This is a genomic window from Methanobrevibacter cuticularis, assembly GCF_001639285.1.
In the GTDB taxonomy this organism is placed as follows: Archaea; Methanobacteriota; Methanobacteria; order Methanobacteriales; family Methanobacteriaceae; genus Methanobaculum; species Methanobaculum cuticulare.
Genome location: NZ_LWMW01000075.1, coordinates 1 through 55,091, shown reverse-complemented (window position 1 = coordinate 55,091; position 55,091 = coordinate 1). Strand labels below are relative to the sequence as shown.

At 26.4% G+C, this 55,091-nt stretch carries 38 protein-coding genes, 3 tRNA genes and 1 CRISPR repeat array; of the genes, 23 read left to right on the top strand and 18 right to left on the bottom strand.

Going from position 1 to position 55,091, the window contains the following annotated elements:
• The 11 genes from MBCUT_RS02280 to MBCUT_RS02230 form a co-directional block, all read right to left on the bottom strand.
• Positions 1-1,297 (bottom strand): right-handed parallel beta-helix repeat-containing protein (locus MBCUT_RS02280; protein WP_342667566.1); only part of this gene is annotated, 1,297 nt, incomplete at its 3' end.
• 593 nt (positions 1,298-1,890) lie between these two features.
• Positions 1,891-2,853, bottom strand: coding sequence for a methenyltetrahydromethanopterin cyclohydrolase (gene mch / locus MBCUT_RS02275; protein ID WP_067258354.1), 963 nt, complete (start codon positions 2,851-2,853; stop codon positions 1,891-1,893).
• Positions 2,854-3,210: 357 nt separating this feature from the next.
• Complete coding sequence (locus MBCUT_RS02270) at positions 3,211-3,885, bottom strand: thymidylate synthase (protein ID WP_067258351.1); 675 nt, start codon at positions 3,883-3,885, stop codon at positions 3,211-3,213.
• 463 nt (positions 3,886-4,348) lie between these two features.
• Positions 4,349-5,311: a methionine synthase gene (locus MBCUT_RS02265; RefSeq protein ID WP_067258347.1), complete on the bottom strand. Its 963-nt coding sequence runs from the start codon at positions 5,309-5,311 to the stop codon at positions 4,349-4,351.
• The gene (locus MBCUT_RS02260) at positions 5,304-5,612 is read right to left on the bottom strand and encodes a DUF1894 domain-containing protein (RefSeq protein ID WP_067258345.1); all 309 of its coding nucleotides are present in this window, start codon (positions 5,610-5,612) and stop codon (positions 5,304-5,306) included. Before MBCUT_RS02260 ends, MBCUT_RS02265 begins: the two co-directional genes overlap by 8 nt.
• 173 nt (positions 5,613-5,785) lie before the next feature.
• Positions 5,786-6,244: a DUF1890 domain-containing protein gene (locus tag MBCUT_RS02255; RefSeq protein WP_067258340.1), complete on the bottom strand. Its 459-nt coding sequence runs from the start codon at positions 6,242-6,244 to the stop codon at positions 5,786-5,788.
• Positions 6,245-6,343: 99 nt separating this feature from the next.
• Positions 6,344-7,423: a hypothetical protein gene (locus MBCUT_RS02250; RefSeq protein WP_067258337.1), complete on the bottom strand. Its 1,080-nt coding sequence runs from the start codon at positions 7,421-7,423 to the stop codon at positions 6,344-6,346.
• A 362-nt stretch (positions 7,424-7,785) separates the two neighbouring features.
• Positions 7,786-7,858: transfer RNA gene (locus MBCUT_RS02245), tRNA-Ala, on the bottom strand.
• Between the two features lie 199 nt (positions 7,859-8,057).
• Entirely contained in the window at positions 8,058-9,677 is a 1,620-nt protein-coding gene (thsA, locus tag MBCUT_RS02240; RefSeq protein WP_067258334.1) for a thermosome subunit alpha, read from the bottom strand.
• Between the two features lie 513 nt (positions 9,678-10,190).
• Positions 10,191-11,609 carry an MATE family efflux transporter gene (locus tag MBCUT_RS02235; RefSeq protein WP_067258331.1) on the bottom strand — a complete coding sequence of 473 codons (1,419 nt, stop codon included), beginning with the start codon at positions 11,607-11,609 and terminating at the stop codon, positions 10,191-10,193.
• Between the two features lie 588 nt (positions 11,610-12,197).
• Complete coding sequence (locus MBCUT_RS02230; protein ID WP_067258327.1) at positions 12,198-13,571, bottom strand: DASS family sodium-coupled anion symporter; 1,374 nt, start codon at positions 13,569-13,571, stop codon at positions 12,198-12,200.
• 359 nt (positions 13,572-13,930) lie between these two features.
• Here MBCUT_RS02230 and MBCUT_RS02225 point away from each other — a divergent pair.
• The 5 genes from MBCUT_RS02225 to MBCUT_RS02205 all read left to right on the top strand — a co-directional run bounded on the left by MBCUT_RS02225 (position 13,931) and on the right by MBCUT_RS02205 (position 18,641).
• Positions 13,931-14,004: transfer RNA gene (locus MBCUT_RS02225), tRNA-Gly, on the top strand.
• Positions 14,005-14,006: 2 nt separating this feature from the next.
• Positions 14,007-14,080, top strand: a tRNA-Gly gene (locus MBCUT_RS02220).
• An 830-nt stretch (positions 14,081-14,910) separates the two neighbouring features.
• The gene (locus MBCUT_RS02215; RefSeq protein WP_067258324.1) at positions 14,911-15,957 is read left to right on the top strand and encodes a hydroxymethylglutaryl-CoA synthase; all 1,047 of its coding nucleotides are present in this window, start codon (positions 14,911-14,913) and stop codon (positions 15,955-15,957) included.
• A gap of 204 nt (positions 15,958-16,161) precedes the next feature.
• The gene (locus MBCUT_RS02210; RefSeq protein ID WP_067258320.1) at positions 16,162-17,313 is read left to right on the top strand and encodes a thiolase domain-containing protein; all 1,152 of its coding nucleotides are present in this window, start codon (positions 16,162-16,164) and stop codon (positions 17,311-17,313) included.
• A gap of 329 nt (positions 17,314-17,642) precedes the next feature.
• Positions 17,643-18,641, top strand: a complete 999-nt coding sequence (locus MBCUT_RS02205; protein ID WP_067258317.1) for a hypothetical protein — start codon at positions 17,643-17,645, stop codon at positions 18,639-18,641.
• A 91-nt stretch (positions 18,642-18,732) separates the two neighbouring features.
• Here the strand turns inward: MBCUT_RS02205 and MBCUT_RS02200 are convergent, their stop codons facing one another.
• Together MBCUT_RS02200 and MBCUT_RS02195 are read right to left on the bottom strand one after the other, a co-directional pair.
• Positions 18,733-20,277, bottom strand: a complete 1,545-nt coding sequence (locus tag MBCUT_RS02200; RefSeq protein ID WP_067258313.1) for a replication factor C large subunit — start codon at positions 20,275-20,277, stop codon at positions 18,733-18,735.
• Positions 20,278-20,324: 47 nt separating this feature from the next.
• On the bottom strand, positions 20,325-21,272 hold the full coding sequence (locus MBCUT_RS02195) for a replication factor C small subunit (protein ID WP_067258310.1): 948 nt from the start codon (positions 21,270-21,272) through the stop codon (positions 20,325-20,327).
• A gap of 663 nt (positions 21,273-21,935) precedes the next feature.
• Here MBCUT_RS02195 and MBCUT_RS10720 point away from each other — a divergent pair.
• Positions 21,936-22,118, top strand: a complete 183-nt coding sequence (locus MBCUT_RS10720; RefSeq protein ID WP_157082435.1) for a hypothetical protein — start codon at positions 21,936-21,938, stop codon at positions 22,116-22,118.
• A 121-nt stretch (positions 22,119-22,239) separates the two neighbouring features.
• Here the strand turns inward: MBCUT_RS10720 and MBCUT_RS10715 are convergent, their stop codons facing one another.
• From MBCUT_RS10715 to MBCUT_RS02185, 3 genes are all read right to left on the bottom strand, one after another.
• Positions 22,240-22,416, bottom strand: coding sequence for a hypothetical protein (locus MBCUT_RS10715; protein ID WP_157082434.1), 177 nt, complete (start codon positions 22,414-22,416; stop codon positions 22,240-22,242).
• Positions 22,417-22,660: 244 nt separating this feature from the next.
• Positions 22,661-22,969, bottom strand: coding sequence for a hypothetical protein (locus tag MBCUT_RS02190; protein WP_067258307.1), 309 nt, complete (start codon positions 22,967-22,969; stop codon positions 22,661-22,663).
• A gap of 137 nt (positions 22,970-23,106) precedes the next feature.
• Positions 23,107-23,352, bottom strand: coding sequence for a DUF357 domain-containing protein (locus MBCUT_RS02185; RefSeq protein WP_245634925.1), 246 nt, complete (start codon positions 23,350-23,352; stop codon positions 23,107-23,109).
• Between the two features lie 706 nt (positions 23,353-24,058).
• Here MBCUT_RS02185 and MBCUT_RS02180 point away from each other — a divergent pair.
• Entirely contained in the window at positions 24,059-24,364 is a 306-nt protein-coding gene (locus MBCUT_RS02180) for a nucleotidyltransferase domain-containing protein (RefSeq protein ID WP_067258305.1), read from the top strand.
• Positions 24,357-24,728: a HEPN domain-containing protein gene (locus MBCUT_RS02175; protein ID WP_067258302.1), complete on the top strand. Its 372-nt coding sequence runs from the start codon at positions 24,357-24,359 to the stop codon at positions 24,726-24,728. Before MBCUT_RS02180 ends, MBCUT_RS02175 begins: the two co-directional genes overlap by 8 nt.
• Here MBCUT_RS02175 and MBCUT_RS02170 read toward each other — a convergent pair.
• Positions 24,697-24,894 (bottom strand): hypothetical protein, encoded by a 198-nt coding sequence (locus MBCUT_RS02170; protein ID WP_067258299.1) that lies wholly within the window; start codon positions 24,892-24,894, stop codon positions 24,697-24,699. The genes MBCUT_RS02175 and MBCUT_RS02170 overlap by 32 nt on opposite strands.
• A gap of 401 nt (positions 24,895-25,295) precedes the next feature.
• Between MBCUT_RS02170 and MBCUT_RS02165 the strand changes: the two genes are divergently transcribed.
• From MBCUT_RS02165 to cas2, 15 genes are all read left to right on the top strand, one after another.
• Positions 25,296-28,868, top strand: a complete 3,573-nt coding sequence (locus tag MBCUT_RS02165; protein WP_067258295.1) for a beta strand repeat-containing protein — start codon at positions 25,296-25,298, stop codon at positions 28,866-28,868.
• 639 nt (positions 28,869-29,507) lie between these two features.
• Positions 29,508-30,464 (top strand): zinc metalloprotease HtpX, encoded by a 957-nt coding sequence (locus tag MBCUT_RS02160; RefSeq protein WP_067258293.1) that lies wholly within the window; start codon positions 29,508-29,510, stop codon positions 30,462-30,464.
• 396 nt (positions 30,465-30,860) lie between these two features.
• Positions 30,861-32,516 (top strand): asparagine synthase-related protein, encoded by a 1,656-nt coding sequence (locus MBCUT_RS02155; protein ID WP_067258290.1) that lies wholly within the window; start codon positions 30,861-30,863, stop codon positions 32,514-32,516.
• A gap of 1,295 nt (positions 32,517-33,811) precedes the next feature.
• Positions 33,812-34,027, top strand: coding sequence for an Asp-tRNA(Asn) amidotransferase subunit GatC (gene gatC, locus MBCUT_RS02150; protein ID WP_067258287.1), 216 nt, complete (start codon positions 33,812-33,814; stop codon positions 34,025-34,027).
• 413 nt (positions 34,028-34,440) lie between these two features.
• Positions 34,441-34,926, top strand: coding sequence for an amino acid-binding protein (locus MBCUT_RS02145; RefSeq protein WP_067258284.1), 486 nt, complete (start codon positions 34,441-34,443; stop codon positions 34,924-34,926).
• 81 nt (positions 34,927-35,007) lie between these two features.
• Complete coding sequence (locus MBCUT_RS02140) at positions 35,008-36,015, top strand: homoserine dehydrogenase (RefSeq protein WP_067258281.1); 1,008 nt, start codon at positions 35,008-35,010, stop codon at positions 36,013-36,015.
• A 595-nt stretch (positions 36,016-36,610) separates the two neighbouring features.
• Positions 36,611-37,333, top strand: a complete 723-nt coding sequence (gene cas6, locus MBCUT_RS02135) for a CRISPR-associated endoribonuclease Cas6 (protein ID WP_067258278.1) — start codon at positions 36,611-36,613, stop codon at positions 37,331-37,333.
• Between the two features lie 29 nt (positions 37,334-37,362).
• Positions 37,363-39,456 (top strand): hypothetical protein, encoded by a 2,094-nt coding sequence (locus MBCUT_RS02130; protein ID WP_067258275.1) that lies wholly within the window; start codon positions 37,363-37,365, stop codon positions 39,454-39,456.
• A gap of 5 nt (positions 39,457-39,461) precedes the next feature.
• The gene (locus MBCUT_RS02125) at positions 39,462-40,421 is read left to right on the top strand and encodes a type I CRISPR-associated protein Cas7 (RefSeq protein WP_067258271.1); all 960 of its coding nucleotides are present in this window, start codon (positions 39,462-39,464) and stop codon (positions 40,419-40,421) included.
• 1 nt (position 40,422) lies between these two features.
• Positions 40,423-41,262, top strand: a complete 840-nt coding sequence (cas5, locus tag MBCUT_RS02120; RefSeq protein WP_067258267.1) for a CRISPR-associated protein Cas5 — start codon at positions 40,423-40,425, stop codon at positions 41,260-41,262.
• Positions 41,244-44,060 carry a CRISPR-associated helicase/endonuclease Cas3 gene (locus MBCUT_RS02115; RefSeq protein WP_067258264.1) on the top strand — a complete coding sequence of 939 codons (2,817 nt, stop codon included), beginning with the start codon at positions 41,244-41,246 and terminating at the stop codon, positions 44,058-44,060. The genes cas5 and MBCUT_RS02115 overlap by 19 nt, the downstream gene beginning before the upstream one ends.
• Positions 44,041-44,565, top strand: coding sequence for a CRISPR-associated protein Cas4 (gene cas4, locus MBCUT_RS02110; RefSeq protein WP_067258261.1), 525 nt, complete (start codon positions 44,041-44,043; stop codon positions 44,563-44,565). Before MBCUT_RS02115 ends, cas4 begins: the two co-directional genes overlap by 20 nt.
• 77 nt (positions 44,566-44,642) lie before the next feature.
• Complete coding sequence (locus MBCUT_RS02105) at positions 44,643-46,241, top strand: ATP-binding protein (protein ID WP_067258258.1); 1,599 nt, start codon at positions 44,643-44,645, stop codon at positions 46,239-46,241.
• A 177-nt stretch (positions 46,242-46,418) separates the two neighbouring features.
• Entirely contained in the window at positions 46,419-47,387 is a 969-nt protein-coding gene (cas1b, locus tag MBCUT_RS02100) for a type I-B CRISPR-associated endonuclease Cas1b (protein WP_067258255.1), read from the top strand.
• Positions 47,388-47,406: 19 nt separating this feature from the next.
• Positions 47,407-47,670, top strand: a complete 264-nt coding sequence (gene cas2, locus MBCUT_RS02095; protein WP_067258253.1) for a CRISPR-associated endonuclease Cas2 — start codon at positions 47,407-47,409, stop codon at positions 47,668-47,670.
• Positions 47,671-48,021: 351 nt separating this feature from the next.
• Positions 48,022-52,845: a CRISPR direct-repeat array (repeat unit 32 nt; unit sequence ATAAAAATCAGACCATTTATTGGGATTGAAAT).
• 223 nt (positions 52,846-53,068) lie between these two features.
• Here the strand turns inward: cas2 and MBCUT_RS02090 are convergent.
• The gene (locus MBCUT_RS02090; protein WP_067258250.1) at positions 53,069-54,280 is read right to left on the bottom strand and encodes a cofactor-independent phosphoglycerate mutase; all 1,212 of its coding nucleotides are present in this window, start codon (positions 54,278-54,280) and stop codon (positions 53,069-53,071) included.
• Positions 54,281-55,091: the final 811 nt, after the last annotated feature.

Here is a 55,091-nt window from a genome sequence, read left to right as displayed (position 1 = left end):
CAATTGCAATAGAAACTTTAGCAATATTAGCTAATAAACCAACACTATTCAATCTTAAAACACCAGAATTGTAAATACCACTTCCATAAATAGCACTATTACCACTAATGATCCCACCAGTAACATTTAAAGAATTAATAGAATAGATAGCCCCACCATTAGCACTTGCTTTATTACTATCTAAATTACTTGAAGAAATAGATAAAAGAGAACTAGTATAAATTGCTCCACCATTTTTAGCAGAATTACTAGTAAATTTAGAACCACTGGCTATAATTGATCGAGAATTACCTGATAAAAATATTGCACCACCATTATTTTTTGCAGAATTTTTGTTAAAACTAGAGTTTGTAAGATTTAAAATGTTTGTTGAATATATACTTCCTCCATTATTAGTTGCATTATTTTCTTTAAAAAAACTACCAACTACACTTAAATTAGCTATTGAATATATTGCTCCTCCATTAGGAGCAAAATTTCTTGTAAAATTACTACCATCAATAGTTAATATATTAGTAGAATAGATCGCTCCTCCATTATTGGTTGCTTTATTATTGGTGAATGTTGATCTTGAAATCTTCAATGTTCCATTAGTTCCTGTATAAATTGCTCCTCCACTTGGAGCAGTATTATTTTGGAAGGTGCATCCAGTCACAGTATTATTAGAACCAAAAATAAAATATAATGCTCCTCCAATCTCAATAGCTGTATTATTAGTGAAAGTACAATTTATAATTTGCCCATTAGAAGAATGTGAATCTATGGCTCCACCTCCACCACCCCCACTTTCGTTAGAATATGCAGCCTGATTATTAACAAAAACACAATTCTGAATAACCGCATTAGTGGATTCATTACTTAAAATTATTGCTCCAACCATTGCTTTATTATTTACAAACTCACAATTAACAATAGTCAAATTAACACCATACGAAGCCAAAGCTCCACCAAAAGCATTCACATCAGCATTTTTAAAAACTAAATTCTCCAAATGAACATTATCCCCTGTAATACGCATTATCCTAGAACCACTACCTCGACCATCTAAAACAGCTTTAGAATTAGCAGAATACCCCTTAATAACAACACTGTCCTTATTAACAATAACAGTATTTACACTGCCCGGTATATAAGTTTCATTACCAAGATTAATCATATTTGTCCCTGAATCAACCTTATTTTGTATAAAATCAAAATCATCAACAGCAAAAACTGACGAACTACTCGAAAAAACAACAAAAACGAAAACTAAAACAGTCAAAAAACAACTTAACCTCTTTATCTTTATATTTTTCATAATACTCTCCCTTTTCTATTATATCCCATCTTTTTTTTTGAAAAGATTTTCATATTCAATATTCTTAAAAAATAAAGAGTTAATTCATATCTAATTGAGGAGAGTGAGCTAGAAAAACAAAAAAACTTTACAAATAATAAAACATTCTTTTGCTTTTTTATCAATAGAGGATATATAAACCCAAAAATAATATAACCCTTCATTAAAAAGAATTACAACTATTTACAGATTACTAATAACAAGGATACTGATATCCTACTAGTATATATTCACTATATTAGTATGTATCCACTATGTAGATAATCAGTATATAAAGATTATTATTTAATATTTGAAAAATCAAATAAACTATTCCATAAATACTATAACATTGTTCAAAATAATAGGAAAAAAAAAGGAAAATAAATAAAATAAAAGAAAATAAGTAAAAAAATAATTAGCTATTTAAAAAATAAGGAAAATAAGTAAAAAATAAAAAAATAATGAAATAATAAAAGAAGAAAAAAATTAATAAAAAACTAATAAAAGACTAATAAAAGATTAATAAAAAAATCAAAGAAATATTTATTAATAATTCCTGATTTAAAATTGATTTACAATCCAAATGATTTCTTTAAAAGATCAACATTTACATAACCTGCTTTAAATAGTTCACCAGTTCTTAAATCATTGATAACAACTTCAGCAGGTGCAAACATTCCTTTATCTATTTTATAGAAATCAAATTCAGCTTCTTTAAATACATCAAAGAAAGGTTTTCCATAACCATCAGCAGCTGATGAAGGTAATTTTTCAGCTAATCCTTTGATGTCATCTCCTTCTTCAGATTCAATGTAATAATAAGTTCTTCCTCCAAAGAGAACAGCATCATTAGTTTTACCCATAGCTTTTAAACCATCTGGATCAATAGGAGCTATTGGAGCTATTCCTGCAGCATATTTAACTTTAGTAACATCAAAATGAAGAGCTTCTAACATTTTATAAGTTCCATTTTCCACAACTCTTCCTGCAATTTGAATAGAACCAACAAGAGAAGAAGTAGGGGCTACGAGTAAGGTTACATCTTTAACATCTACACCACAATCTTTAGCTATTGCTTCTGCAACATCTTCACCAGGTAAGGTATCAGATTCAAGAGTAAGAATAGCTATATCAGCATCATCTTCATAACCTATTTCTTCATAAGTTTCAGCTGGTTTTTTAGCTAGTGCTCTTGCAGGTCCAGAACCTAATGCAAAGAAGTCTCCAACACTTACAGACCATCCAGCTTTCTGTGCACCAAGAGTTGAAATAGCTGGGAAATCAGTTTTAATTTTAACAGACGGAAGAGCGAATTTTTCAGATAAATCACCAGGAATAGAAATTCCAACTTCAGCTAATCCTCCAAGACAAACTTTTGTATAAAGTTCACCAGCTTTTAAACTTCCAGCTACATTCACACCACAATCAATGATAGTTGCACCATTATTTAATTTGGAAATAGCTATATTAAGCTCATCAGCTTTCTCAATCATTACATCTACAGTTTTTTTAGCTTCTAAATTAACACTAAGCATATTTTTTACCTCTAAAATTATAAAATTTATTTTAAGATTATGTTTATATTATCTTAATATTTTATGTAATATTAAAAAAATTTATTTTTTATATTAAAAAATTCATTTTCATATTCTATATAAATTAATATATTAAAGAAATTTGTTTTTTATATATTTAAAATTTTATTATTGATTTTATATTATAGATTAGAAATAAAAAATCTAAATTAAAAATAAAGTATATAAATCTAAATAGAAAATAAATAGAAACAGCCTATATGTGAAAAAGAAGATTAAAACTAAAAAAATGAAAAAATAGCCTCTTAATTTAATCAAACCCCATTAATTAACTTAAAAATAGCTATTGGTTTATTCTTATAGTAGCTGGTTTGCTTCATTGAAATTAACTTCATAAATGTGAGCACTTATGGATTGAATAGTGATTGATTCAATAGTTGTATTTGTGTTTTCAGCTACATACTGAGCTAGGTAAGTGAGACCTACTGCATTTGGGAACCAAGCTCCATAAATATCATGGCTTCGCCAAAGAGCTGTTGTATACAATTTATCATCCCTTATTTTAAAATCAACTAAAATCATGCAAGGAACTTCTTCACTTTTTGAATCAATAGTTTGATCCCATGTGATAGAAATAGCTCTTCTAGATTCCCTACATTCATTTAATCGTCTTATAGCCTCATCTATTTGGTCAACTTCATCGAAATGAGCCCTTAAACGGTTCCCATAGGTATAAATAAATCCTTGTTTATCTTTACTTATGAACTGCTCACTGTATGTTTTTAATTTATCTCCACTCCAAAAATAACCTTCTGGAACACGAATATCTAAGATATCTGAAACTTTAGATTGAATATTAAAAAAATCATTGGAAGATTTCCCTAATGGATTTCTAATGGAAACTAAAACATTTAAAACTTCCTTAGTCAATGACCCTCTCTCATCATTAACATCAGCTCCTTCTTTCATTATTTTCTTAACTAAAGTTTCCCAACCATCAGCTATTTCATCAACTTCTATTAATGCAGCCATTTAAACTCCTCATAATCATTAAATTAACAATCAAATGTAATAATTAAATCATGATATTTCATTTATAACCAAATCTGATAATTAAACCATAATATTTCATTTATAATTAACTTTTATTAACATTAAGACAATATAACTTTATTTTAATAAGTTTTAATAGATAATTTCATTTATAATTAATCAATAAGATATCAAAAAATCTGAATTAAATCTTCTTTAGTCAATTAATTCTATTAACATATAATTTATATAATGTTTTTGGTTTTTTAAAATAAAATATTGTAATAAATCTAAAATTGATATTTAATTAGAACAAAAATCTAAAATTAATATTTAATTAGAATAAAAATCTAAAATTAATATTTAATTAGAATAAAAATCTAAAATTGATATTTAATTAGAATAAAGAAGAATAAACAAAAGAAAATGAAAATTTGTAAATAATTATAAAAATAGAAAAATATTAGATTGAATTAATAGCTTTAACCATATTTTTAAGTTTAGAAAAAGCTATATCATCATCTAATAATTTCATACCACAATCAGGGTCGATATATAGGTTATTTTTACCAACAATAGCTATTCCCCTTTGGATGATTTTACTTATATCTTCAACAGAATCAATTGTAAGTTTTTTGGTGTCAATACAACCTAATCCTATTTTTTTATTTCCTAAGCTATTAGAATAGCTATCTAAAACATTTAGATTATTTGGGTGACCTGCAAATTCACAATCTATAATATCTACATCAAATTCAATGAGATTTCCAAAAATATTTTTAATATCACCACAGCAGTGAATAGCTACAGGAATTGATATTTCTTTGGATATAATATTTATAGCATCTTTAGCTACATTCATATCAAGTAGTCCTGTAGAGAGGAAAGGTTCATCAATTTGAATTAATTTAGCCCCTGCTTTCTCAAGATATAGACATTCTTCCTTTAAAGCCTTTGCCATGTCAATAATAGCTATATTTTTATCTTTATAAATAGGTCCAAGTTTGCAAGACTGAACCAATGTAGAAGGTCCTGTGATTATTCCTTTTACTCCTTTCTTAGACCTTTCAGAATCTGAAACATTCATTGAAGATAATGTTCTATTCATATATTTAATAGCTAACTTCAAATCATTAGCCCCTATCGATCCGAAAGGTTTAGCTATTCTAGAGGAGATATAAAAAGTATTACCCTTTATTTTAAAGCCAGGTATTTGTTTTACAAATATTTCGACCATATCACCCCTAACTTGACCATCTGATATGATATCAATACCTGCCTCCAATTGTGATTGAACGGCATGTTTAATAGCTAGTTTACACCCATTATTTTTCCCAAACAACTGAGCTATTTTAGCTATTTTATATTTGGCATTACTCTCTTTTTTTATATAAACCGGATAACTTCCAACAACACTACTAATCATCAATAGATACTTCCTTAATAGCCCCAATATCTTCTTCTTCAACAGGAATTTCAATAGCTGCTGTTCCATGGCATGGTTTTGTGTAAGAAATAATAACTGTTCCTTTTTTAGGATTTATTCCTACAGGAATCGGAGGAATTCCAATAATTCTCACACCTAAAATTTTCTCTCCAGCATTTATATAAACTATCTCTTCAGCTTTTTCTTTAATAATTTTAGCACAATCTTTAAAACCAGCTCTTGAAAGTAATATTTCATAATCATCAGATTGCTGGAGATAAGTATCTAAACAAAAAGACATTTTATTCACCTGTATTTCCCTATAGAATTTAAATAATAAATTCACTTCAACTCAGCTAATATTCCTACAAATTCAAATAAACAATTCACTTCAACTCAGCTAATATTCCTACAAATTCAAATAAACAATTCACTTCAACTCAGCTAATATTCCTACAAATTCAAATAAACAATTCATTTTAATTCAGCTAATATTTTATCAAATCGAACTTTAATTGGATTAGGATTATGAAATGCTTTTACTGAAACAATTTTCCCTTCTGTATTTTCTTCAACTGTCTTTGTGAGATCTTCTAAAACATCAGGATCTTTTTCAAAAATTAAAGCTATTGACTCTGTTTGCAATATATGATAGAAAGTAACAAAATAGGAAGCCGCTGCATCTTTAGATACAAATCCTAACAATAAATCATATTGTTTCTCTTCTAAAGTAGACAAACAGCTGTCAATATCTATTTTATCTTTTACATAATATCCATTAGGATCTGAAACTTCTAAAAGTTTGGAGGCTGCTGGAGTACTAGCTATTGTTATTTCATAATCTAATTGACTCAGTTTTGATGATGCATAAATCGCCATAGGAGTCTGAGATGGAGATTCTGGACATCCCAATAATAGTAATGCTTTTTTCATATATAGTTCCTTCTTTAATATTTTAGGATTAATTTAATATAAAATTAATATCCATTACATTAATCTACTATAATAATCTATTAGATATTATTTATCATGTCAATTACGTTTCAAAGATACAATATGTGCTATAACTAGGGCAGATAAAATTATAAATGTTAACAATGCAGTTCCATTAATAGAACGATTGAAAATAAACAAGCCTATTAAAGCTTGAGCCATAAAAGCTGTGAGTGAACCAATTAAAAGAACTTCTCGCCCTAAATAATTCTTATTATTTTTTTCTCGCTTGCTTCTGTAAACTCTAAGCATTTTAAGTCCTACCACAATCGTTATTAAAGATATGAGTACAAGACCTAATAGCCCTAAATAGCCAAAGTCAAATGCATAACCAAATATTCCTGGAAGCATATAATCTATCATATCCTTTTTAGTAACAAGTAATCCAAAAAACAATGGAAATGGTAATCCAAACATGATGATAAATCCCATTGGTAAGCTGATATATCCTGAAGCAAAGCCTGTATCTTGAGCTCCCCAAAATGCCGATCCTTGAACATGACCCACTAACTGAGTGTTTTTTAGCACCATCTTTAAACTAGGTAAAGAGTTTTCTTCAAGTCTACCTATTCTGAGTAATGGGCTGAATATATCCATATGTAATAGCTGTGAGAGCAATTCTAGTATAAAAAATCCTGCAGCACCTATTCCCAAAAACATTAGTATTCTTTTTATGGTTAAATATGATTTTTGTCTGAATGATTTAGAAATAAGGAAATATCCTATGAATAAACCAATTATCCATAATAACAAAAAGGACCTATGCATCAATCCTCCAAATACAGTGATTCCTAAAAGAAGAGCAAAAACTAACTTCTTTAAACCCACAACATTAACTCCCGAGTCTTCCATTACTTTCAAAGAAGCTAAAGCTGTAATAATAGCTAATAAAGCTATTGGACCAAAAGGATGAGTGAATTCATTCTGACCAAATGCTAAAAATAGCATTAAAAGATCAGCTCCAAATAAAAATGTAAACCCTACTGATAAGAAGAGAGATAAGAAGGTTACTACACTTAGAGAAATTGGAACCAAATTTATGGTAAATATGATTGTAGCAAATATTATTACTGCTATTTCTAAGATAAATTGAAAATGATTTTCAGCTATAAAAGGCATTTAAAACTCCTATATTACATAATTGATTAAATTGTTTGAATCCCAAGATTTTTAATAAATTAAAAGTATCTATTATTATATTGTTCATTATTATATTTATAAAATTATATTCATAAATTACAAATACAAAATTATATTCATAAATTACAAATACAAAATAATTGAATAAAAATTTTAGTATTATATAGTAATTAATATAAATATAATTAAATTAATATAATTTAGCTCTATCGATTATAAAAGTTTTTCTTAATAAATAAAAGTATTAAAAATTTTATTCAATATAAATTATAACACTGAATTAATTTAATATTATGCTAATATTTGATTTTTTAATTTTATAAGAATAAAAAGTATATAAATGGACTGACCGGGATTTGAACCCGGGGCCTCCGCCATGCCAAGGCGACGATCTACCATCTGAGCTACCAGCCCTTAATTATAAAATAATTGTTTTTTTAGTATTTAAATTTACCTAAATAATTTAAAAGAATATTATTCATTAAAATTTCTTAAAAACATAAATAACAATCATTTATGAATTTTTATAATAAATTAAAATAATTTAAAGAAAAAATTATCTAAAAAAAGTGCAAAATTTAAAAAAAAGATGAAAGGATTGAACCTTTCGAAATTACATCATTGGAGGCATACCGCCCATAGCTGCAGGATCCATTCCACCCATATCAGGTTGACCTGTGCTAGTAGATGCAATAACATCATCTATTCTTAAAAGCATTTCAGCTGCTTCAGAAGCAGATTGAATAGCTTGTTTTTTGACACGTTTTGGTTCAATTACTCCAGCTTCCTTCATGTCAGTGACACTTCCATTGAAAACATCAAGACCCATGTAAGGAGAAGTTTCATGTGAAGCTCTTAAATCTACTAAGGAATCAATACTATCAAGTCCTGCATTTTCAGCTAAAGTTTTAGGAACAACTTCTAAACTTTCTGCAAATGCAGTAACAGCTAATTGTTCTCTTCCACTTATAGATTCAGCATAATCTTTTAATCTTTTAGCCATTTCAATTTCAGGAGCTCCTCCACCAGCGACGACTTTACCATCTTCGATAGTAGCAGCTACAACACCAATAGCATCATCAATAGCTCTTTCGATTTCATCTACGACATGTTTTGTGCTTCCTCTGACGAGTAATGTAACAGCTTTAGCTTCTTTACATTTTTCTACAAAGATCATATCTTCTCCAGATATTTTCTTTTCAGTTACAATTCCTGCATCACCTAAATCATCTGCTGAAAGATCATCGATATTAGAAACAACACCAGCACCAGTAGCTTTAGCTAATTTTTCAATATCTGATTTTTTAACTCTTCTTACAGCCATTATTCCTTTTTTAGCTAAATAATGTTGAGCTAAATCATCAATACCTTTTTGAGCGAATAATACATCTGCACCAGAATCAGCTATTTTATTAACCATTCCTTTGACCATGTTTTCTTCTTGTTCAATGAAAGCTTGCATTTGAGCAGGGTCAGTTATGCTAATTTCTGCATCCATTTCAGTTTCTTTAACTTCAATTGGAGAGTTTAATAATGCTATTTTAGCATTTTCAATTTCTTTAGGCATACCTGGATGAACTCTTTCTTTGTCAATTATTACACCTTGAACAAGAGTAGAGTCTTCTACAACAGCACCATCTTTCTTTTCAATTTTAATGTGGTCAGAATCTACAACTCCATCTTCTTCAACTTGTTGAACTGCATCAACGACTAAGTTAGCTAAAGGTTCACGAGCTTTTTCAGTTCCTTTTCCAGTCATAGCAGTCATAGCTACTTTAACTAAAGTATCTTTTCCGATATCCTCAATACAGATATCTTCTAATATTTCTTGAGCCTTTTCAGCTGCTTGTCTGTAACCCATAGCTACAATGGTTGGATGAATATCCATATCTAATAAAGATTCAGATTTTTTGAGTAATTCTCCAGCTATAATAACTGCAGTTGTAGTTCCATCTCCAACTTCATCTTCTTGGGTTTTAGCTACTTCTACAAGCATTTTAGCTGCAGGATGTTCAATATCCATCTCTTTTAAGATAGTTACTCCATCGTTAGTTACAACAATGTCACCTAATCCATCAACTAACATTTTGTCCATACCTTTAGGACCTAAAGTTGTTCTTACTGTTTCAGCTAATACTTTACCTGCTAATATATTATTTCTTTGAGCATCTCTACCTAATATTCTGTTGGTACCTTCTGGTAAAACTAAAATTGGTTGTCCATTTTGTGCCATTAAAATCACCTCAGATTCTTTTATATAATATATTTTATATTTAATATAATTAATAATTAACTCGTTAAAAGACAATTTAAATTTATTTTATTAAAAATCTATATAACATAATAGAAATACAGATATCAAACTTTATTAAGGAAAAATAAAATAAATATCTTAAAAATAAGTCTATTAACTTAAAAATTTCATACAATATTAAATGGGTTAGAGGTTATATAAAAAGTTTTCGGAAATTTTATAAAAATATAACAATTAAAAATAATCAACTAATAGTTAAGAACAATTATCTAATTACCCAATAATAACCTAATCAACAATATCCAACATAATTAACAACAATTATCCAATAACCCTAATCAACAATATCCAACATAATTAACAACAATTATCTAATAACCCTAATCAACAATATCCAACATAATTAAGAATAATTAGCTAATTACTCAATAATAACCTAATATAAATCTAATTAAAAATATCAACTAATTTAAATAATTAACTAATCAGTTATTACATAAATTCATTTGACTCATTAACAATCACAGCTTTTTCCATCTCTCTAGTTTTTTCCATTTTTCTTATATAATATTTAGACCAGAAGTAAGCAAATGCACTTCCTAAAGCATTTCCAATAACAATTCCCCACCAAACACCATATTGTCCAAATCCTAAAACAACAGCTAATAAATAAGCAAACAAAACATCGAGAATTAAGTTACGAACAACAACTATAAGCAAAGAATCTAATCCTTTTCCAACTCCTTGGAAAATAGAAGTTGAAGATATTCCTATTGGTAAAAATAGATAGAATAAAGATGTTACTCTTAAGAAATCTGTTATAACATTTCTAAGTCCTTCTGATTCAGGAGAATAAGCAAATAAATAGCTAATATACGGAGCTAGGAGAAAAATAGCTATTGCTACGATTATGACAATTACCATTCCAATTTTAATTCCATAGCTATGGATGATATCAATGTTTTTAAACTTATTTGCACCAAAATTAGCCCCAGTTACAGCTACTATAGAAGCACCTATAGCTATTGGAGGTACCATAGCTATCATAACTACTCTCCATCCTGCAGTATAAACAGCTACAGCATCAACACCCCCAACCATTATTAAAATGAGATTTAAAGAGCCAGATAATGTAGCTATTATTAAAAATTCAGATCCTGCTGGTAAGCCAACATTTAAAATTTGTTTAGTGATTTCATTATCATAAATAAAATCTTTAAGAGAGAATTTGATGTAAGTATCAGTTTTAAACCAATATAAGAGTAAAAGTGAAACTAATGCCAATGAAATGACTGTAGCTATAGCTGCTCCTTGTACTCCCATATTCAAAGAATAAATGAAAATAGGATCTAAAATTATATTAAGAATAGCACCAAATAGCATAGCATAAGTAGTTTTTGCAACATTTCCTTCTGCCCGAAGTACTCCATAAGCTGTTGATGAAAAGACTATGAATATTGATCCTAAAAATAAGATGTTACCATAATCTAATCCAAGATTAATAGTTGATCCTGCTCCAAACATCAGAAGAATTGGTTTTAGAAACAATAATATAACAACAGTGAAAATAATGGTTAAAATAACTGTGAGTAACATTACATGAAGTGCAGCATTGTCAGCCTGTTTTTTATCCCTTGCACCAATATATCGAGAGATAACTGCCGTTGCACCAGCCCCAATACCACTAGGAAATCCCATCACAATTAAATAAATTGGATTTACAAATCCAATTGCTGCTAAAGCTGTATCTCCAAGACCAGCAACCCAAATTCCATCAATAAGAGCATATAATGAATTTATCATCATGGCTATAATCATAGGAATTGAAAGTTTTAAAACTGCTTTTTTTGGATCTCCAAGTAAAACAGATACTCCTTTCGTATCTTCTACCTTGCTTGTACTAGTACTCATTTTTTATCCCCTATTTTTAAAAAATATGATTTATATTAAATCATCAAATGATTATTTATATTAAAATTAAGCATTATTATACTTTAAATAGAAATCAATTAACAATTAATACACTGACACAATTAAAATCAATTATTCATACATTATAACCAAAATCAATTAACAATTAATACACTATCACAATTAAAATCAATTATTCATACATTATAACCAAAATCAATATTCATACACCATAATCAAAATCAATTAACAATTATTAAAAGTTCTTATTGAGAATAGTTATCTTACTAACAATTATTTTAATTTATTTATTTTTTTAATAAAATATACATAAAATAGACAATAATTAACTTAGCTATTAGTTATAACATTCTAATAATTATAATATTCTAATAATTATTAAAATTATAATTTATAAAGATTGTTAAATAATAAAAAATAGCTAATAAAAGAATAAAAAATAGCTAATAAAAGAGTTCTTAATAATTGATTTATCAATCTCTTATACTAGACATTCTTCTATTAGCATACCAAATGGCATACCAAATGGAAATATTAATTAAATTATTTAAATCTATCTAATTTGAATTAACCAGTGATAAAAGGGCGTCCTATTGTAAACACTACCACAATACTGACTATGGCTCCAACTACAATCAAGGGAGCTCCTGCTTTAAATATTTCTTTCATTTTGACAAACCCCGTTCCATAAGCCATAGCTACAGTTGGATCTGCCATTGGTAGCATAAAAGATAATGAACAAGCCATAGCTACTGGAACAGCATAAATACCAAGTGGTAAAGATTGTGATTGAGCTAAAGTTACAGATAATGGAACCAAAATAGCTGCTAACGCTACATTAGACATTACTTGAGTTATTATAATAGCTATTACCACTAAGACAATTACAATCAGAAGTGTAGACGGATCTGAACCAAAGAGAGCTAGAACATCCTTAATTAACCAACTAGCTGCACCTGTATTTAATAAAGCGGCTCCAAGAGATAATGCCCCTCCAAAGAACAATATTAATCCCCAATCTATATTTTTCTGTGCATCTTTCCAATCTAATATTCCAAATATAAAGAACATAGATGCACCAATTAAAGCTATTGAATAGCTATCAAGACCAGTTATTCCTGTTGTGATCCATAAAGTAATTGTAAATATCAGAATAGCTAATGCTATTTTTTCATTTCTTGTAGTTTTACCTAAAAAATCTAATTTTTTAGTAATTGTCTCTTTTCCACCACAAATCTCTTTAACTTCTGATGGAAATAGCCAACCTAAGTATTTCCATATTAATAATAACATTATAATTGCTATTGGAATTCCAAAAACCATCCAATTTGCAAAAGGAATATGAGTATAAGCTGCTGCCATTAAATTCGGAGCAGTTCCAATCTCAGTAGCTAAACCTCCTGCAAGTGAAGCAAAAGAAGCTCCTAAAACCATTGATTTTGCAAAATTACTTTTAGCTTCATTAATACCTTTACATTCCATTAAATCGATGATTTCTTTAATGATAGGTAAGACTAATGCAAAAGCCACTACATTTTCAATCCATGCCGAAAGAATTCCCGTTGAAAAAACACTTACAAAAAGACCTCTATTCGAGGTAGTTCCTACTTTATCAAGTAAAAAATAAGTTAAACGTCCAACTAATCCACTTTTTCTAATTCCTTCAGCAATTATGAACCCTCCTATCATCAAAAACAAAATAGGATTTGCAAATCCAATAACTGCATTTGAAAAGGATTCAACACCTAAAATCGGTTGAATAAAAAGAATAATTATAGATGTAACTGCTAGATGAACTGCTTCTGTTACCCACATTATAATAGCAAAAACTAAAAGTGCAATAGCCATGTGTCCAGAATAGCTAAGACCATCTAAAGGAATCAGCATTATGATGACAGATACAACTATCGCCAATGGTATTCCTAATCTTTTAAAATTCATATAAATTCCCCTTATATATTAATATTAACAAATTAAAATCTTAAAGTTTCATCATATCCTTAAATTACCTTAATTTTTATTAATCAATTTAAAAACAATGAAATATTTATTAACTAAAATAAAAACAATGCGATATAATTATAAATAAAATATCTAAAGTGAATATGAACTTCAAAGTATATAAACTTTCCAGATTCATAATTAAAATATTAATAATTATGAAGTTATTAATATCAGTGAATATTATATCAGTAAATATTAATATCAGTGAATATTTGAATTCATAAATACATTATAAAATTTAAATAAAGGAAAATTTTATATATGATAACAAATAATGTTAGAATGTATTTACATATGCGGTGTTAGTCCAGCCTGGTTAAGACTCTGGCCTGCCACGTCAGTGACCCGGGTTCAAATCCCGGACGCCGCATTGCGGCTGTAGTATAGTCTGGTTAGTACTTGGGCCTTCCAAGCCTACAGCCCGGGTTCAAATCCCGGCAGCCGCACTTACCAATAATAGATTTGTTTTATGAATTTTTACTTTTAATGACTGATTTTAATGAATTTAGCAAGACGAACCTATAAATAGTTGGATTTGTTTTATGAATTTTTACTTTTAATGACTGATTTTAATGAATTTACCAAGTTAAGATAGAAAAATATTAATTTTAAATACCATTTATGAAACATTAATATATCATAAAGTTAATATTTTTCTATATCAAAACAATATTCAATATTAATTTAAATTATATAAACTAATGAATCAATTTTTTAAAAATCAATATTAATTAGATTATTTAAATAGAATTGCACATTAGGATTATTATAAATTACTATAATTTATTAAAAAACCATGATAAAATTAAAAATCATGAAGTTATAATAATAAATAATGTCATTATATTTATTAAAATTAAATTTGAAATAATTAATAAAAAAATTTATGATTAATATAAAAATTAGTTATAAAAATAATATAAAATTAATTGTAAATTTATGAATAATAATTAATTGTGATTAATATTATAAATTTCTAAATAATAATTATAATTAATAAAATTGTGATTAATATTATAAATTTCTAAATAATAATAAGAATTAATTGTAATTACTAGTATAAATTTCTAAATAATAGTAAGAATTAATTGTAATTACTAGTATAAATTTCTAAATAATAAATAAAAATTATAATATTAAAATTATAATATTAAAATTAATTAAAAAGCTTATAAGAATATATGAAATTAATAAAATAATTTATTCTAAGCTTATAAAACTGTTTAAAATATATTATGAAAATATATAACGAACAAAACTTAATGGTTGTGATTATATGGCGGGAATCGTAGGATATGGAGTGTTTATACCGAGATATCGGATTAAGGTTGAAGAAATAGCTAAAGTTTGGGGAGATGATGCAGAAGCAACATCAAGAGGACTTGTTGTAAATGAAAAGTCTGTTCCTGGGGCTGATGAAGATACTGTTACAATTTCAGTTGAAGCTGCAAGAAATGCATTAGCTAGATCAAAAATTAATGCTGAAGAAATCGGTGCTGTTTATGTCGGATCTGAATCTCATCCCTATGCAGTTAAGCCATCAGCCACTATTGTAGCTGAAGCTATTCAAGCAACTCCTGTTATGACTGCAGCAGATTTAGAATTTGCATGTAAAGCAGGAACTGCAGGAATGCAGGCAGTTATGGGAATGGTTGATTCAAATATGATTGATTATGGATTAGCTATTGGAGCAGACACATCACAAGGAGCTCCAGGGGATGCATTAGAATATACTGCCTCAGCAGGTGGTGCAGCTTATATAATTGGTAAAAAAGGATCAATAGCTGATTTTGGAACTACTTATAGTTTCACAACAGACACTCCTGATTTTTACAGAAGAGAAGGTGAAGATTATCCAAGTCATGGTGGAAGGTTTACAGGAGAACCTGCATATTTCAAACATGTACAAGAAGCAGCTAAAGGAATATTTAAAAAGACTGGTACTGATGCATCTGATTATGATTATGCCGTATTTCACCAACCTAATGGGAAATTTTACTTAAGAGTTGGTAAAAAATTAGGTTTCAATAATGAACAGATAAAAGATGGACTTTTAACACCATTCATTGGAAATACCTACTCTGGAGCCACACCTATAGGACTTGCTGCAGTATTAGACAAAGCTCAAGCTGGAGATAAAATATTAGCTATTTCATATGGTTCAGGGTCTGGAAGTGATGCATTTACTATCACTGTAACCGATGAAATTGAAAAGAAAAGAGAGTTAGCTCCAAAAGTACAAGACATGATTAAAGATAAAACTTATGTTGATTATGCAATTTATGCTAAATACAAAGGCAAGTTGAAAATGCAAGTAAAATAAAACTTATTTAAATAATATAAAACTTAATTTTAAGTAATTATCTATTACTATTCATAAATATTATCAATTTATACTAATTATCAAAAGAAAATAACTAATTATATAATAGTATAAATCATTAAAAATTACTAAAATATTACTAAAAAAAATTTATTAACAATTATCAAAAAAGTATTGAGGAAAAATTACAAAAAGGTTGAAAATATGAGAGATGTTGCAATTATAGGAGCTTCACAAACAAAATTCGGAGAATTATGGGACGTTTCATTTAGACAATTAATAACTGAAGCTGGCCTTGGAGCTATTGATGATTCAAATGTAGAAGGTGCTGATTTAGATGCTATGTATGTTGGAAACATGACAGCAGGTCTCTTTATCCAACAAGAACATATAGCAGCACTTATAGCAGATCACACAGGACTAAATCCAATTCCATGTGCAAGGATAGAAGCAGCTTGTGCTTCAGGTAGTCTTGCATTACGACAAGGAATCATGGCTGTAGCTTCTGGTTATCATGACATAGTAATTTCTGCAGGTGTGGAAAAAATGACTGATGTTGTTGATGCAACACCAGCAATAGCTACTGCGTCTGATCAAGAATGGGAAGCTCAGCAAGGAGCTACTTTCCCTTCACTTTATGCAATGATAGCTAAAAGACATATGTATGAACATGGAACTACAAGGGAACAATTAGCTAAATTTTCTGTTATTAACCACAAAAATGCTGCTAAAAATCCAAAAGCACAGTTTCCATTTGAGATAACTGTTGATCAAGTTTTAAATTCCAGTATAGTTGCAGACCCTTTAACTCTTCTTGACTGTTCTCCAGTTACTGATGGAGCAGCAGCTATTATCTTATGTCCTGCAGAAGATGCTAAAAAATATACAGATACTCCAATTTATGTAAAAGCATCTACACAAGCATCAGATACAATTACTCTTCATGATAGAAAAGATATTACAACAATTGGTTCTACAAAGGTAGCAGCTAAAAAAGCTTATGAAATGGCTAATCTTACAACTAAAGATATAGATACTGTAGAAGTCCATGATTGTTTTTCAATTAATGGTATTTTAGCTATTGAAGACCTTGGATTTGTTGAAAAAGGTCAAGGAGGAATAGCTGTTGAAGAGGGTATCACTGAAAATGGTGGAGAAATTCCTGTCAATCCTTCAGGTGGATTAAAAGCAAGAGGCCATCCATTAGGAGCCACTGGAATAGCTCAAGCAGCAGAAATCGTCTGGCAATTAAGAGGAGATGCTGGAAAAAGACAAGTCGAAGGTGCTGAAATCGGTATGACTCATAACATTGGTGGTACTGGAGGAACAGCAGCAGTACATATATTATCAAGATAATGAAAAACTCAAATATTAAAAAAAGGAAAAATCAAAAGTTGATTGTTCAATAAATAATCAACTATATTATCTAATTAACTATAGTCCTGAAAGAAAAGATTCTAATCAATGGTTTATTGGAATATTAATTTATTTCATAAATATAAGTTGTTGTTATCTTTAATTTCTAAAATAATCTTTAATAATTTTATTATTAAAAAAATATATATTATGATTATTTAGATTGAGAAGTGAATGAATATAAAAGTTTTTAAAAAATATCATTACTTATAAACTTTATTTTCAGGACTATAGTTGATTTATATAAAAATTCAATATATTTGATTTATATGAAAGACAATTTTCTTGAAGATTTAGGATTTTTTTCAAATAATAGTAATAATAATGGGAAAAATAAATGTAAAATTAGCTATTTAGATGAATCTCCAAATGATAAAAATGAAAATCATTCTAAAGCTGAAATTTTAAATTTCCTAAGAGAAATTAATATAGATACTCGTTTTATTAGTTATACTTCAGATACATTATATATTAACAATCTAAGATTTTCTAAATTTTCTAAAAAAAAACAAGAAATCTTTGAAAAATATTATCCAGAGATAGCTATTGTAAGGTCAACTCTTTTTCAAAAAATTTGCACAAGATCTTCAAAGGTTTTAGCAAATGAATTATCTCCAAAAAATAATGTTTTGTTGTTAAAACCTCAAAATGAAATTGATGAATTATTAGCTATTGTTATTGAACCATATTCAAGAAAATATGGAATAAAGATAATTGAATCTGATTTTGAATCATTAGATGAGCTTATTTCCAGTTTAGATAAAATAGCTATTGATGCAGTAATCTTCCCCTTAACATTAAATGAACAGGTGGAATCAATTTTATCTAATATTTTTGCAGGAAATGGAACTTTGAAGGATGAAAATATAGCTAAAGACAAATTTATTAATGATTATAATATTAATATTATATTTCCATTTAACAATGTTTCTAATCAATGGATTCATTCATTTTTAGATATTCAGAGGAGTAGCTATAGTAGAGAACATAAACATAGTAAGAAAACTAAGTATAATTCTAATAAAAAATCTAATCTTAATAATTATATGCTGATTGATAAAAAAGAAGATTTTGATAAACTGATTGATAAAAAAGAAGATTTTGATAAACTGATTGATAAAAAAGAAGATTTTGATAAACTGATTGATAAAAATGAAGATTTTGATAAAATAGCTATTAATTTTATGGAATTTTTAGATGACATCATTCCAAATTATAAAGAAAATATTTTAAAATCAGTAAATTTTATTGAAGACAATCTGGATTAACTGAATTTTCTAATTAGGCAATTTTTCCATATGATTGTTTGATAGTTGAATAAAGATTTTAAAATACTGCAATTAACATAATATAGTAGAATTAAAAATTAAATAAAGATTTTTGGGATGATTTTTTATCTTGAGATTCTTTTTCTTTATCTGCTTTTTGATTTTCTTTTTTTTGTGGTTCTTTTCTTGCTCTTTTTGATTGTTTTGGTGATGTTTCTGATTCTTCATTTGCTACTTGCTGTTTTTCTTCTGGTTTTGGTTGTTTTTGCACTGTTTGTTGTTTTTCTTCTGGTTTTGGTTGTTTTTGCACTGTTTGTTGTTTTTCTTCTTTTGTTGTCTTTTTTCTAGATTGAATATTTTGTTTTTCTTCTTTGTTTTTCTTTTTTTCATCTAAAGCTTCTTTTTCCATTTTTTTAATAACGGTTTTAGGTATTTTTCTTTTTCTAAATCTTTTTATTTCATCATCATCTAAATCTAGGAATGTAGCTATTTCATAAGCTGTTTCATCATTTTGGAACATGATTTCCATTAATGGAAACATTGAAATAGCTATGGTATTGGACACGTGGAGATGGGTAGACATCTTTTCAGCTATTCTATCTCGAAGTGCTCGTTTTCCTCTTGTTCTACCCATGAGTGCAAATGCCATAGCTCCAGTTAGACGTGTGAATTTTTTGTAAGTCTCTTCTTTAGATAGGGCCACTCCTATACCCATGAAATCACTTGCATATTTCCAATAAGTATAATTTCTACTTTGTCTTGCTCTTCCAAAGTACATGTCTGCTTCACTTATCATCTCATAAGCTTTCTTTATCTCTGATTTTTTCTCATATTCTCGAGGGATATTTTCAGCTATGTATTCCATTACCATTGTTGGATCTTCATCCATCATCATAGATTTCTTTATTTTATCTATGCTTTTACTTTTCAGTACTCTTCGGACTGTGTCAAATATATTGTTTGTGTTATCTTTTTGACTTATAGCATCTAAATCTCCCATATCCAATTTTTTACTTTCATCAGTTAAAACTTGTAGAGTATTTAAAGCCGAACGCATATCTCCATTTGAATTTTTAGCTATTGTTTTTATTGCTTCATTATCTGCGTTGATTCCTTCTTTTGAAGCTATTCGTTTAAGAAGAGCATTTATTGAATTTGTATGAACTTTATTGAGTTTGATAACTTTACATTTCGGCTTAACACTGGTTAATCGTTTACTGTAAAAATCATTAGCTGTCATCACTATAGGATGTTGTGTATCTTTTATGATTTTGTTGATAGCTCGAGTTCCTCCTCGATCTTCATTTCCATGAATTCCATCTACTTCATCTAATATAATTAATTTATGCTCATCACTGAACAATGATTTTGTAGATGAGGACTCTCCTACAGTACTCATAATTATATCATATGAACGTTTATCACTAGCATTTAATTCAATAAAATCAGAGAATTTGTTACCTATTATATGAGCTACACTAGTTTTTCCAGTCCCTGCTGGACCTATAAGAAGTAAGCAAGGTTGAGGTTTTTGGTCTTTCCAACTTTTAACCCAAGTTTCTATTTCTTTTTTCTGCTTACCGTTTCCTATCATATCTTTAAAGGTTTTCGGTCTATATTTTTCTGTCCATAGCATGATTTTGACCTTTTTAATAGAGCATTTTTATAAAATTACATGCTAATCTATAAAAACTTAGTTAAAAGAGATTCTAATTGAATTCTTGGATTAGCTCCTTCTCTTATTCTAAAATCAGTTTGAGCAATAGCTTCAATTAGATGAATGTACACTTCAGAATCCATTTTATCTTCCATGGCTCTTTTTGTAACATCTTGATATATTTGAGTTACCATATCTTCCCCACTGGTTCCTTGAAGCACCATAGTTTCTCTAAGAAGATCTCTTGATCCCATGAAATCTCCGCTTAAAGCTTTTGTAATCATATCTTTAATATCTTGAGGTTTTGCTTTTGATACAACATCATATACTTTTTCTTCAGTTATCTTATCTCCAGCTGAAGCAGATGCCTGAAGAATATTAACAGCTTTACGCATATCTCCTTCAGCAAAATAAACTATATTATCAATAGCTGCTATATCATAATCATAATTCTCTTCTTTAGTTATATACTCTAATCTTTTAGCTATTTCTGAACCTTTAATAGGAGAAAATCTGAATATTGCACATCTTGATTGGATAGGGTCTATGATCCTTGAAGAATAATTACAAGAAAGTATAAAAGAAGCTGTTCTAGTATACATTTCCATTTCACGTCTAAGAGCATGTTGAGCATCTTTAGTCATGTTGTCTACTTCATCTAGAAATATTATTCTAAATGGAGCTCCAACTGGCTTTAAACGACAAAAGTTTTTTATCTTTGTTCTAACTGTTTCAATACCTCTTGCATCAGAAGCATTCAACTCAAGGAAGTTTTGATGCCAATATTCTCCAAGAATGGATTTAACTAAAGCTAAAGCAGTTGTGGTTTTTCCAACTCCTGCAGGACCAGTAAACATCAAATTTGGCATACTTTTTTCATTCACATAATTTTCTAATAAATCTACGATGTGTTGTTGACCAACCACATCCTCTAATTTCTGAGGTCTGTATTTTTCTACCCAAGGTCCATTCATTAAATCACCATTAGTTAAAATATCTATTTAATATAATCATTTTAATTATTTTAATCATTTTAATTATTTATAATTTTTACTCTATTGTATAACAATTCTATAACTATTAGTTTATTATTTATTCTCATAATTATTATATTTTTGATTTAAAACAATGTAGTATTATAATTATTATATTTTTGATTTAAAACAATGTAGTATTATAATTATTATATTTTTGATTTAAAATAATAAAACAATGTAATAATTATAATTTTCAATCCTTAATTTCAAAGATTATAAAACTTATTTCAGATCATTGAATTATCATCAATCATAAGTATACTAAGCTTTTTTAAATTATAGAAGTTTTAATTTTTTTTGTATTCAAAATCATCATCCATATTATCATAGATTACTAATTTACTCATGATATTCTTTATTAATTCTAAATTTAAATACAATATCATTTATGTTTTTTATTATTAATATTATTGTTGATTTATAAATATGATTTATAAGTAGAATAATTATGTAAAGAGGGAACTGTCAAACATTGATCAGGTTTTCTCAAATTTTAATAAAAAAAGTTATCTGTTAAGTTACAATTAATCTATAAAATGATAGAAGTGAAATTTTTAAAAAAGTAGCTTTGATAAAAACGTTAATGGATGGTGAAACTTCATGAATTTAAAGCTGAGTATTACTTTAATTAGGATTATATTTGTTAAAAAAGTAATAGCTAAAGCTTTATTATCTGAAAGGAAGCTCATAAGAGCTTACAATCAGAGCAACAAAAAACTGAACAATCTCTTATGGGACTATTTTTATATTTTATACTCAATACGGAATTTTACCATGTTATAATTTTAATCTATCACTTGAAAATGCTTTAAATAGTATTTAAATTGTTGAATATCTTTAATTTTATGAATTATATTATAAATCATCTTATAATTCATTTTATTCATTAGTATTACTTATTTTATTATTTTATTATTTCAATATCTTCAAATATATGAAAATCATTATCAAAACTAGCTATTTGTTCAATATCATTATTTTTCATAACTATATAGCTTAAATTATCAAAGAAGCTTATATTATTTGTTAAAGTATACTCTAAAGCTTTTTCATAATATGACATGTCTTTGTAAATAATCATTTCAGTTAATTTATTGTAAGCATTAGCTATATTATTCGTCTTGTTTTACTTTTATTAATACTGTTAATGTTTCATATTACCATTTCACTAATTATTTTTTCTTTGTCTTTTATATTTTCCCATATTTCTAAAGCTCTATTTTTTCTTTGTCTTTTATATTTTCCCATATTTCTAAAGCTATGTTGTGGTTTTGAACATTTTCAAGAAAAAAATTAATTAAAAAACTTGTTTCAAGAAATATTATTTAGTACGACTCTTTTTTAAAGTGTATGCTGTCTTTTAACTCTTGAACATCAATTTTTTCAGGATCATTTACCTTAATAAACCCTGCCATGTCTTCAAAATTTTTGTATTTGTCATTTTTGATTTTTACTTTAGGAAATTTATCGTTTATTCTCTTGGCTTTTAATTTTCCTTTTCTTTTTCCCATTCCTTTAGTTATAAGGTCATTCATAATAGTATTTTGACTTGTTCCTTGTTTAACTGCCATAGCTTTTATTTCTATTAATATGTCACTTGGTATTTTAATACTTGTTTTTTTTAAATCTATCATTTTATCAAATCATAATATTTTTTATTATCAATATTATATATTTGGAACTTTTGCCTATTTATTCCTATTTTATTATCTAAATCTTTATAATGTAGTAATAAAGTTAGCTATATATTTGTAAATAGCAATGTATATGGCTAAATAATATTATAAATGATTCTTAATGTGTCAATTAATCCATGGCTATAGCTGATACATTCAAATGATGTAATTTCATCTCCTTTTTCAAGATAATATTTACAATCTTCACGATAATCTTTAGCTCTTGATATAGCTTCTTTCTCTTTTTCTTTAAAATCTAGTTTTTTAATCTCATCAAGGTTAGTATCAAGTTTATCGATATCTTTCAATATTTTTTCTTTCCATTCAAGATTATCTATCATCTTATAATCCTCATTATTTTTAAATTCCTTATTTGTTTTTATTTTTTCTTTTTTTATTTAAATATTTTTTATTTTATTCATTAGCTTTTTCATGATTAGAGACTGTCTAATAATTATCTTTTTAATCTTCAAAATATTTATTAGTCTTTGTCCAAAATGTTCATGATACATTTTTTAAATATGATAAAATGTAATGTTCATTTGGAAATTATAATTTTTTTAAAAATGATTATATTAATCAAATATTTTTTAAATAATTCTTATTTAAGTTAATAAAAATATTTAACAATTTAAACACTTTTTAAAGCTTTTTTAAGTGACAAATGAAAATTATAACATGAGAAAATTTCCTATTGTGCATAAAATATAAATCTCACCAAGTAACTTTTTTATTTTTCTATCATGAACAAAATAGATAAAGACAATATATTCTCTTTCATCATATAAAAACTGTTTGGATGTCTTAAAATTCCTAAAAGTGAATAAATAATTAGCAGATTAAAAATTTGAATAAGTTAAATATTGAAAAGTAAAACAAAAATAATCAAAGCATTTCGCTATATTATCCATCAACAGAATAATTAAGATTAAAAATATCTTTATATTTATCAATGGTTTAAATACAAAAAAACCATAAAAATTATATAATATCTTTTATATAATAACAATACAAAAAAGTAAAAATAATTATATTAAGGTGTTTTTCATGGATAGAAAACAATTAGCTATAGACTTTGCAAAATCTTTAAATCATCCAGAGATAGAAAAAATTATCTTATTTGGATCTGTTGCAAGAGGAGATGACACCAAAGATTCAGACATTGATATTCTTATTTTAACTACCGAAAAAACTAAAAAAATTAAAAAAGATATTTATTCTAAAGCAAGTGATATATTACTTGAAACAATGGAGGATATCTCCGTTAAAATTAATGAGTTAGAACATTACCAAAAATATAAGGATATGCCTTTCTATTCTAACATAAGAAAAGAGGGTGTTGTTATTGGATAAAGTAAATGCTTATTTTACAAGGTCAAAAGAATTTATTGAAATTGCTAAAGATAATCTTGAGATGGGACACTACGAAACAGCTATTAATCGTTCATATTATTCTGTATATTATGCTGTAATAGCACTTCTTCTTAAAGAAGATAAAAACCCAAGAACTCATCATGGAACAAGAAAACTATTTAGTCAAGTTTTTGTTAATGATAAAAATTTCAATAAAGATTTATTTGACTTCTACTCTGAACTTTTAAATGATAGAGAAACAGCAGACTATGATATGTTCTCTGATTTCACTAATAATGAAACAAAAGAAATTATAAGCAATACAAACCTATTCATTGAAGAATGTGAAAAATATCTTTTTTAGAAGAAACTACTGCTACTTCACCATGTGCAATAGAACTACGGGCTGTTTCCAGTTTATTTAATTTAGGATGATGTTTCCTATCTAAATTTTTTAAATTATATTTCTCAAGAAGCTCATTCGAATTCTTAAAGTTTAATATTCTACTTTCTGGTCTTTCTTCAGGCATGGAAGGATTCTTAAATATGCGATTAATATTATTCAGTGTATCTTTTTTATCATTAAAACTTTTATGTTTTGTTTTTAAAATTTTTTCATAATCAACTATTTAGTAATTAATACGATATCTCTCTCAAAACTTGGATTTCTATTTATAAAAGATGAATAATGAATCAAGTTCAAATCTTTCCAACTTCACTTGATAATTTTAACATTAGAAATAATAAAGAGATAATATATATATATATATATATATATATATATTATTTTTATCCATAATGTTTATATATGATATGGGATATATTTATTTTTGTTAGATAATAGTGATTACTCTCTATTTTCTAATTATAATACTATAATATTTTATAGTTTTTTTTATCTGATTGATTGGATCAGGAGGTGAAAAAAATAATGTTTTCAAAAATAAACAATTTAATTGAAAATGGCTTTTTAAGTATTGAACCGAATATTCATCTGTTTAACAGAGCTCGTTTAAGAAATGTGGTATTGTTAACTTTCTTGTTTTTGTGTTTTTTTGCAGTCTTGTCTGGTGTTAGTGGTGTTAACTTTAATAGTTCTTCTACTAATGCTGAGATTCAGGCTTTCCTTGATAATGCCTCTGCAGGTGACAATGAGGTTACCTTTGAGGAAGGAAATTATAGCCTGAGCTCTGGTTTAACTGTAGGAAGAAGTGTTAACATTTCATCCACTGGTCAAGTGAATATGGTGGGTACTAATACTGGTACACTATTTACCATCACAGCACCCAACGTACAAATCACTAAATTAAATATAAGCAGATATAACACAGCTATTAACTCAAACCGTGGTAATTTATCAATTATTGCTTGTAACATAAATACAACCAATATAAGTGTCCATTTATCTGGTAACTCTTTAACTGATGTCTTAATGGAAAATAATACTATAATTTCTTCTGTAAGCACAACTACATATGGTGCTGTATATGTAACCGCCACAGCTGGCTCAGTTGTTAACATTGCAGTTAAAGGTAATAATATTACTGTTAACGGTACATCTAACTCGATGGGCGTGCGTTTCACCGTCACTAATTGTAATAATACTCTATTTTTCGACAACAACAACATCACAGGAACATTAAACTACGGTGTTTATCTGTATGCACCCACCAATAGTAACAACACCATAACCATCACCAACAGCAACAGCAACAGCAACATCACAGGAACATACGGTGTTTATATATATGCAGAAACTAGCAACAACAACATAACCATCACCAACAACAACATCACAGGAACATCATACGGTGTTTATCTTCGTGCAGCAACTAGTAACAACAACATAACCATCACCAACAACAACATCACAGGAACATCCGGACAGGGTGTTTATCTGTATACACCCATCAATAGTAACAACACCATAACTATCACCAGCAATAACATCACAGGAACAGCAGACTACGGTGTTTATCTGTATGCACGCACCAATAGTAACAACACCATAACCATCACCAACAGCAACATCACAGGAAAATCCGGCTATGGTGTTTATCTGGATGTATACACCAGTAACAACAATATAACCATCACCAACAACAACATCACAGGAACATCCGGACAGGGTGTTTATCTGTATGCACTCACCAATAGTAACAACACTATAACCATCACCAACAACAACATCACAGGAGCATACGGTGTTTATTTGGATGCATCCACTAGCAACAACAATATAACCATCACAAACAACAATATCACAGGAACATCCCGTGGTGTTCAGCTGCTTGCACCCACCAATAGTAACAACACCATAACCATCACCAACAACAACATCACAGGAACATCCGGACAGGGTGTTTATCTGGGTGCATACATCAATAGTAACAACAATATAACCATCACCAACAACAACATCACAGCAACATACGGATACAGTCTTGTTCTGTATGCATTCACCAATAGTAACAACAATATAACCATCACCAACAATAACATCACAGGAACATCATACGGTGTTGCTATGGATGCATTCACCAATATTAACAACAATATAACCATCACCAACAACAATATCACAGGAACATCCGGATACGGTGTTCTTCTTCGTGCAGAAACCAGCAACAATACTATCAGCGTCAATGATAACAATATTAGGGGTGCGTCTTATGGTATGTCTTTTAACTGTAATAATCTAAGTTTTAGTGGTTTATCTGTAGTAAATAATACTATTAATGCTACTAACGCTACTGGTATTGGTATTGGGGTTGTTAATCTTAATTCTACTGTTTTGCGTGATATTCTTGTTTTTGGTAACAACATTTTTGCTGGAACAACAGGTGGTATTGGTATTAGTTTTGCTACTGGTTTAGCTTCTGTAAATAATGTTACTATCAATTATAATCGTGTTTTAGCAGCTATTGGTTTGAGTATTCCAAATACAGTCTCTGGTGTTGATGCGAACCTTAATTGGTGGGGTAATAATACTCCTAATTTACCAACTTGGATAAATAATTATTATATAGTTAGTATCGTTAGTTTAAATGGGGAGGATTATTATATTTTATCTTTAAATGGTTCTTCTCCTGTTAATTCTACTATTGTGGTTAATTCAAGCATTGTACAGATTGGTGAGAATGTTCTTATTAGTGGTCAGTTCGATTTTGAGTTAGTAGGTACTGATGCTAGTTTATTGCCTTATTTTGGAATGGTAATTAGTAATAGTTCAGGAAATACTACTTATGATGCTAGAATTCCTAGAAAAGTAAGTAATATTTATGATATGATTATTGTTGACAATCAAACATTAACAAATAGTATTGGTCTTATTTTTGATATTATTATTGATGGTAACAAGCAAAACAATATTAATTTATCTGATACTAATGCTATATGGTCAACTGAATATACAAGTAATCGTACTGGCAATATAACTGCAGAAATTAATTCAACTGGAAACTCAATATTCCAACAATTTAGAAATACTACTACTTTCACAGTAGATAAGGCTAGTACTAATTCAACTATTGTTGTTAGTCCTAATCCTGCTCAAATTGGTGAAAATATTACTGTTAGTGGTGTCTTAGCTAATTATACTGGAGTAACTGGTGTTAATGTTACTGTTGATGGTACGCTATTTACAAACGTTGCTGTTGATGGTTTTGGTTATTGGGAGTTAAATTATACTACCAATCATACTGGAATTTTCGATGTAGTTGTTAGTTTTGCTGGTAATGGTAATTATGATGCTTTTAGTAATTCTACTTTTTTCGCAGTAAATAAGAATAGTACTAATTCAACTATAAACATTCCATCTAATGTTAAAATGGGTAAAACCATAACAATCGATGGGGTGCTTGTTGATGAGAATGGTAATCCAATAGCTAATGCTCCAATTAATGTTACTGTTGATGGTAAAGTTTACACTTTGACTACTGATTCTAATGGTCGATGGAGTCTTACTTATAAACCAACACACACAGGAAATGTTAATATTATGGTGGATTATGCAGGAAACGATAAATACTTTAGATATACCAATACTACAACTTTTAATGTCATAAAAGGTAAAGTTATTGTTGATGTTGATGTGGTTAAGAATTCTGATGGTTCTGCTGATGTGATTGTCACAGTGACCGATGAAGACGGCGATCCAATACATGACTATAAAGTTAGTGTTGATTTGGATGGTAAAAACATCGGAAATATCGTTACTAATGTTCTTGGTGTTGGAAAAATCCATATTCCAAGTAATAAACTTGGTAATGGTCGTCATGTGATTACAGTTACATGTGATGATGAAAATTACAATGTTAATCCAGTTTCAGTTGAATTTGAAACCCAAAACAACGATAATGACAACAATGATACTAATACTACTAATAAAACAAATAACAATCCAGTAGCTAGTGCTACTATGAAAAATACAGGAATACCAATAATAGCTGTTATATTAGTATTGATAAGTATGTTTGGAATCATTTTAAGAAGAAAAATATGATTAAATCATTTAAAATTTTTATTTTTTTTGGGAGAAATAATTATTTTTCTCCTTATTTTTATTTTTTTTAAGTTTTTATACATTATATAATACTAATTTTAGCTTTGTCTAATTTTTAAAAATAAGCTATTTTTTGATTAAAACTTTTATAATTTATGAAAATGAGAGTATATCCTCAAATATTAAAAAAAAGAATTTAATAAAGAAATAATCAAAATAAATAAAAAGTAGAAGAAATTTCTCAACTTGACAGAGTTGAATAACAATGAGAAATTTTATATATGTAAAGAAACAAAGAATCAATTTACATTAAATAAATTGTATTAAAAATTAATTTTCATGATTATTTTTTTATTATAATATTTTAGCTAGTTGTTTTGTTAGCTATTAATTACTTTGTTGGCTATTTAGTCATTTATTAATCATTTATTTTTGATATCATGTTTAATAATAATTGTTAATAATAGAAATAGCTATTAATGATAGAAGTATTTAATAATAGGAATATGTATATAAAATTAATTATATTTATACTAATAGGAATATCTATATAAAATTAATTATAAAATTTATACTAATAGGAATATCTATATAAAATCAATATATTTATTATAAAAATTATAAATTAGGAGCATAACAATGAAATTAAGTATGTGGAAACTTAGATTGAGAATGTGGGGAGCTATGTTATTGCTATTTGGAATGGTATATGTAATAGTAATATTATTAGCTAGTTTCTTTGGAATTGGGGGATATCAAACCTTTGCATTCATTGGAATAGGTATTATTCTACTTCAATATTTAGCTGGTCCAAAGTTGGTAGAATGGTCCATGAAAGTTAGATACGTTTCTGAAGAAGAAGCTCCAGATCTTCATAGAATTGTCACTGATTTAGCTATGATTGCTGGAATTCCAAAACCAAAAATTGGAGTTTCTGAAACACCAGTCCCTAATGCTTTTGCTTTTGGTAGATACAAAAAAGATGGGCGAGTCTGTGTCACTAGGGGATTGTTGGATTTGCTTCATGAAGATGAAATAAAGGCTGTTTTAGGTCATGAACTTGCACATATAAAACATAATGATATGATCGTTATGACTATTGCTAGTGCAGTTCCAACCATATTCTATTTTGTAGGTTTATCATTTTTTTATAGTAGAGGAAATAATAACAATGGATTCATTATTGGTGCTTTAGCTTTAATAGCTTACTTTATTGGACAATTAATAGTTCTTTTCATATCTAGAGTAAGAGAATATTATGCAGATGAAGCTAGTGTTGATTTTGGAAATCAACCTGAAAAATTAGCTTCTGCTCTTTATAAACTAGTTTATGGTGCAGCTAATTCTAATGAACAAGCTATTAAAGATGTAAAAGGAACATCTGCATTTTTCTTAAATGATGTAGGTAATGCAAAGTTCGATATAAGTGAACTTTCTCAGCTTGATACAGATAAAGATGGTAATATATCAGCTTCAGAGCTTTCTCAATTAAAATATAAAAAAATCAATATATCAATGTCTAAAAAAGTGGGTGAGATTTTTTCAACCCATCCAGATATGTTAAAAAGATTAGAAAAATTGTCTGAATATACTTAAAATTATTTCTTTTCATTAATATTTCTTTTTTAATATTTTTTTACTATTATTTTTAGTTTTATTTGTAATGATATTATTAACTATTAATATTAATATTAATTTATTTTGTTTTCAGTACCATTTTTAGTTTATTTCTTTTTTAATATTCTTTACTATCATTTTTAGTTTTATTTGTAATGATATTATTAATATTAATATTAATTTATTTTTGTTTTCAGTACCATTTTTAGTTTATTTCTTTTTGTTTTCTTATTTTCATAAGCTTATTTTATAATTACTTACTATTGAGTACATTTAACTTTTTTTAAAATTTTTATATATTTAATTAAAAGGAATAGCTATTTATTATTTTAAAGTAAATAATTATAATTTAGATATAGTTATGATGTTGATATTATGAGTGAAATATTTGGTTTAGAAAATCATTTCTTAGGTTTGAACCCTGTTTTTTTTGATAATCTATGTTTATTTTGGGATGGGGAGATATATAATTTTAAAGAACTTAATGATTTTTTAAACACTGAAATTGATAAAGATTTGGGATATAAATCTTTGATAATTGAATTAAGCAATTCTAAAAAATATGGATATGATGAAGGACTTCAAAATAATGAACTTATTATCAGATTACTACATTATTTTACTCATCAGAACTTGCATAAAAATACTCCCATTTTAATAGCTATTAGAAAAACTATGGAAATTATAAATGGAGATTTTGTTTTTTCAGTATATGATGGTGAAAATATAGCTATTTGTAGAGATATATATGGGAGTAAACCTTTGTATTATGGATATGGTAATGAAGAGAATAATAATATTTTTAATAAAAGCAGTCTGCATAAAAATTTAGATAAAGAAGTTAATGATATTTTTAATGAAGATATTTTGCATAAAAATTTAGATAAAGAAGTTAATGATATTTTTAATAAAAATAACTTACTTGCTTTTGCAGAGAATAGAAAATTTTTATGGAATCTTGGGATTGAAAATATTGAAACTCTTAAACCAGGGTATATATTATTTAATGATGAATTGAATGCTCCTAATCATCTTCCTTGGAAAACTTACTTAGATGGTTTAACTATTAATCAGGAATGCATCAAAAAAGATAAATTTAATCTTGAATTTTATAAAAATAATCTCTTAGATCTTCTTGAAGGTGCAGTATATAAGAGAGTGGAAGGATTAGATGAAGTTGGATTGATCTTTTCTGGCGGTGTAGATAGTACTATAATAGCTAAAATCCTCAAAAATATATCTGAAAAAACTAATCTTAAAGTTAAATTGTACACTGTCGGAACTGAAGATTCAAAGGACATTCTATTTGCTAAAAAAATAGCTAAAGAATTAGATTTACCTCTTATTTTTCAAGTTATAGATGAAGAATTGATTCGTTCAACTATCGAGGATGTTTTAATAGCTATTGAAGAAGCCAATATTATTAAGTTAGGAGTAGGGATGACCATTCATTTATCTACCAAACTTGCAAAAGAAGATTGTGTTGATGTTGTACTATCTGGTCAAGGTGCTGATGAACTATTTGGAGGATATCACAGATATTTGGAGGTTTATAAGAAAGGGTTAACTGAAGACTCTAATGAAAAGAAAGCAGTTAATAAATCTATGTTATCTTCTGAAAAAAACAAAACATATCGTGAAAATAATGCTGAAAAGAATATAGCTATTGAATTAAGACATGATATTGAAAATATGTATCATGTTAATCTTGAAAGAGATGTAGCTATAGCTAACTGTAATAATGTTTCACTTAGATCTCCTTTTCTAGAGACAAAATTTGTTGAATTTGCTCTTAATGTTCCAGTAAAATATAAAATAAAATCATCTGATGATAAACTTCGAAAACATATTCTTAGAGAAATAGCTATTGACTTACATATTCCTGATTATATCGCATATAGACCAAAAAAAGCAGCACAATATGGTTCAGGAATTCATAAAATATTGTCAAAAAAAATTCTTAAAGATTTTGATTTTAAAGAATTTTTAGTTGATTTAAAAAATAATTATCGCTTTAAAACAAAAGAGTAATCGATTTTTACTGGTATAAGTAAAAGAGTAATTAATCTTCACTGGTATAAGTAAAAGGGTAATCGATTTTTACTGTATAAGTAAAAGAGTAATCAATTTTACTGTATAAGTAAAAGAATGTTTAGTCTTAACTATTATAAAAATAATTATAAAAATAGTTATCAAAAATTAGATTTTTTATAAAAAATGAGGAATATTAATGAGAAGGCTTTTTATACTATGAAAAACATATTAATAGTTACAAGGTATAAGTCTCTCCTCTTCTCTTTAGTTATTTGGACGTAACTATATTTTAAGAGACTTATACTATATAATATTCTTGTTTTTTCTTAAAAAGTTTCATACTATAAAAACAAAACATTATATATAATCATTTTTTATAAATGATTTGTAACAAAATTAAAAAATGATAGGTGTCAAAAAGCATAAAAGTCCTCCATACTTTTTTCTTCTCTTTAGTTAAGTGATATTTTAACGTACTTTTTCAAATAACAATAGAGGACTTTAGTTAAATTTCCATTCTCTCTTTGTACTTTTTTTTACTAATAAGTACTTAATATTACATTGTTATAATATATTAATTTTTCGTTTTAATTGTAGACAAAAACTATATTAATAAGATATTTAAATTGAAAATTAGATTTTTTATAAAAAATGAAGAATGTTTGTTATTTTTGTTTATAATGAAATAGTTGGATATTCTTTAATTATGCTAGAATAACACTATATTAATCGTATTCGGGTCTTTAAATAGTGCTATGATCGCACTGTTATTTCTATAGGTTTTATGAGAAAACTAGCTCTCTATATCTTTAAATATTATTATGATGTATTTAATTTTTCATATGTTAATATGCACTTAATTTTTATTTTTAATCTCATTATATAAAATATTAATAAAATATGCACTTAATTTTTATTTTTAATCTTATTATATAAAATATTAATAAAATATGCACTGAATTTTTATTTTTAATCTCATTATATAAAATATTAATAAAATAATGCTTGTTCATATGTTCTTTAGATATTTAAATTGTTTTTTATATTTTTAGATACATATAATAGATTCATAGAAATTAAATTTAATAATTAATCAAATAAAAAAACAATACATATAATATGATTATTTAGAAAGAATAGTTTGTTAAAAATTAAAGGTTTATTAATATTAAAAATTATAAATAAAGATAGTTGTAATTTAGTAAATTTAATAGCATGAAATTATTTAATGTTTAGTATCATAAGATTATTTAATATTTGATATCATAAAATTATTTTAATGGAGTTTTATAATGAAAATTGAAAAAGATGCAGAAAAGATTCTTAAAGAGTTTTCAAAAACATTAGAAAGTATCCCTGATCTTGAAGAAACACACTACATAGTAGATAATGTAAACCTCACTCGTAAAGATATATCTACAAAGAAAAATCCTGAAAAAATTATGCGAAATGCTAAAACTGATAAAGATGGTAATATTATAGTCAAAAAAGCAGATTGGACGAATTAAGTATTATTTAGATAGTTCTTAATTAATAAATAATTAGAGACTAATTTAGTTATTTACTTAATATAATGAGATTAATAATAAATATTATTAAAAATATTAATAATCTTTTGATAAAAGCTGTTTATAATGAGATTAATAATAAATTTTATTAAAAATATTAATAACCTTTTGATAAAAGCTGTTAATAGAAATAATAATCTTATTATTATTAATTATTATTAATAATGATTGAAAATATTGTTAATATAATTGATAAAAACTATTACTAGAAATAATAATAAGAATACTAATAAAACTAATTAAGAGTTAATATAATTGATAAAAACTATTACTAGAAATAATAATAAGAATACTAATAAAACTAATTAAGAGATGTTAATAATATTAATAATAAAAATATCCAGAGGAATAACATGAAAATAAATTTAGTTTTGGAGCTTTTAGATGTTCCTGGTCAATTAGTTGCTGTTTTATCCCCTATTAGTAAATTAGGTGCGAATCTAGTGACGCTTATTCACCAAAGAGATAATAAAAATGAAAGAGGAATGATCCCTGTTCAACTTACTGTAGAGGGTGAACAAGATAATTTACAACTTCTTATAGATACTTTAATTGAAATGGGAATAACAATTCTTGAAATCGATGGAGTAGTTAGAAAAGAAATACTAACCACAATTCTCATTGGTCATGTTATTGATAGTGATATAAGAGATACAATGGACAAAATTAACGAATTAGAAGGAACATCTGTAGTCAATCTCGAAGTAAAATTAAGTGATGAAGAAGAATCTTCAGCAATGATAGTGATTGAATCAGATTTTGGGAAAAAAGATCTTGTAATAGCTAGAGTCAATGAAATAGCTACAGATAAAAATCTTTTAGCTGTAAATGAAGTATGAATAAAGATAAATAGCTACAGATAAAAATCTTTTAGCTGTAAATGAAGTATGAATAAAGATAAATCATTAAGGTGTAATATTATGAATATTTGTTTAATGGGATTTGGAGCTGTAGGTCAAGGAGTAGCTAAAGCAATTTCTCTTAAAAAAAAAGAAATCAAAGAAAATTTTGGATTTGATATAAAAATTGTTGCAGTAGCAGATTCTTCAGGCTCAGCTATTTCTCAAGAAGGACTAAATGCAGAACTTCTCCTTGAAACTAAAGTTAACACTGGCTCAGTATCCAATTATCCACAATTTGGAAATAACGATATAAAAGGGATGGATGTTTTAGACAGTGCAGATTATGACTGTTTGGTGGAAGCCACACCCACCAATATTGAAAACGGTGAACCTGCTAAATCATTAACCTTAAAAGCATTTACAGATAAAAAAGATGTTGTCACTTCTAACAAAGGTCATCTAGCTCTTTTCTTTTCAGAGTTAATAAATGAAGCCAACAAAAACAAAGTTCAATTTAAATTTGAAGCTTCTGTTGGAGGTGCTATGCCTATTCTCAATTTTGTTGAAGAAACTTTACCTAGTTCAAAACCAGAATCTATAATTGGAATTCTTAATGGAACAACCAATTACATTCTATCAAGAATGACTTCAGAGGGATCCTCTTATAAAAATACTTTAGAAGAATCTCAACAATTAGGAATAGCTGAAACTGACCCAACACAAGATGTTGAAGGAATTGATGCAGCTTGCAAAACTGTTATTTTAGCAAATTCATTATTAGGAATTGATTGTGCATACAATGATGTAGAAGTAACTGGTATATCAAAAATAAGTTCTGAAGCTATTGAATTAGCTAGTAAAGAAGGATATTTTATTAAATTAATCGCTGAAGTATCAAAAAATGCCTTAAAAGTTTCACCAAGATTAGTTAAGAAAAATAGCCCCTATGCTCTTGAAGGAACATTGAACATGGCAACAGTGAAAACTGACTTAGCTGATGATGTTACTGTTGTAGGTAAAGGTGCAGGATCTTTAGAAACAGCCTCAGCTATTCTGACTGATATAATTAATGTATTCAAAAAATAAAATACTATTTGAATAATTACTACATCAAACAATAAAATATAGCATTGTTTAAGTAAAGAACTAGCTATTCACCACAATTACTCCCATTTATAGAAAGAAATTCATTTATGGTGTTATATATTTGTCATATTTTAAATTTGAAAATGCTAATCCATTATACTAAATATAATGAAAATAAGTCAAAAAATTTTTATTTCTAATTATTTATTTTTATTCTCACATTTTGCATTTCTATTCCAGCTAAGTGTTTTTCGTTTCTAATAATTATTTATTTATATAATTTATTCTTATTTTAATATCTCAAAAATCTTATTATTATAATAGAAATCTCTAAATTAGATTAGAGACCAAATGCATCATATAGCTATTATAATGGATTGAACTACTTATTTTAATCATATTTCAATAAGGTAGTGAATCAAAATTTATTGATTCAAAAAATTAAAATCAGACAATTGGGATTAATTAATTATTTATAATACTTTATGTATTTCTAGAAGATTAAATACTAAAAGTATATTAATAAGTTAATATAATTATTCATTAATTAGGAATTGTTGAAATTAAAAATGAAATATTATGGACAAGGGTAAAAATGAGATTAAAAGTATCTTTAAAATCAGAAAATAGCTTGTTTATTCCTTTTAACTACAACCATATTATTTCTTCAATAATATATGCCAAAATATCCGATTTAGGCCTAGCTAAAGAACTACATTCATCAAAAACATTTAAGTTTTTCACTTTTTCACAAATTTATATAAAGAGAAGAAAGACAATAGACACTGGAATTATCTCAACAGATGGACGCATTTCCTTTCAAATTTCATCTCCTAATGATAATTTAATTAAAAGTTTAGTTAATGGATATTTGGAGAATTTAGAAGTAAATTTCAAAGGAAAAAAGCTATTCGTTGAAAAAATAGAACTAATGCCTAATCCAGCTATTAAAAATAAAATGAACTTTAAAACATTATCTCCAATAATAGTTAGAATAAAAAAAGAAATTGATGGGGAGCTAAAAACTAGAGAATTAACTCCAGCGGATCAAAAATTCTATGAAAACTTAGAAAAAAACTTAGTTAGGAAATACAATCAATTTTATGATGAAGAAAAGAAAGTAGAGGATATAAATATAAATTCAGAAATGAAATTTATTAAACGAAAACGTATAGCTATTGAGAAGCATAAAGCGAAAACCTATCATAGGGCTTTCATTATGGATATAAATATAGAAGGTGACTTAGATTTGATTAATTTCGGATATAATTGCGGAATTGGTGAAAAGAATAGCTTAGGATTTGGGATGGTTGAATAGTACCATTAGGTAAGGGGTCATGATAACATATGATTAAGGACATGTTTGAATTTGGTGAATGGCTTTATGAAAATAACAAAGATAATATTTGGAAAGATAGTGTTAAAAATGATGATTTTGTTCTCCCAATCATATTTGAGAATAATGAATTTAAATTGGGTGATTTAAGTAAAATTGAAGACTATAATTTCAAATATTTCAAAAAATCAATTTATCATGATGATTTTTTATTCATTAATGATCAAAAAGTTACAATAGCTAATCAAAATGGTTTAATGGGATTAACTCCATTTTTTGTTAAATTAGACCATAAATTCTTATCTAAAACTGATTTAAAAAAATTCGATTTAAATAAAAAATGTTCATCTCAACTAGATGAACCTAAATGTGATAAATTTAAAGAAAATAAATTAAAATTTGAAAATAAAATTAAAAGCACGAAAAAAAGTAATGAGAATAATAAACAATTTAATTATTATTTAAAGTTTATTTGTCAGAATAATGGTAATGATTTTTTACATTATTTGCCTGAAAGTAAAATAATGGACTTTAAAACTTTTTTTAAACAATATTCTGAAGAAGATATTAAAAATAGGATTAATAAATATCATGCTTTTTTAGCGGATAATGTAAAAGAGATAATTAATAAAGTATTAAAATTTAAACAGACAAATGATTATAAAAATGGAAATTTTTATCTTGTTTGTATTTTTAGTAATAATTTTGATCTTATAAATGATTTATTCATAACATATACTAAATTTTTTAAAAGTGTGAATAATAAAACTAAAGATTATGAAGATGGAATTTGTAGTATTTGTGGCAGTAAAACAATTACATATCCTTCTTTAGGAAATTATAGTATAAAATTACCTGCTTATTCATTTAACTATTTAGCAGATGTTAAAAATACTAGATTAAGAATATGTAAAGAATGTAATTTTTTCATTAGATCTGCAGAATATAAATTAAAAAATATTTTGTCAAATAATATGATTATCATTCCAAAACTCAAAAGTACTGAAAAATATGATGAATTTTTAAAAATAGCTAATTTAGAAGATAATTCCTTTAAAAAAATAAATAATTTTTTAAATGTTAATAATAAAAATTTTAATTATGATCTCTTAATTTATACTATAAATAACAATTTAATTTATATTCAAAGATATATTGAAAACTATCGTGCTTTTTTAGTGAAATTCGATAATATTCAACTGTATAATAATACTACTCTAAATTATTTATTTGGTGAGAAATATTTTAAACAAGATATAGAAAAATCTTTCATTAAAAATACTTTTGATTTAGAGGCAGTTTTTAAAGATTTATTCGTTGATATTAAAGACAATCAGGTTAAACATCCTAATTTATATCACTTTTATCAAATTTATATAAATTCTAAAGATATTCTTAGTAATTTTGACTCAAAAACTACTGCCATTTTTACTAAATATATGCATGATATATTTAATTTTATTTATGAAGTTAATTTTGATTCTTTAAGTAAAAATATGATTAATGAGTTTGTTCTTAATTCTTTAATAAAATTTCAAAGGAATACTGCTCTAAAATATTACAATTGCCATATTCTTAAAAGATTAAATTATTATTTCATGTTTAAAAAAGAATTTTTGGAGGATGATATGTTGCAGGATGATAATATTTTTAAACTAAAGAAAATATTTAAGAAATATCATAAAAAAGATGATAAAAAGAAAATTGATGAAGAAGATGTTAAAAATCTGATTAAAATTATAAATGAAGATAAATCTTTAAAATACTATTTATTAGGACAGTTTATAAGTCTTATAGATAATAGTAAATCAAACCAAGGAAAAAAAGGAGAAACTTTTTCTAATTTTGCTACAAATGTAAATAGAAATAATTTACATAAATTTTTCACTACAGAAATATTGCAAAAAAATGTTTTATATATTAACCAAATGAATAAAAAAGGTAAATTCATATTTAAAATAATTGAAGACGATTTGAATTCTATATTTAATGAAAATAACGATTTTTCATTTGAAGATTATTTATTGTTATTATTTACTGGTTATTATACTAAAAATATTCTATCTTCCTCATATGGATATGTTGAAGACGCTAAAGGAGAGTGAACATTATGACTGAAAAAAAATATGTTGAAAATTACTATCAAGGAATATATCTGACTGAAACTATATTAGGAAATCCAAATGGCGATTTTGTTGACAATTCACCAAGAAACATTGATGGAAATGTTTTTACAACAGACAAATGCATAAAATATAATATACGAAGTTATATTCACAACACAATAGAAAATATAGATAAAAAAGAAAATATTGTATTTTTTTATCCTAGGCTTATTGATAAAGCAACACAATCAGACGCCAAATATCAAACAAGAAGTGATGTTTTTAATTATTTATTTAAAAAAGATTTTGATAAAATGGTAGATAATTCACCCGATGTTAGAATGTTTGGAGGAACATTTACTTTTGATGATGACCCTAAACAAATTTATGGGCCAATTCAATTGAGTTATGGTGTAGATCTTAATAATGCACAGATTCTAAGACATCAAATAGGATCTCCATTTTCAAATGAAAATGGAAAGCAAAAATCGCCTGGTTCTGAAGCTGTTGTAGATGATGCCATAATTAGTTATGATATAACTATAAATCCTAATTCTCATCCTGATTTATTATTAGAAAACGATTTAGACTTATTTAAAAAATCTTTATGGTTTGGAACGAATAGTAGGACAACAAGTAGTAAAAAAACAAATTCAAAGCTATTGATTCTAATTAAATTTAAGAGCAGTGATAGTAATACTGTATTGAATATTGGAGAAATTAATCAACTAATTTGTATTGATAATAAAAATGAAAGAAATAATGGAAATAAATTAATAAAAGTTGATACTACTAAATTAAACAAAAAATTAGAAAAATATGAAGGATATATAGAATCTATTGAAGTATATCAAGATTCTGATGATGTTGAAATCGATTTAAACTTTTCTAAAGATTCTGATGAAAAAGGAAATTCAATTCCTATAACTTATCATGACCCTACTGAATTATTAGATGATGATTAGTATGGAATATTCTAACATAATTGAAATGGATATTTGGAGTAACTTTGGTTGTTTTACTAAGCCATTTTCCAATACAGGAGGTTTATTGACTTATATGATTCCTCCTAAAACATCCATAATTGGGATTATTGGAGCTATATTAGGATATGAATTTGATGATTATGAAGAAAATAGTGAAGGCTATAGAAAATATAAAATTGAGGAACTTTACACAATTAAAATATCTATCCAACCATTATTTGATTTAAAATCAAAAAGAGTTACTTTTAATTATGGCTATGGTAATGAAAAAGGTCTGAAGAATATTAAACAAGATGTCTTAATTAAACCATATTATAAACTGTACATATCTTTTCCAGATTCTTTAAAAGATAATGAGAATCTTTTCTTAGAAAGAATAAAAAATAATTTAACAATATACAGTTTATATATGGGGAGAAATGAATTTATATTGAACTATAAATATAAAAAAACATTTTCTGCTAATAATTACATATTAACTAATGATAATCAAAAAGACTTCTTTAAAGAAAAACCAAAAATCTATGGTTCCCTTAACCGTGAAAATGTTAAAAAAACTAAATTATCCTCAGAACCAATAGGTGAAATTTACAATCATGACAGAAAAAAGAATAGTTATAGATTAAAAAGCTTTTATGAATATGTAATTAAGGAATTTCCTGTTATTCGGAAAAATTTTACAGATTTTGAATATTTTACAATTTCTTTTTATTCCTCAATTAAGGATGGGGATTGTTATTTTTCTAAGATTGAACTTGAAGAAAATTCTACTTTGGAATTGTTAAATATCGGTGAAAATAAATGGATATCAATGATTTAAAATTTAATAAACTTAAATCTTCTTTCAATGTCCAAAATGATGAACTTAAATTGTATGGGCATGAAGATGAGTTATTAATTGATCATCTTGAAAAAACAAAATTAATATTTAATAAAATTGTTGATGATAATCTGATTAAACAGTTTTATGAGTATTTTTACAATGATAATGCACTTAATGTTAGTTATGAACAATTTTTATCAATAATTGAGAAAATGATTGAATTTCATGATATTGGAAAAATATCTTTTAATTTTCAAATTAATCGTTTAAATAAGTATAATTCTAAAATTAAGAAAGAACAAACTGATATTTTAAATAAATATGATCTTTACAAACATGTGAATGATATTGAAGCAGATCATTCATTAACAAGTTCAATATTGTTTACTTCTTATTTGTTTAAAAATTATGATCTTGAAGATAATTTATTACTAATACTTCTAGCATATATCATTTATGGACACCATACTAAAATTAAAGATGTTTCCATAGAAGAAGATTTTTCATATGACTTAAATAGAGAGCTTGAAAAAACTTTTGATCTTTTTTCTAAATTTACCTGTAGTAATTTTTATCCATATGCTGATTATCAAGATATTCAGGATAGTTTTGTTGAAGAATATTTAAATTCAGATGAAATAAATTCATTAAACAATAAACTATCATTTTTTTATTCATATATATATTCTGCTTTAATTTCAGCAGATGTTATTGCAAGTAGCTATTATAACAAGAGTACTGAAAAAATAAATATTGATAGTTGGAATAATAGGATTGATAAAAAGCATAAGACTAAAATGTATGATTTTTTCCATAAAATAGATATTAATACAAATTTAAAAGAATTAGGTAGTCTGGATGAATTAAATTTTAGCGAAGATATTAAAGATATTAATGTTTTAAGAAAAAATATGTTACTTGAATCAAGCTTTGTATTGAATAATTCTCTAGAAAAATTTCCTTCAAATAAAATATTCTTTTTAAATATGCCTACAGGTGGTGGAAAAACTAATACTTCCATGAAACTAGCTTTAGAAATATTAAAAAACACAAAAGTTGATAGAATTATATATGCAATGCCTTTCATCAACATTATAGAACAAAACTATGATATTATAAGAGATAACTTTGGATTAAGTGATGAAACTGGTGAAATTAGAAAAATTTACTCAGGCTCAGAAAGTATTTTTCCAGATACTTCAGAAGAATATAAATCTGAAACCATAATAAAGGATGATTTTTTTGATTATCCAGTTATATGTACAACTTTTGTTTCATTATTCAACTCCTTGATTAAAAATAAGAAAAAACATAAATATTCTTTTTCTCATTTAGCAAATTCAGTTATCATTTTGGATGAAATACAATCATTACCCTTAAAAAATTGGTCTAGTTTATATTATTTAATAAATGAGCTTTCTGAAAATTTAAATGTTTATTTTATTATTATGAGTGCAACATTACCTGATTTTGGTAGTTTAAAACTAGACATGTCCTCTGGTTTGAAATATGATTCTGTTCAACTGATAGAAAACCATGAAAAATATTTTAACCATCCTCTTTTCAAAAGAACGAACATAAATTCAAAAGTGAAAGAACTTGATACTGATAATTTATCAGAATTTACATCCTATTTTAGTAAAATTATTAACAATAATTTTAAAATAGGGTTTAATAAAGGTTTAATAGTTTTAAACACTATTAAAACATCGAAATTTGTTTTTAAATATATTAATTCATTAGGAAACAAATATGGTTTTAATGTGGAGTTATTAAATTCAACAATCATTCCTTCAGAAAGAATGAAAATAATAAATAGGATTAATGATAAGAAAAACAAGGGCAAATATATATTAGTTAGTACACAAAGTATTGAGGCTGGAGTGGATGTTAGTTTTGATTTTGTGGTAAGAGATTTTTCAGTACTCGATTCAATTGAACAGGTTAGAGGTCGCTGTAATAGAAGTAGGGAATTAAACAAGCAGTTTCAAGATGAAAACAAAAAAGGTAATGTATATATTACAAATATAAAACGAAAAGGGCATTTCGAGTGTAATTATATCTACAAAGAGGAAGAAAGAAAAAATCGATTAAATGAATCAATGAAAATTTTAGATAACAACATTAATTATGAATATGTTGATATTCTAAAATATTATGATAATATTTCTAAAAATATTAATAATATGCATGAAAACAAAGAAGAAAATTTTGTTTTTAAGGATTTGGATAATATTATTAGTTGGAAAATATTACAATATTCTGAAATTTTAAATAAATATTATGGCATACATATAATTGATAAAAGAATTTCTGATTCCTTTTCATTTTTTGTTTCAACAAATATTAATATTTCTGTGAAAGATAGTATTTTTGTATTAGATGATTTTGAAAAATTGTATAATAAAAGACCTAATGACTTTATTTTTTCTTATAATGAGATAAAATATTTAAATGATTGTGAAAAAAAGTATAATCTAAAATTAATTGAAAACAATGCTGTTATTGGTCATAACCTAATCAATTTATATGAAATTTTATACAAAAATTCTGACAACTTCATAAATAAAAAAATTATACAAAAAGAATTTTCTTCTATTCTATATAAATTCATTTTTCAAGTATCCAATAATGATATTGAGGATATAATTTCTTCAGAAAAATTAAAGAATATTGGCTATTTTCATATAATTCCGGAGGATAAAATTGGAGAAGGAAATGAAAAAATATATTCCTTAAAAACAGGTTTTAATTTTAGTTTTGAAGTTGAGGAACATGATTGGGAAATACAATGATTCTATTGATAAGATTACTGTTTCAGGTCAACAGATAAATTATTATTTTATATGCAAAACAAAATTATGGTTTTCCGCCCATAAAATAAATATGGAATTAGAATCTGATAATGTAATATTAGGAAAACAACTCCATGAAAGTACATATAAAAGAGAAAAAGAATTCTTAATAGACAACCTAATAAATGTAGATTTTATCAAAAAAAGAAAAAATATAGAAGTTCACGAAATAAAAAAGACTCCTAAAATGGAAAAATCTCATGAGTATCAGCTATTATACTATATGTATTACTTAAAGAATGAAAAAGATATTAATAATATCATCGGATATATTGATTATCCTAAAATTAGGAAAAAAGTTAAATTTGAGTTAACTAATGAGATAGAAGAAGAAATTAAAGATATTATCTGTGAGATAAATAAAATTGTCAATTCAGATATACCAAAGCCTAAGAAACTTAAAATTTGTCGAAAGTGTGCCTATTTTGAGCTTTGTTGGGTGTAATTATTCTCTTAATCTAATAAATAGCTATTAATATCATGAAAAATATATTTAATCATTAATAACAATGGAGAATATATATGAAAAAACTGCCAATAGGAATATCAACTTTCTCTAAAATAATTGAAGATGATTATATTTATGTTGATAAGACAGAACATATTTATAAAATGTTAAATAATGGGGAATTATACTTCTTTTCAAGACCAAGAAGGTTTGGTAAATCGCTTCTTCTATCTACATTAGAAGAGCTATTTAAAGGAAATAAAGAATTATTTAAAGGACTTTATATCTATGATAAATGGGATTGGGATAAAAAATATCCAATAATTAGCTTAGACTTTGGAAATATAGTTCATGATACTCCTGAAAAATTAGAAATATCTCTTGAAGAATTTGTTGATGGTATTGCAGAGAAATATAACATAAATCTAAAGAAAAGTTTTCTATCTTCAAAATTCGCTGAATTACTTGAAAAAATCCATGAAAAAACAGGATCAAAAGTTGTTATTCTAATTGATGAGTATGATAAAGCTATTAATTCCCATATCGATGACATTGAAATTGCAAAAACTAATCGTGATAAGTTAAGAAGTTTTTATCAGGTTTTAAAGGCTAATGATGCACACCTGAATTTTGTTTTCATTACTGGAGTTACTAAGTTTTCTAAAGCTTCTATTTTTTCTGAGTTAAATAATTTGGATGATATCACAATTCATCCAGAATATGTTAATATTTGTGGATATACTCAGGATGAATTTGAAACAGACTTTAAAGAGCATATTAAAAGAAACATCAAAGCCACTAATATGAAAGAAGAAGATCTACTTGAGTCCATTAAGCAATGGTACAATGGTTATTCTTGGGATGGAAAAAATTTCGTGTATAATCCTTTCACAGTACTTAAATTCCTTGACACTGGTAAATTCGCTAATTATTGGTTTGATACAGGAACTCCTAAGTTATTGGTAGATTTAATAAAAGAGGATTACACTGATATTGAAGTTCTAACAAAAAAAGAATCTGAATTTTCTGGAATCTTTCCAAATTTTGAGCTTGAAAACTTAGATTTTGCAACTGTACTATTACAAACTGGTTATTTAACAATAAAATCTGAAAAAACATATCCTGGTGAACAATCTGTATATAAATTAGCTATTCCAAATAGAGAAGTGAAAGAGTCCCTATTTAGTTATATAATAGGATTTTATACTAAGTATAGCGCAGAAAAGATCGAACCAATGACAAAAAACATGTTTAGATATATAACTAAGTTAGATACTGAAAACCTCCAAAAATCTTTTGAAACTTTATTACACAAAATACCAAATTTACTTTATGGTGACTTAAAGAAAGAGTTAGAGGCTCATTATCAAATACTTGTTATTTCATGGTTGCAGTTACTTGGCTTTGATATTGAAGCCGAGGTCATGAACATTAAAGGAAGGATTGATGCTGTTTTAAAATACAATAACTTAGTTGTAATAGCTGAATTTAAATTTTCACGTGAAAAATCACATGATGTAATGATTGAAGATGCACTAACTCAAATCATTAGAAAAGAATATTATAAATCCTATCAAAATAAAAATGTTATATTACTTGGAATGGCTTTTAATCAAAGAGATGTTAAATGTAAATTGATAAAATTAGAAGAAGCTCTACACAAATATCAATAAATAAATAGAATTTTTTTAAAATTTCAAATCTATTAGCTTAATATTATTCTTTAATAATTTGAAAATGGAATAGATAATTTAAACATGATTATTATGTCTTATTTAGATTATTTGCATTTAAAAAAAATAATATTGATTTAATGTAGGGTTAAAATTAATTTAAAGGAGTATTTTAACTTGCCAAAGAAAAATTACTATTTATTATCAGATGGGATTCTTAAAAGAAAAGAAAACACAATTTATTTTGTTAATGAAAAAGGTAAAAAACCGATTCCTATAAATAAAATTTATTCTGTTTATGCTTATGGTCAAATAACTATATCATCACAAGTAATTAGCCTATTTGCAAAGTCAGGAATTCCAATACATTTCTTTAATTATTATGGATTTTATAATGGTAGTTTCTACCCAAGAGAAACACTACTTTCAGGAGATTTAGTAGTTAAACAAGCTGAAACTTATCTCATAGGGAGTAAAAGAATAGAATTAGCTAAACTCTTTGTTGAGGGAGCTGCTAAAAACATAATGAAAGTTTTAAGTTACTATAAAATTGATAACAACATTGACAATACTTTAAATGATTTAAAAAAATGTAAAATTGTAACTGAAATTATGAATGTTGAAGGAAGAATTAGAGCAGAATACTATATGAAGTTTGATGAGATTCTTCCCGAAGAATTTAGAATGGAAGGTAGAAGTCGTCAGCCTCCAAAAAACATGATTAATTCTTTAATAAGTTTTGGAAATTCAATGATGTATGGAACAACATTAACTGAAATCTATAATACTCAATTAAATCCAACAATCTCTTTTCTTCATGAACCGTCTGAGAGAAGGTTTTCATTGGCTTTAGATTTAAGTGAAATCTTTAAACCAATATTTGTAGATAGACTAATCTTTTATCTTGTTAACAAAAACATGCTTACAAAAGATGATTTTGATCAAGATTTGAATTGCTGTCTCTTAAATGAAAAAGGAAGAACTAAATTTGTTCAAGAGTATAATAAAAGGCTTGAAAAAACAATTAAACATCGTGACTTAAACAAAAAAGTCTCTTATAGAAGATTGATCAGATTAGAATCATATAAATTAGTTAAACATATTTTAGGAACTAAAAAGTATGTTCCTTTCACAATATGGTGGTAAAACTTATTGGAGTATTTCAATGTATTTGATAATAGTATATGATATAAAAGTAGAAAGAGTAAATAAAGTTAAAAGTTTTCTTCGCCAAAATCTGTTTTGGGTACAAAATTCTGTTTTTGAAGGAGAAGTGACTAAAAGTGAATACCTAAATATTGAATCAGGTTTAAATGATATAATCAACATAAATGAAGATTCAATTATAATGTACAAATTTAGAACTGATGATATGATGCAGAAAGAAATTTTAGGAATCGAAAAATCACCAATAGGTGAAATATTATAGCTATACTTTTTTTGAAAAATAGATATATAAAATTAATTTAAATTAAATTACACTTGATTATACTCATTCGTTTATATTGTCAATATTTAGTAATACTAAAATTCATTAAATTATTATTTAAACTTATTTTCCAAACACATTCAATCCATTTCCTTACTTTAACTCATACTTTCCTATGTTTCACATTATTTCAATAAGAAGTTAAATGAGAGTCATTTTATAAAAAATAAGACATTTATCGTTATCGTTGATATATATAAATGAAATGTGAAAACATATATCGAAAAACTTAAGTGTTGTGAAGAGAAATATATTAATGGAATTTAGCAATATAAAGCAAAATTCCGCCCTATAAAAATCAGACCATTTATTGGGATTGAAATTGTGCTAATACATCTGTACATTCAATAAAAGTGATTATAAAAATCAGACCATTTATTGGGATTGAAATTCAAATAATTCAGGATTACTTCTTAACTCATTATCTAATAAAAATCAGACCATTTATTGGGATTGAAATCCGTTATGTTTTAAAAAATAAAGAAGTAATTAAAATAAAAATCAGACCATTTATTGGGATTGAAATCTCAACTTAGCTATTACTTCCATATTGCTTTTTATCATAAAAATCAGACCATTTATTGGGATTGAAATTCCTAAAACAAGTGCGGGAGGAGGTGGAGGGAAATCATAAAAATCAGACCATTTATTGGGATTGAAATCGCAAATACAATGATTTTGTTTTATCATCCATAAAAAATAAAAATCAGACCATTTATTGGGATTGAAATGTAAGGGAAGAATCCTTTTTATTTCTAGTTCCGCATAAAAATCAGACCATTTATTGGGATTGAAATGAGGAATGCCATAGAAGAGTTATATGTTATGTTATGATAAAAATCAGACCATTTATTGGGATTGAAATCCATTTTTAATTAAAAGTTGCTAAAATTCTATAAAAATAAAAATCAGACCATTTATTGGGATTGAAATCGTTTAACAACTCCATAGTACCAACTAGATTGTACTATAAAAATCAGACCATTTATTGGGATTGAAATTTGATACAGAAGGAAAAGCAAAACATTAAGAGGATAAAAATCAGACCATTTATTGGGATTGAAATCCAAAACTGCTCTTGATTTTTTTAGTATTTTTAAATAAAAATCAGACCATTTATTGGGATTGAAATCTAGCTTCAATAATATGGGTAGTAGTGTTACTAATAAAAATCAGACCATTTATTGGGATTGAAATCCTTCTATTCTTTCTTTCAATTCAGATATAGAAATATAAAAATCAGACCATTTATTGGGATTGAAATAGTTTTTAATAAAAATATTGATTTGATTAAAATATAATAAAAATCAGACCATTTATTGGGATTGAAATTTGTTATTGAAAGTTGCTAGTAGATTAAACGACGCATAAAAATCAGACCATTTATTGGGATTGAAATTATTTTAAAATAGTGTGAGAGTATATAATTTTATAATAAAAATCAGACCATTTATTGGGATTGAAATCCATGATATTTGCTTAAACAAGTATCTATACTGTAATAAAAATCAGACCATTTATTGGGATTGAAATCAGAGAGCTAATGTGTATGGGAACATTATAAGTGACCATAAAAATCAGACCATTTATTGGGATTGAAATGTTGTAGTAACAGCTCCTGAGGGAGTTGAAGGGTTAATAAAAATCAGACCATTTATTGGGATTGAAATTTGACTACAAGCCCCCAGAAAGTCCATAAGAACTGTAATAAAAATCAGACCATTTATTGGGATTGAAATATAATTGGTTCTTCTTTTGATTCCAGAATCTCCACCTCATAAAAATCAGACCATTTATTGGGATTGAAATAATGAAACCCATTTGATAGTCCTACTTGGGTCAATAAAAATCAGACCATTTATTGGGATTGAAATTTAAAACACAGGACAAAGAAAGAAAAACGAAAAGATAAAAATCAGACCATTTATTGGGATTGAAATATAATTTGTTTCCAATTGAAGAAAGGAATTTATAATAAAAATCAGACCATTTATTGGGATTGAAATAAACGCTTCTTATAATCAGCTATCTCAACTAATTCAATAAAAATCAGACCATTTATTGGGATTGAAATAATAATGATTAAAAAATTATTAGGTGAAGAATTGAAATAAAAATCAGACCATTTATTGGGATTGAAATGAATAAAGGCCGACTGAAGCTATAGGCAACCTATAAAAATCAGACCATTTATTGGGATTGAAATTTACTATAGTAAAAACTTTTCACTTTTTTAAGACAGATAAAAATCAGACCATTTATTGGGATTGAAATAAAGAAGCAACAAGTGGGAGATTAGAACTCAAGGAAGAATAAAAATCAGACCATTTATTGGGATTGAAATATGATTTTCTCTTGTTTTGATTTATTAACATTTAATAAAAATCAGACCATTTATTGGGATTGAAATGTACCCCCTCAATAATTTTATATTCCAGAATACTAATAAAAATCAGACCATTTATTGGGATTGAAATAAGTATATTTTGGATAGGTGTGTGGATAAATGAAATAAAAATCAGACCATTTATTGGGATTGAAATTTGAGTATCACTAATAGCTACTTTTTCACCATTAATAATAAAAATCAGACCATTTATTGGGATTGAAATTTATTTCTTGTTGTACTTACTATGTGCTTACTAGTATAAAAATCAGACCATTTATTGGGATTGAAATTTGATTCCAGATCCTAATGCCAACAATCGTTTCCGATAAAAATCAGACCATTTATTGGGATTGAAATTTAGGTCCTTGAGGTCCAATAGGTCCAGGCACTCCATAAAAATCAGACCATTTATTGGGATTGAAATGAAGTAAGTACAGGACTAATTGATATTGCTGCTAAATAAAAATCAGACCATTTATTGGGATTGAAATCAAGAAGTTTTAAAAATGGAGAAAGAGTTAAAGTCTAATAAAAATCAGACCATTTATTGGGATTGAAATGAGCCTGAGCCCCCTAGTATTGCACCGAATTCACATAAAAATCAGACCATTTATTGGGATTGAAATTTCATTTGATTGGCTAATGCACACAGATATAGAAAGATAAAAATCAGACCATTTATTGGGATTGAAATAAGCATCTCAAAAATAGGAACTATATCTTTTTGGCATAAAAATCAGACCATTTATTGGGATTGAAATTTAAATTAAAAAATAAAAGAAACTTATTCATTATTTAATAAAAATCAGACCATTTATTGGGATTGAAATTCCGTTAAGTATTCATCCAATAATTGGGTTTGTGTTATAAAAATCAGACCATTTATTGGGATTGAAATTAAATTTATTTTTAAGGGGTGTGAAACTGTTAGTAAGATAAAAATCAGACCATTTATTGGGATTGAAATATCCCCAGTTTTAAAAACATTAGAAAAATTAAACTGTATAAAAATCAGACCATTTATTGGGATTGAAATCTTCCAAGAGAACAACAATCAACTTCAGCTAAGCTAATAAAAATCAGACCATTTATTGGGATTGAAATTAAAATTTATGATGTTCGATATAAAGGGAATATTTATAATAAAAATCAGACCATTTATTGGGATTGAAATTGTATTAACTTAGTTGAAGAATCAGAACTAGATGAGATAAAAATCAGACCATTTATTGGGATTGAAATCAAAATAAATAAAGAGGGATAGCCTAAGAAATAAAATAAAAATCAGACCATTTATTGGGATTGAAATTAGAAATATGGTAGATGATTACGACACCTTATTAGATAAAAATCAGACCATTTATTGGGATTGAAATACTGTCATTAGATTTATATAAAAATCTGCTGTTAGATAAAAATCAGACCATTTATTGGGATTGAAATTCCATTTCCAATATTGATAATGGGGGATATACTCCTCATAAAAATCAGACCATTTATTGGGATTGAAATTCAATAAGAATACAGTGAATGGGGTATGTTTCACTATAAAAATCAGACCATTTATTGGGATTGAAATAAGTATATATGGAAAATAAAATATGGTTGTAGTAATAATAAAAATCAGACCATTTATTGGGATTGAAATTAAAATAAGCAAGGAAGCAATTAATGAGCATTTGGATAAAAATCAGACCATTTATTGGGATTGAAATATTGATTCAGAAAATTGGATTTCAGATGGTTATACTATAAAAATCAGACCATTTATTGGGATTGAAATCTTCTCAAGTGTTAAAATTCAATAAACACATAAAGAATAAAAATCAGACCATTTATTGGGATTGAAATTCTATTATTTCTGTTTTAAATGTCTTTTTGCCGAATAAAAATCAGACCATTTATTGGGATTGAAATTATAGATAAATGGGACTCTGTAAGAGTCCATAAAATATAAAAATCAGACCATTTATTGGGATTGAAATATCATCTGAACCTGTTCTTTTAGCTTTAAACTCAAATAAAAATCAGACCATTTATTGGGATTGAAATCCATGTAGACATCCTCTAACGCTCCTAGAGCGTTGTATAAAAATCAGACCATTTATTGGGATTGAAATCCAATAGTGAGAGTTTCAGCTTCTGCAGTTAACAATAAAAATCAGACCATTTATTGGGATTGAAATCCGCATCCTGCACCATATAGGGTGTGGTCAGCTTGTATAAAAATCAGACCATTTATTGGGATTGAAATAAAATAAGTTTAACTGGAGAATTATCATGAAGACATTATAAAAATCAGACCATTTATTGGGATTGAAATACGATATTGCACCGCCCCATGATTATTTGACTAGATAAAAATCAGACCATTTATTGGGATTGAAATTTTTTCTTTGTAATGTAGTATTAATTATTTCTCCTATATAAAAATCAGACCATTTATTGGGATTGAAATTATTCCTTGTGATGAAGAATGCGAAGCAAGTAAAATAAAAATCAGACCATTTATTGGGATTGAAATAAGCTTGCATTATATTGATACAAAATACGGGGAAAATAAAAATCAGACCATTTATTGGGATTGAAATCTTATTAGAACACCAATGCTCTCCAATCTCATACCTATAAAAATCAGACCATTTATTGGAATTGAAATTTTGAAAAGTTATATGGTTTCAGCATTATAAGTAAATAAAAATCAGACCATTCATTGGAATTGAAATAAAGACGTTAAGATTAAAAAAAAGACAAATTCCTAAAATAAAAATAGGCCATTTATTGGGATAATTAGAATAATTATTTAAAATAGCTATTTCATGTATAAAAAATTACAGAAATAATGAAAACTAAGAAAATAAATGAAAATAGAATGAAAAAATATAGTTAAAAAAGTAAGAAAAACAAAGTTTACAATAAGATACTTACTAGATACTACAGTTATAGAAATTAATTAATTAATTTGTTTATTAAGTTATGACCTTTATCAAGGCCTAAAGAACCATTAAGTACTTCAAACTCATCATAATATTTAGCATTGTCTGCATCATCAGTGGTCGAATAAATAGCTAAAGGAACTGCATCCCGAGTGTGGGTTCTAACATCAATAGGAGTAGGATGGTCCGGTAAAATAGCTATTTTATAATCATCATAGCTATTGATATTGTCTAAAACTTGTCCTAAAATATACTTATCAATATTTTCAATAGCTCTAATTTTCTCATTAATATCACCAGAATGACCTGCCTCATCAGGAGCTTCAACATGAATAAATATTATATCATTGTTTTCAAGAGCATTGGAAGCATATTTACCTTTAGCTTTATAATCAGTATCAAAATAACCTGTAGCTCCAGGAACATCAATGTTATTTAAGCCTGTAAAAACACCTAAACCTTTTAGTAAATCAACCCCAGTTATCACAGAACCAGTTAAACCATAAACATCCTTAAAATTAGGCATTTTTGGTTTTAATCCTTGACCCCAAAGCCAAATCATATTAGCTGGATTTTGTTCCTTAGCTATTCTCTCTTGATTAATAGGATGATCTTTTAAAATTTTTTGAGATTCCATCATGATATTTTTAATAGCTATTGAACCTTTGTTATCATTATTGCTTCCTAAACAATTATCTTCTTCCCAATTGGTATAATTTTCAATATCTTCACCAACTATATCATGAGGAGGAGTTGTTCTTAAATTAACAAGATTTTTATCGTTACTCATGAATAAATGTCTATAACTGATACCTGGATAAAATGTTCCCTCTTTAAAATGTTTGTTTAAATCTTCAATAATAATAGCTGCCTCTTTTGATGAAATATGCCCTGCTGTAAAATCAGCTATTTTACCATTTTCTTCTGTGATTAAGTTACATCTAAATGCTACATCATCTTCAAGCATTTTAACCCCCATACTGCCTGCTTCTAAGGGACCTCTTCCAGAATAATATTTTTGAGGATCATATCCAAATATACTCATGTTTGCTACATCTGAAGCTGGTTCTAAATTCCGAGGAACATTTTCAAGAAGCCCAGCTCTTCCAGTTAGTGTTAACCTGTCTATATTAGGTATATTAGCTATTTGAAGAGGAGTTTTACCACCAAGCTCATCCAAAGGATAATCTGACATTCCATCCCCAATTAAAACTACATATTTCATTATTATCTCTTCTCTATTATAATAAGCCATTATTTAATTCTTTTCACTATGATATAAGTATGATTCTTAAGTATTTAAATTTTTTTATAATAGGTTTTCTGCAGATATAAGTTATCATATAGCATAAATCTATTTTACTACGAAAAAAATAGAAAAATAGTAATAAATAGAACATTAACATTAATAAATACATGAATTTTAGCTTTGTTAGGATTGTATGAATATGTCTAATTTCTCCTATTTTTTTATTAACCATAATGACGTAATTTTTTTCTAATATTTGTCTGATTTTAGATGTTACATGAAGAACTATAGATACCTTAATGCTTGTTTTAATCCAAAATTTGTCTGAATTTTATTAGTAAATATAATGAATCATCCTCATCACAAAGAATTATAGAATTTATTGGCTTATAAAATGTTTTATGATTAGATTGCTAATTTTCCTGTTTTTCTACTTATTTTTTCAGTTTCTTCTTTTATTATTTTTTTTATGATGTATTAATTGAGCATTTAATGTGTCAATAATTGATGCTACCATTGAGATGGCTAATATAATTTGATATTTAGAAATATTTTGATTTAAAATTTTCTATCTTTATTGTAATTGAAATAATTAAAAATTATATTAGGGGAGTGTCCCATAAGTCACTTTTTTAGAAATTTTCATGAAATTAATTTTCATATAAATCATTTAAATATTAAATAGCTGACAAAATATCCATTAATACCTATAACAAAGTAATTATTTTATTTAATTCAATTTTTAAAGAGTTTATATTATTTTAAATTTAAATAATATATTTTATAA

Bases quoted from the DNA above. Each gene is read 5' to 3' on its own strand.
- mch (WP_067258354.1), bottom strand. From the start codon at position 2,853: ATGCTTAGTGTTAATTTAGAAGCTAAAAAAACTGTAGATGTAATGATT.
- MBCUT_RS02270 (WP_067258351.1), bottom strand. From the start codon at position 3,885: ATGGCTGCATTAATAGAAGTTGATGAAATAGCTGATGGTTGGGAAACT.
- MBCUT_RS02265 (WP_067258347.1), bottom strand. From the start codon at position 5,311: ATGATTAGTAGTGTTGTTGGAAGTTATCCGGTTTATATAAAAAAAGAG.
- MBCUT_RS02260 (WP_067258345.1), bottom strand. From the start codon at position 5,612: ATGTCTTTTTGTTTAGATACTTATCTCCAGCAATCTGATGATTATGAA.
- MBCUT_RS02255 (WP_067258340.1), bottom strand. From the start codon at position 6,244: ATGAAAAAAGCATTACTATTATTGGGATGTCCAGAATCTCCATCTCAG.
- MBCUT_RS02250 (WP_067258337.1), bottom strand. From the start codon at position 7,423: ATGCCTTTTATAGCTGAAAATCATTTTCAATTTATCTTAGAAATAGCA.
- thsA (WP_067258334.1), bottom strand. From the start codon at position 9,677: ATGGCACAAAATGGACAACCAATTTTAGTTTTACCAGAAGGTACCAAC.
- MBCUT_RS02235 (WP_067258331.1), bottom strand. From the start codon at position 11,609: ATGAGTACTAGTACAAGCAAGGTAGAAGATACGAAAGGAGTATCTGTT.
- MBCUT_RS02230 (WP_067258327.1), bottom strand. From the start codon at position 13,571: ATGAATTTTAAAAGATTAGGAATACCATTGGCGATAGTTGTATCTGTC.
- MBCUT_RS02215 (WP_067258324.1), top strand. From the start codon at position 14,911: ATGGCGGGAATCGTAGGATATGGAGTGTTTATACCGAGATATCGGATT.
- MBCUT_RS02210 (WP_067258320.1), top strand. From the start codon at position 16,162: ATGAGAGATGTTGCAATTATAGGAGCTTCACAAACAAAATTCGGAGAA.
- MBCUT_RS02205 (WP_067258317.1), top strand. From the start codon at position 17,643: ATGAAAGACAATTTTCTTGAAGATTTAGGATTTTTTTCAAATAATAGT.
- MBCUT_RS02200 (WP_067258313.1), bottom strand. From the start codon at position 20,277: ATGCTATGGACAGAAAAATATAGACCGAAAACCTTTAAAGATATGATA.
- MBCUT_RS02195 (WP_067258310.1), bottom strand. From the start codon at position 21,272: ATGAATGGACCTTGGGTAGAAAAATACAGACCTCAGAAATTAGAGGAT.
- MBCUT_RS10720 (WP_157082435.1), top strand. From the start codon at position 21,936: ATGAATTTAAAGCTGAGTATTACTTTAATTAGGATTATATTTGTTAAA.
- MBCUT_RS10715 (WP_157082434.1), bottom strand. From the start codon at position 22,416: ATGATTATTTACAAAGACATGTCATATTATGAAAAAGCTTTAGAGTAT.
- MBCUT_RS02190 (WP_067258307.1), bottom strand. From the start codon at position 22,969: ATGATAGATTTAAAAAAAACAAGTATTAAAATACCAAGTGACATATTA.
- MBCUT_RS02185 (WP_245634925.1), bottom strand. From the start codon at position 23,352: ATGATAGATAATCTTGAATGGAAAGAAAAAATATTGAAAGATATCGAT.
- MBCUT_RS02180 (WP_067258305.1), top strand. From the start codon at position 24,059: ATGGATAGAAAACAATTAGCTATAGACTTTGCAAAATCTTTAAATCAT.
- MBCUT_RS02170 (WP_067258299.1), bottom strand. From the start codon at position 24,894: ATGCCTGAAGAAAGACCAGAAAGTAGAATATTAAACTTTAAGAATTCG.
- MBCUT_RS02165 (WP_067258295.1), top strand. From the start codon at position 25,296: ATGTTTTCAAAAATAAACAATTTAATTGAAAATGGCTTTTTAAGTATT.
- MBCUT_RS02160 (WP_067258293.1), top strand. From the start codon at position 29,508: ATGAAATTAAGTATGTGGAAACTTAGATTGAGAATGTGGGGAGCTATG.
- MBCUT_RS02155 (WP_067258290.1), top strand. From the start codon at position 30,861: ATGAGTGAAATATTTGGTTTAGAAAATCATTTCTTAGGTTTGAACCCT.
- gatC (WP_067258287.1), top strand. From the start codon at position 33,812: ATGAAAATTGAAAAAGATGCAGAAAAGATTCTTAAAGAGTTTTCAAAA.
- MBCUT_RS02145 (WP_067258284.1), top strand. From the start codon at position 34,441: ATGAAAATAAATTTAGTTTTGGAGCTTTTAGATGTTCCTGGTCAATTA.
- MBCUT_RS02140 (WP_067258281.1), top strand. From the start codon at position 35,008: ATGAATATTTGTTTAATGGGATTTGGAGCTGTAGGTCAAGGAGTAGCT.
- cas6 (WP_067258278.1), top strand. From the start codon at position 36,611: ATGAGATTAAAAGTATCTTTAAAATCAGAAAATAGCTTGTTTATTCCT.
- MBCUT_RS02130 (WP_067258275.1), top strand. From the start codon at position 37,363: ATGATTAAGGACATGTTTGAATTTGGTGAATGGCTTTATGAAAATAAC.
- MBCUT_RS02125 (WP_067258271.1), top strand. From the start codon at position 39,462: ATGACTGAAAAAAAATATGTTGAAAATTACTATCAAGGAATATATCTG.
- cas5 (WP_067258267.1), top strand. From the start codon at position 40,423: ATGGAATATTCTAACATAATTGAAATGGATATTTGGAGTAACTTTGGT.
- MBCUT_RS02115 (WP_067258264.1), top strand. From the start codon at position 41,244: ATGGATATCAATGATTTAAAATTTAATAAACTTAAATCTTCTTTCAAT.
- cas4 (WP_067258261.1), top strand. From the start codon at position 44,041: ATGATTGGGAAATACAATGATTCTATTGATAAGATTACTGTTTCAGGT.
- MBCUT_RS02105 (WP_067258258.1), top strand. From the start codon at position 44,643: ATGAAAAAACTGCCAATAGGAATATCAACTTTCTCTAAAATAATTGAA.
- cas2 (WP_067258253.1), top strand. From the start codon at position 47,407: ATGTATTTGATAATAGTATATGATATAAAAGTAGAAAGAGTAAATAAA.
- MBCUT_RS02090 (WP_067258250.1), bottom strand. From the start codon at position 54,280: ATGAAATATGTAGTTTTAATTGGGGATGGAATGTCAGATTATCCTTTG.